Source organism: Dysgonomonas termitidis, from assembly GCF_042654545.1.
Classification (GTDB): domain Bacteria; phylum Bacteroidota; class Bacteroidia; order Bacteroidales; family Dysgonomonadaceae; genus Dysgonomonas; species Dysgonomonas termitidis.
On sequence record NZ_JBHSGN010000015.1, the window covers coordinates 1 to 57,671 of the forward strand.

Sequence of the window (57,671 nt, forward strand, 5' to 3'; positions counted from 1 at the left end):
GTTTTTTCAGGGGTCAATTTAGATTTGGCACGAGGGGGCAACGCTCACTGGATTTTCCATGAAGTTCCAATAGAAGATAAAATTAATGATAATTTATATTTCAGAGATTCTTATCGGCAACTAAAACTTGCGATGGAAAAGATGGGCAATCGGTATTATGCTTTACTCTATAAGTCTAAAGAGATGTACTATCATAGAAAAGAATTGAATTGGGGATGGGACAAAATCTTATTGTACATTAATTATTTATCAAACAACAATGGAATCAGTTGGATTAGAGGAATATTTTTCACATTAACTTGTGCTCTAATAGCATTTTTGTGTCTTAATTTCCAAATGAAAGAGCCCTTATTTCATTGGACTACAGATGCTTCACTTGAAGATACATTTGAAGCAATAAGATTTAATGCTGAATATTTTATTTCATATCTCTCTACTTATCCTATTCTAAAATTAGATGGACTAAAAGAAAATTGGGTTGTTGATTTAATAGTATTGCTATCTCGTATCTTTGTGAGTGTAGGCATTTATCAGATTATTACGGCCTTTAGAAAATATGGAAAATAATTATTCCACTATCTCCGCAATTTCTTTATTAGATATTGAATTTTTTATTGAGATTCTTTCAGTTCACTATTGGATAAATTATCTTATAATTCATTTTCTGCTAACAAGGCTCTTGCCTATATCGGCAAAAGTGGCTATATTTGAAGCTTATTTCAAGTGAAATTTGCCGATAACAGCAATTTATATACTTTATGCAATATTTATCAGTCAGTCAGTTTGCGCAGAAATGGGGTGTACCTGAAAGAACTATTCGCAACTATTGTGCGACAGGAAGAATAAAAGGAGCTTTCTTAACAGGTAAAACATGGAATATTCCAGAAGATGCCCTTTTACCACAGAAAAGTAGTAGTTTATTCAGTGATAATCCTTTGCTCAATATCCTTAAAGAACAAAAGGATATGAAGTTGAAAGGGGGGATCTATCATCGTACACAAATTGACTTAACCTACAATTCCAATCGTATAGAAGGAAGTAAGCTGACCGAGGAACAGACCCGCTATATCTTTGAAACAAATACAATAGGAGTAACCAATGAAACCATTAATGTAGATGATATAATAGAAACATCCAATCATTTCCGTTGTATCGACCTGATTATTGAGAAAGCAAAGTCAAAACTTACTGAATCATTTATAAAAGAATTGCACTATATACTTAAATCCAGTACATCGGATAGCCGAAAAGATTGGTTCAGGGTAGGCGATTATAAAAAACTGCCTAACGAGGTCGGGGGAATGGAAACATGCCCACCCGAGGAAGTCCAAAATACGATGAAAGAATTACTCAATAGCTATCATTCCAAAAAAGATAAGACGATTGAAGATATAATTAAGTTTCATTACAAATTTGAATGTATACACCCGTTTCAGGACGGTAACGGGCGTGTAGGTCGCCTCATTATTTTTAAGGAATGTCTGGCTAATAACATTGTACCCTTTATCATTGATGAAGATTTAAAGTGGTTTTATTATCGTGGGTTGCAGGAATGGGAAAAAGCACATGGTTATTTAATTGATACCTGCCTGACAGCCCAAGATAAATATAAAGACATACTTAACTATTTCAAAATAGATTATTAAATATAAAAACAAAAATGCTATCTTTACACTATCGCTTAGGGAGGAAAAGTCCTCTGATAATCACTTTCAAAACAAAGTGAAAATCGAGTGAAAAGAGAAAAATACTACATAGCTAATATGCTGACAGCATACGGGTTAGTTGATTAAAAATAAATCCGTCAACGCCCACCAAAAGGTGGAAATGTCGAAAGACAAGCAAAGCCAACAAAAGACAAAGAGTCTGATTATCAGTAGATAGTCAGACTTTTTTTATTTCCATGTGCAGACATAAAAAGACAAAAATTGACTGCGGACATAATTGTAAATAAAAACAAAGATTACTGGGCTTTTGCAATAATAACCAATGAGTTGTATAACTTTGAAGAAAAGTATGGGTAATGATTTGGAAACTATTTAATTTCTGCGGTTTGCACCATATTTCAAAGCACTCGGATAACTGGAAAAAAGATACAAATATAATGTTTATACAGCATACATTTCAAGTTGTTCATAAAAGATTCCGGCATACAAGAACTGCGTGATTGCTAACCCCCGTACAAGAATTACAGTGGAACATATAGTCCATAACTTCCGTCCAAGCGGCATATTTTTCATCATCCATGACATTAATATCAGAAGCGTTAAAAGTGAAGTCCACCCCCACATTCTGAATGACTGTCAATCCATTTGTTGTGACATCATGCTCTATCTCTTCCGGCATAGTAAAGAAAAAGACATCAGGCAAAACATCATCAACACCTTGACTGAGTACAAGTTCGTTCGTTTTCTTGTTTGGATAGTTCGCTTTCAAATTTTCGTCAATGCAACCTCTCAGATATGCGCCAATTTTATTGATATATGCAAACATTATAAGACCATTTGTCTTACAAATGCGCTTACTTTCCTGAATTACTCTTATCCTTTCTTCTCTCGGGAGATGGTACATTGGCCCAAAAACTAAAACGACATCAAAAGTATTGTCTGCAATATCAGGTAAGTCCGTGGCATCACCGACAGATACACTTAAATATGACAATTCTTGTTCTTTGATTTTCTTTTGGAACTGCTCAACATGTCTGGGAGTTATATCAATCCCATGATAGGATTGGCACTTCTTTGATAAATAGAAGCCATAATAACCTGTCCCGCAGCCTAACTCAGCAACAGACATATACGGCTTAATATATTGGTCGAGCAGTTTTTGCGTATAAATAAATTCTATCTGCTCGGCTTTTGAACCAAACGCCCTTTTATTTTCATCAAAATTGTTATAATTTGATATTATGGATTCTTCTTTCATTACCTCTATCCTTTATAATCACTGCAAATTTAGCAAATATCTGTCAACCACTCAGGCAACCGAAAGCAAAAATATCACGGGTAAAAGCCGGATGATTTTGTCAAATACGGCAAGTATGACATGCGTATCCGGGATAAAATACGGGTTGAAAATGGCTATATAACCAAAGCTAAAGTCAAATGGTACGGCGGCGATACTTTTGCTTACCTATACCTCTGGAAAGTAAATAAAGCAGACACAGAATATAAGGAAAGCTGGAGCAACCTAAGGCTGCCGGAAGATAACACGGAAAATAAACAGCGAAAGCCGAATCAAAATATTGCTCAAAAAAGGGAGAAGAAAAATGGTCTGGGATTTTAATTGTTTTTTGGAGACTGTCAAATCATTTTTCTTTCCGTCCCAGTTGGATTATATAATCGCAATACTCCGCAACCGTCTCACGATGGGTAATAAAAATTAATGTTTTGTCTTTCGTTTTTGAGATAAGCCTTTCCATCAGCAACTGTTCCGTTCCTTTGTCCAGTGATGAACTAAACTCGTCCAGAAGCAGTATATTGCCGGCACGAAGCAATCCCCGGGCAATACAGATGCATTGAGCCTGTCCTTCACTCAGCCCCGCTCCTTTTTCCCCGCAAACGGTATCTATACCATCAGGCAGGCCATAGACAAACTCAGCCACTGCGGTTGTTAATACGTTTCTTAATTCTTCTTCCGTTGCATCCGGATTACCCAACAGGAGATTATCCCGTATCGTTCCGCTAAGCAATGTATTTCCCTGCGGTACATAAACCATATTGCAACGGGTAAGCGGACTTATTACTATCTCCTGTTGCCGGTTGTATATGTATATCTTCCCCTTCTGCGGGTAAAGCAAGGAAAGGATCAACCGGATAAGGGTGCTTTTGCCCGTACCTGTCTCACCGATAATTGCCGTGCGGCTGCCCGGAATAAAATCGAAAGAAAAACCCTGTATTACCTGCCGGGTACCACCGGGATAAGTAAATGAAATATTTTCGATGCGAATACCCGTACTTCCATCAAGGGTTAATTGTACCCCTTGCTTTTCCAAAGGAATGTCGCTTAACTCTTTCAACCGTTCTGCCGATGCAACAGATTGTGCTATTGATGGAATGTAACCGCCAAGATCGACCATTGGGCGTTGTATCTGTCCTACCAATTGCAGGAAAGCAGTCATAACCCCAAAAGGGACCGAGCCTTCATAGATTCCGTTTACTCCCCACAGAAATGCAATGACATATCCTGTGGCAAAACCTGCCATAACCAGTGTGCGCGAGAAGAGTGTGAAGCCAATGCGTTTCAGGGATTGCCCATACAGTATATTTTGAAGCAATCCCAGTTTACCTATAACCATATCATTTTGCCCGAGGGTTTGTATAAGTACCTTGTGCTGTATCTTTTCCTGTATGTGCGACTGTATCCGGCTCTCAGAGGTTCGTATATCTTTTGTGAGATATCTCATTCTTTTCATATAATATTTACTTAACAGCAAAAAAACAGGCATTATAAAAATCATTATCCAAGCCATTTGTGTATCCAGGCGGGTAAGGAAAAGAAAGGCGGCAAACAGCTGGAAGCAGGCAACAATCACAGAAGGAAGTATTTTGCAGAATGTCTCGGATACAAGCCGTACATCCTCTTCCATACGGTTGAGTATATCTCCGCTGTGGAAACCTTCTTTCCCGCTCCAAGCACTCAACATCGCATTCGTGAACAGTTTATGCCTCAACTTGTTTTTAAGGCATATGTCATTCTTGTTTTCCAAGTAATTATTCCATGCCGAAAGCGATAATTCTATGGCGACAATTACAATCAACAAAGCTGTATAATACCCGATACTGCCATCTGTGGTATGGCTGGCAATATCTATAAGCTGTTTGCATACCCATACGAATGACAGGGATACGCATACACGCAATATGCCTGTTATACTATTGAAGAGGATAGGCAAGCGTAATCCTTCAGTAGCATTCCAGAGCCAGTGTATGTGCTGCTTTAACCCCATCCTGCTTATCTGCCTTTGAGGATATTGCTTATACCGTTACCCCAATAATATATATAGAACAATAATGACTCTTTTGGAAAAATAGAAAGGCAACCGCCTATCCATTTCTGCCTGATATACAGCGAGTGTAGCTTACCGGCCAGATATCCGGCCGGGTGTTTGCCATACTCCGTGTTATAATACCCGAAATTTCCCGTTTGAAGAATTTTGCTTAATACTAGCAGTGAGTCTCCCTTATACTTTTCCGTATAAAAAGGAAAATCTTCTTTGGGTAATCCCAGTTCTTCTACAACAATACAGCCGAAAACTTGCCACGGTTTTAATAAACCAAGGGCTTTCAGGTCTTTCATCAACTCCTGTCTATCTATGTGCCCGTGAAAAATATAGAGATATATCGCCCAATCGCATAGTTGGCGAAGGCCTATACCTCCTGCTATAAAATGATGATATGCATGGTTGAAAATATATAAGGCATTGAAATTGACAGGTGGCAGGGATATATTTACTCCATTCAGGTTCCATGTTTGTAATTCATTCCCCCTGAGGTGTTTTTGCGTCCATCTTTGGAATTCGGCGTTTGCAAACGGATTATGTAATTTTTCCACTAAAAAGTGAAGCTCGATAGTTACTCCTCTCAAATAAAAACTCTCATGTTTGGGACTTTTCTTTTTTGTTTTATTCTCAGGACTAGCACCTGTGCCAAGCAAAATTTCAACCGCTTTCTCACAATTTTCCTTACCCACATACAGGTCGATATCCCCACATTGCCGTCGCAATGGGTTTGGATAATTTTGCGCCACACCCTGCCCCTTCAGTAAAACAGGATTAATACCTTCCATCTGCAGTTTGGAAACAATCTTTGCCAGTTGTTTATTCAGCAGTTCATGGCTTTGCTCAATACGCATAACGGTTTGGTACAATTTACGCATTAAAGGTATAGGTGGCTGCTTATCCACTGGCAATTTATCAATACCATCATATACTATTCCTGTGACTGTTTGCATAGCTGCCATTTTTAGCATGGCTTCCCAATCGACAATATCAGAGAACAGATCTGCATCTACCGGACTACCCCACAGACCCGAACGAAGTAAGGCGAATAATTGCTGTTCGGTTTTATTCATCATTCTTCCGCTATTCCTGCTTTGATCCAACTGTCTGCCACATCAGCAGCATCCGCAAGCGCCTGCTCGTCTGATATATCGTATTTTGCTATTAACAAACCGGTAAGCGTTTGTACTTCAAAATCGTACCCTTCGACTTCCTGCCAGAGATATGCCGCCGATTTGTTCAGCGCAATCAATTTGTTGAAATCCACCTGTTCCAGTCCTTCACCCGAAACAATATATTCCCTGCCTATGGTACGCAGGCGCAATCCTTTTTTTGTTCTCATATTCTTCTGTATATTGCCAATAAATATTTCCTCACAGGTAGCAGCATGCGCCAAATACGCCCTCTGCCACAGTTGACAGGCCTGCTATTATGTACAATAAAAATAGCCCGTCCGTGAACGGCTGATAAACCGCATTGTTCTGTTCCGGTCAAATTGCCATCGCCCATTAAAACAACAACATTGCCGTCTATCCTGATAATACGATGCAGCACAAACCGGCTTTGTCCGACCTCAGCCAGCACAACATCGCCGCGACGATAACTCTCTTGTTTTTGTAATACCACACTGTCGAGCCCGCCAACGATAAACGGCAGCATCGAGTTCCCTTTCACTTTCAGCGTAACCTGTTTGCCTCCGGCAAGCAGGACGGCAACTTCGGACATTAATGTTTTGTCGGGCAGGGTTACCGTCCTCATCGTATCGTATTGTAGCATAGTCTGGCGGCAGCGCTGTCGGGTAGACAATCCAAGTGGTAACATCCTACGGTTGCAATCAACTTCTCCACGGAACAGTGTACGCCCGTCGCTACCTGCTCCTCCCACCGCATAGATGAACAGGATGGAAGCACGGCAGCGTATGCCTGCAATGAAGATAGCGATTCTATTTGGTTTTCAGGTGCTTGCCGAAGTTTTATAATACCTCGCAGCGGAACCGACTCGCTTTTATAGCAGGGTGTCTTGCCGCTCCACGGCGAACCGAAAATGTATGCTTTACCGTCAATAATACGAATCACGGGATTATCGTCATTCAACAATTCGCTACCCTCTATATGGTCGAGCCACAAGCGGCTATGCGTACTTTTCCCTGTCCTGCTTTTACCCAGAAAAACAAAACCTTCGTTACTGTTCTTAATGACGGAGGCATGGATCAGTAATGTGCCGAGACTGGAAGCCGCAAAGGCATAGAGCAGCATCAGGCAGTTATTGAGACAGAAAAAACGGTGTCGTTCGTCACCGGGCAACTGAACTTGTGCTTCTTTAAAAGAGGCATCTACATCCATCGTACAATAATGGTTGTTCCCGGGATAGGCTATCCGGAAACGGAAATTGCCTTCTTCCGACTTGGATATAGCTGTCGATGCTATGTCATCATCGAACCGGCCGACTTCCGAATAAGCGCATGCCATTGATAAGCTATCTGTTACCGACAGATGAAACAGGTAACTTTCCGCCTCTTCATTCAAGAGAAAAGGATGATAGTTACCTAACCCGTTTGCCGGGAATTGACTGTTTGAAAAAGATAGCCGGAAACTGTGTCCGGCTACTTGGTAATTCATGCTTTTCATCTTTATTCATTCGACACTTAAAAATCCCGTATCCAACGGAAATTCATACCCCAAGCATTGCCTTTAGGACTAGTGCCGGTACTACTATCAAGCAAATTAATATAAAAGAATCTATCTGAGGATGCTTCTGTTGAAGACAGATAAAATCCAGAAAAAAAATCGTTGGTTACTCCGATAGCCTTTCCGCCTATTGCCGTAATCTTTGCATTGAATGCTGTGCGAGCTGCTGCACACTCTGCCGAATCAAAATCCGGCATGCTACTCATCCAAGGATCATAAACCTTGCCGCTATACCCTGCGAAAAGCATTTTTAATTCATCACGGGCAGGCAGATACCAGGGGCCATTCTCGTCACTGTCGTTTATTACAATATAAATATATTGGAACGGAGGATAGTCATCATCGAAGGTGGTCAAATTACCCTTATATTTGGCGATCATGCTCCTTGTTGCCAGTACCCCGGCTGTATAGCTACGAATGCCGGCTACTCCGGCTGCTTGCTCATCATTGACCAAACCCCATATCCAGTTAGGGACGGGTATTTCTCCCAGCCCTACTACCTTGCCTTGTGTGCCGAAACTACCGGGCTTTACCCAGAATACGATTCCTTCGGGGTTGTCATCGTCAGGCCAGTAGTCGCCAAGGGCGTAGGATGTCCCTGCTGCATTAAGATCGCTGTTATCCACTTTCAGCTGGAAATAATAACTTTTGCCCTGCTCTATGCCATTGGAAAGAAAATCGAGGTCGGTTCCGATATTATATGTCTTACTGGTAAGATAGTTATTTGTTCCGTCCGTAAAGGATAGTTCAATAATCAAGTCATCTGAACTTTCAAACGCATTCGCGGCTGTGGGTAGCACAGCCATGTAGCCTTCACACTGGTTTTTTCCCTCTTTGGTTGCAAAATTTTGAGCATCACCGGTTAATTGCAGGCTCAAAGCGGGAACCATCATATCAAGAGCATAATAGGTTAGCGAAGTCTCATTGATATGCAAATCGCCCTGGGTAGCAAATACAGCTTTGCCGGAACTCAACCTGACATTGATATTCGCTAACTTAAGATCATTATTATCGGAACTGTTCCAAACGGCAAAACGGATTACCGAGCCAAGGTGCTTGTAGCTAAGATTGATGGGGCTGACGCCATCCACTGCTACATTATTTGTTGCTTTCATCGCCATATATGCTCCCAGATGCATTGAATTGGCCTCATTTTGAGTTTGATTAGCAGGCATGTTTATCATAGGATTTCCAACAAATTTCCATGCCGAAGCAGGGAAAAAACCATAAACAGTGTATTCGCCGTTGTCGATAATATCAGCTTGGACAACATTGAATGCGGTGCTGCTGCTCTGTACGCCTGCCGAAACTTCCGCCGCATATTCCGCTTTTTTATATTGAGAAATATTAGACATGCTCGGACTCCTGAAAAGAACGGTGGTGGCATCACCATTGCTCCAATAGAATTTTTCGCCGAGTATGTAGTCGTTGTCCTCTATTACACCTGATTTGGTGGTTACACTTTCTTGTTCCACAGTGGCGATAAGTTGTGGAGCCGAGCCTTTCCTTTCGGGCTGCTCTGTGATAATTTCATCATTGCTACATGATCCAAACAGTATCGCACTAACAGCAAATAGAATATGTAGTTTTTTCATTTTTTTGATTGAGATATTATTTTCACATTCCAAATTTTCATTACCATGGGGTTCCGCCTCCGGGATTGTAGTCTCCGCCGCCCCCCGCAAGGATACTGCTTTCCATTTCCATTTCGATAACTTCGATTTGCGGTTTTTCGTAAGCCTCTTTCGCTTCTTTGTGTGAGTAATTTTGTTCTTGGTTTGTTTTCATTGTTTTCTTTTTTTATTAGTTAAATATTAAAGTTAATATCGGTCTGCCCCTGTTTTATCTTTCTATAGTCTGTAGGGGAAGTATTGTACATGGCCATAAACTGCCGTTGAAAAGTGCGTACTGTCCCAAAGCCTACCTTTTCAGCTATTTCTTCGATAGTTAAGTCTGACTGTTCAAGCAGAATAACTGATTCTTTCAGGCGAAGCCTGATGTATCGCGCCTTTCATTTGTTCCCTGTTGCAATAGGCCGCCAACAGATTGACGTATACCATGCCTTCTTCCTTTAGATTATTCTGGCTTCGGGCTTTCTGGATATATATATGTTAATTTACAACCATAGCTTTTGCTGTACAGGCTGAGATATATCCAGAACAAATCTATTTGTTTTGTAATAAATATCTTTTTATAGCTTGTTATTTTTCGTTTGACAATTCAAAAAATAACAAAACAACTTATGAAAAGATGGAATTTAAACAGGCTTCTGCTGTTGTTTGTATTGGGAAGGGGTTAAACCTGTTATTTTTTGAAATTGCTGGTGAAAATTTGCACGGTGGTTAAAACCGACTAGTTCACGTACTTTCTCTAGTGATATATCCGGATTTTCTTTGAGTATAGACTGTGCTTCACGGACGCGCAATTCTGAACGCCATGTACGAAAATCGGTCTGCATGTATGTTCTGAAATAATATTGAAGAAAACTATGGTTTACATCAAGTGATTCAGCTATTTCATCAACACTGATATCTTTTTGGGTGAATTTCTTTTCTTCTACCCATTTATCCAAAATGAAACTGAACTTCTCGATTTTTTCTATCTTGTATTGAGGGTTACACTTATCACTTATTTTTTCACTTATTTTCTCGTTTTGATTGATAACAGGAATCGCAAATTTAAAATCTATCTGGTAATTATAGAACCGGCTGACCATATATGCATAATAGGCTGTATATAATATTGAAAACAATATATAAAAATAAAGATTGAGAAACAAGGATGTTAAAGCGAGTACACCAATTATTAATGCCCCATAAAAGGAAAGATTCACCCATCTCAGGCGAATATGTTCATCCTCGTCGTAATATTCTTCCAACGAGCGCAAACACACATTATATTTGAGCCTGAATAAATATGTATAAAAAGAAAGCTGGGAAAGATATGCAACCACAACTATATAAAAAACAAGGTTATATATGAAGTGCGAAGTGGAAAATAAAGTAAGAAGTAGAAGGACAGCAACGAAGGTAATGATTCCTAACTGAACAAATATTTGTTTGCGTTTAATATAAAGAGGCTGTATTAAAGTCAATATGGTGTAAGTAAACAGTAAGGCCTGATATGATGCTATAATCAGGGTGCAGGATGCCATTAGCAACTCATTTTCGGTCTCTTGTTGCGAGAGGAAACTCACAAATCCGGATATTCCCAGAACGAAGTAAGAAATAGCCAGATAGTTTCTTGAAAAACGTAAATTGTCAAGTTCTTTATCGGGAGCAATATGCAATCCGAGTAACATTACTCCCAGTATAGTAACCGTAAACGATATGGCAAATGTTAATATATAATAGAATGTAACAGGATCGAAGATATCCATAGCATCTTATATTTGGCACAAATGTAATTTATTTTAAGGATAAGACAAAGGATTGCTTACGCGATAAGTATATGGGTTCAGGGTAAATACGTTCTACAAATCGATTCATAACAGGAATTATTTTCTATATTTGTGATAAGAGTTAACATATACCTCATTTGCAACCTTAAAAAACTGTCAATATCGTTTATTTCGTTTTGAATCTTTCTTTTTTCGCTTTAAATAGCAATGTATAACAGATAAACAAACAAAAGATTATTTTTATAATCTAAAATACCATTATAAGATGGAAAGAAGGAGGTTTATTCAAGCGGCAGCGCTCTCCGCTTTAGGGATTATGGGGAAAGGGATTAAAGCATCGGCCAGTGAACCGAAAACCCACCCTGACGGGTTGAGAAAGGTACTGGGTAAAACAGGGTTTAGTATTTTTCCGGTTGTCTACGGCGGAATTGTATCGATGCGGGATGGACAGCCTGCATCGGACAACTATGTCTCATGGGCGGTCGACCGTGGCATCAATTATTTTGATGTAGCGCCCAGCTATGAAGACGCACAGGAGAAGCTGGGAAATTCCCTAATCCCTTACCGTAAAAATATTTACCTTGCCTGTAAGACCGGCAGGCGGATGAAAACGGAAGCGGAACATGAATTTGAGGCATCGCTGAAACTATTGCATACTGATTATTTCGATGTATATCAGATGCATGCCATGTCTACGCAAAAAGACATCGACCAGGCATTCGGCCCTGATGGCGTTATGGAAATGATGATACGTGAAAAACAGGAAGGCCGTATCCGTAAACTTGGCTTTACGGCACATTCGGAAGAAGTTGCCATAAAAGCTATGGATTTATATGATTTCGATACCGTTATGTTTCCGGTAAACTGGATGATGAATATGCACAATAAAATGGGCACAGCCTTATGCACACAGGCGAAAACTAAAGGAGTCGGAGTCCTTGCGATAAAACCGCTTATCCATCGCCATTGGAAAGATAATGCCGAACGGGAAGCCTCAAACTATACGAAAGCATGGTGTAAACCTATAGATACCGCTACCAATAAAGAATTAGCCATAGCAGCTATCAAATATACATTTCAGAGCGGACCGGACGTTATTATTCCTCCCGGAGATTTTAAAAGCTTCTCGTTTGCAGTCGACCATATTGATGAAATACTGAATAATCCATTGACCCAAGACGAAAAAACCTTATTAGAAAAAGAATATAGCGAAGTAAAGGACTATCCGTTTTTTTAATCATTTAAATAATATGATAAGGTTCAACGAGCTGTTAATATTCCTGGCTCCGGTACTTTTCATTTTATCCTGGACAAAGCTATTTTGAAAACCATGGGAGAAAGGATTAAAACTGCATCCTGGCTAAAAACAAATTTGACGTGCAGAAGATACATTATGATAAGTGGTGATATATAGATATAGAAGAATAACATCAAAGTTTATTTATATGAAGAAAGTAATATTCTTAATTACGGTATTGGTAATGTCAATAACGGTTTTTTCACAGAATAAGTCATTCTATGATTTTAAAGTGAAGACTATAGAGGGAAAAGATTTTGATCTTTCCAGCCTGAAAGGCAAAAAAGTACTCATTGTAAATGTTGCCTCAAAATGCGGGCTTACTCCTCAATATAAGCAACTACAGGAATTGTATGAGAAATACGGTCCAGAAAAATTTGTTATCATCGGATTCCCTGCCAACAACTTCGGATCGCAGGAACCCGGCTCCAATGAAGAAATAAAAGAATTTTGTTCATTGAATTATGGCGTTACTTTTCCTATGATGGCCAAAGTATCAGTTAAAGGGGAAGATATCGACCCGCTGTATGCCTGGTTGACAGAAAAAAGCGGGAACGGAAAACAAGATGCCGGCGTAACCTGGAATTTTCAGAAATTCATGATCGATGAAAACGGTAACTGGATAGCATTTGCGGAACCCAAGGTCAATCCTTTCGACAAATCTATAATCAGTTGGATTGAGAAGTAGAAGAAGTCTTTCTTTAATCGATCAATGAAACATTTGAAATACAAGAAACCGTAAAATAAGATATGTCTGAAATCAGTCCGGTAAAACCCAAAGAAAGGTATGTAATTCTCGATGCATTAAGAGGAATGGCATTATTTGGAATCTGTATTGCCAATTACCCTGAATTTTCGCTCTATTCCTTTCTAAGCAAGGATGTAACTTCAGCCATGCCCACGGCCGGCATCGATACGGCGGTGAAATATCTGCTGTATATTTTTGTTGACGGTAAATTCTATACCATTTTCTCCCTGTTGTTTGGAATCGGTTTTTCGATTATACTCTCCAATGCTACCCGGAACGACCGTAATAATTTGAATGTATTTTACCGGAGAATGGCTGTTCTGACATTAATCGGTCTTTTCCATTTATTGTTCATCTGGGCAGGGGATATCCTCTTACTCTATGCAATTCTGGGATTTGCCCTTACCTTATTCCGGAATATGCCGGATAAGAAGCTGTTGATATGGTCTGTTGTATTATTGGCATTTCCTGTTCTTATAGATGGATTTACACAGATATACGGATGGAATCTTGCCGCTCCTGTCATAAAGGCAACCGGATATTTTCATGGCAAATATGGGATAACGGAGACAAATTTTCCCGTATGGCTCGCGGATAAACAGAATTATGCGGATATACTTAAATTTAATATTGCAGGCTCTTTTATCCGTATGCAGGAGTTTATTGAAGGAAACCGTGTATTTAAAGTAATGGGATTATTTTTGATTGGCTTATATATCGGAAGGAACCGCGTGTATGCCAATTTGGAGAAAAACAAAAGTCTGTTGAAAACCATCCGTTTTTATGGATATATTATTGGACTGCCCGCCTCCTTGCTTTATGCCTGGAGTGCGATGAACGGGCATCCTTTGGGATTAGCCGCCCACTCGGCTGTATATACCGTCAGCGTATTCCCGCTTAGCCTGGCATACATTTCAACCATCTGTCTGTGGCATATTCACCGTAAAGAGCATATCTTATTTAGAGCGATGGCAGCTCCCGGCAGAATGGCGCTCACAAACTACATCATGCAATCTGTTTTCGGTATAATAATTTTCTACGGAGTAGGATTCGCACTGGGAGCTACACTAGGACTAATATACGTGGAGATGATCGCCGCTGTAATATTCCTTTTACAGATAACTTACAGTCATCTGTGGCTATCCGGATTACAATTCGGTCCATTGGAATGGGCCTGGCGTATGCTGACCTATGGAAAATTTTTGAAAATCAGAAAACAACAAGTTTCATAAGCTACTATAGCCCAATCTAAATGATATATATAAATAAACTAACTAATAAATAAATCTTGAATGGAAAAAACAAAAGAAGTAATCAGCAACACATTTTTCGAAGGTGAAAGGCCATTATTTGCTACAGACAATTTACGTCTTGTAAATATAAAATTTTATCCCGGTGAATCTGCCGTTAAACAGTGTAACAATATAGAAGCATACAAGTGTGAGTTTATGAGTAAATATCCTTTTTGGCATAATGACAATGTATTCATTGAGGATTGCCTGTTTACCATCTATAGCAGGGCTGCTATATGGTATTCAAAAAATGTAAATATGATAAACTCACTTGTAGAAGCTCCGAAAATGTTCCGTGAAGTGGATGGATTATATCTTGAAAATGTGAAGCTCCCGAACGCCGGAGAAACGATCTGGAATTGCAGGAATATAAAACTCCGGAATGTACAGGCACATGGAGGTGATTATATTTTCATGAACGGTGAAAATATCGACATTGAGAACCTGTACCTGCAAGGGAATTACTCTTTCCAAGGTACTAAGAATGTAGTCATTCGCAATGCGCATCTTGATACAAAAGACGCATTCTGGGAAACAGAGAATGTAACGGTTTATGACTCTGAAATTAACGGCGAATTTTTAGGGTGGCATTCTAAGAATCTCAAGCTCATTAACTGTAAAATATCCGGAACGCAGCCTCTCTGTTATGCAACAGGGTTAGTTATGGAGAATTGTACGATGGCAGACACATGTGATTTAGCTTTTGAATATTCAATATTGAAAGCTGACATAAACGGCCATATCCTTAGTGTGAAAAATCCAAAAGGAGGAAGTATAAACGCAAAAGGGATTGGTGAAATAATCATTGATAAAAACTGCCAAAATCCGGGTGACTGCAAGATAAGCCTGGAAGAAAAAATCTAAAGCGAATGAAATATAATTTTGACAAAACAGTTATTCGCAGGGGAAGTAATTCCTACAAATGGGATACATCAAAAGACGAAGAGATACTTCCGCTGTGGGTAGCTGATATGGATTTTCAAACGGCACCCGAAATTATAGATGCATTGCATAAGCGCGTGGAACATGGTGTTTTTGGGTATACAAAAGTACCTCCGGCATATTTCGATGCAACAACCTCCTGGTTTCAAAGAAGGCATAATTTCACCATCGATAAAAAGTGGATATTATTTACCTCAGGTGTCGTTCCTGCGCTATCAGCTATTATCAAAGCCTTATCAGAACCATACGATAAAGTTATTGTACAAACACCTGTTTATAATTGTTTCTTCTCTTCCATTCGCAATAATCAATGTATAGCCGAACTGAACGAACTAATATATAAAGATGGGGCCTATAGCATCGACTATGAAGACCTGGAACGGAAGGCTGCCGATCCAAAGGCTAAGCTGCTGCTGCTTTGCAATCCGCACAATCCCGTAGGAAGGGTCTGGAAACGGGAAGAGCTGCAACGTATCGGGGAAATATGCCTGCGCAATAATGTAATTATCATTTCAGACGAGATACACTGCGACCTCGTTTATGAAGGCCATACACATATACCCTTTGCGTCTGTCAATGAAGAATTTCTGCAAAATTCCGTTACCTGTATTGCTCCTACCAAAACATTTAATTTGGCAGGGATACAGGTTGCCAATATAGTAGCTGCAGATGAGAAGATCAGGGCAAAAATAGACAAGGCTCTCAACATAAACGAGGTCTGTGAAATTAATGCTTTTGCTGTAGAAGCCCTTATTGCAGCCTATAATAATGGTGAGGACTGGTTGACAAGCCTGAAAGCCTATTTGTATGAAAACTATACCGTACTGACCGGATTCTTCAAAGAATATCTTCCGCATCTCCCGGTAGTAAATCTGGAGGCAACTTATCTGGTATGGGTAGATTGCTCGGCCTTGCAACAAACATCTAAGGAAATTGCAGAAACCTTGCTGGCGAAAGAAAAGCTATGGGTAAACGAAGGAACCATGTATGGAGAGGCTGGAAAGGGTTTTATACGTATCAATATTGCTACCCAAAGAGAAAATTTGATCAGAGCCTTGGAAAAGATAAGGAATGTATACGGAAAATGAAGGTACAAGAAGGAATGGGTAAAAGGACAGTAAGCATTATTATTGCGTATTTCCTTATTTATGTAGTCTGGGGTTCCACCTACTATTTTATAGGAGTAGCCCTGAAAGGCTTTTCGCCATTCCTTCTCGGAGCTTTACGATTCACTGTTGCCGGATTGGTACTTTTATTCTGGTGTTGGTGCCGGGGTGAGCCTGTTTTTAAAAAAACACTTATTCGGAAATCTGCTGTAAGTGGTATTGTATTACTGTTTATAGATATGGCGGTGGTCATGCTTGCCCAGAAATATGTCAGCAGCAGTCTTGTGGCAATTGTTGCAAGTTCTACTGCCATTTGGATTATGGCGCTGGATGCTCCTATGTGGAGCAGGAACTTCCGTAATCCGGCTGTAATAGCAGGTATGGTTATTGGTTTTCTTGGCGTCACGTTGTTGTATTTCGAGCAATTTAACCAAAGCAGCAACCTTAATAACCATAGTGAATACGGAATATTACTCCTTCTGTTCGGATGCATATCATGGGCATTGGGAACACTTTATGCTAAATACCGTTCATCAGGTGAAGAAGAAGTGAATGCATTTGCCGGCTCTGCCTGGCAAATGATTTTTGCCAGTCTTATGTTTTGGATATGTGCCGGATTCAGCGGAAATATAGCAGGAACAGACCTGAACACAGTACCGGCCTCAGCGTGGCTGTCATTAATCTATCTGATCATATTCGGTTCCATTTTAGCATATTCCGCCTATATCTGGTTATTGAAAGTGCGTCCGGCTACCGAAGTGGCGACCCATGCCTATGTTAATCCTTTTGTAGCTGTTGTTATCGGGATGACATTTGGTAAAGAAATTGTTACATGGATACAGATAGCGGGCTTAATTGTGATTTTACTCAGTGTGACGTTAATTAGTAAGAAAAAGAAAAGAAATCAGGAATGATAAATAAACGAAAATTGTTGCGGAGCCTTAAAACGGAGTCAATATCTGGCTTTTTCGTCTTTAACCTCTTTTTTTTACTTTGAATGGTAAATGTATAACAGGTAAACAAACAAAAGATTATTTTTACAGTTATGAATATGGATCACATTATTGAATTATTGCATAAAAGAAAATATTCCTGTGTGATCTCAAACGGAAACGAAATCCGCACTTTTGTCAAAGATGGACTAAATTTGTGTAAAATATAATAATAATGGAGTTTACAAGCAAATTTCCTTCATTAAGCAAACTCTTATCAGGCAGAATGATACTTGTTATGAGTTTATTCTTAGCTGTGATCATGATATATCCGAACATCGTGAATTTCACATGGCATTCCACCGGATCAGAGACAGACTCAGAACATATATCTTATACACTGTTCTTTTTATTCCGGTATCTGTTTTTCTGTGTTTTGATATGGATTCTTTTAACGGTTAATATTCAAAAGCTAAAAACGCTGTCTTTTGGAAAAAGACTCATCAATTCGCTTTGGATCACTTTGATCGGTTACGCAATGTACGTCCTGTTTTCACTGGCCGTAAGTAAGCATGTGGATTGTTTTACAGGTATGCTGTTGTTTCAGTTTGTGATTACCTGTCTATTGTGCACTTTCATCGGTTATTTTTTCATCATGTATACCGAAAGTAATGAAAAAGAAAAGCGGATCGAGAGGCTAAAAGCTGAAAACCTGCAAAGCATGTGCAATGCACTGGTAAACCAGATCAATCCCCACTTCTTCTTCAATTCGCTCAATAGTGTTTCCGCCCTTGTCCGCGAAGGCGAAAAAGAAAAAACACTCGAATATATCAACAAACTCTCCGGGGTATTCCGTTATATCCTCCATAGTAGCAACAGAATCGGACTTACTTCCTTAAATGAAGAACTAAGCTTTGTGGAAGCCTTCCGTTATACGCTGGAGGTAAGATATGAAAGCAAACTGAAATTTCATTTCCATATTGATGACAAAAAGCGTGACATGAAACTACCGGTGCTGTCACTGCTTCCTGTGATTGAAAACATCGTGAAACACAATGTCATTGACAGTTATAACCCGATGGAGGTCACATTGTCTACCAGTGTACACGATGAATTGGTCATCGTTAACCCGATTCATGAAAAGCTGGATGCCGGGGAAAGCAGCGGGGTCGGGCTGGAAAACCTGTCCAAACGTTTCGAACTGCTGACCGGTAAAAATATTAAAGTAGAAAATGAGAAGGGTCTTTTTACTGTTTATTTACCTCTTTTAAATTGATAAGTATGAAAGTCTTGATTGTAGAAGATGAAACAGTAGCATATACGAATCTCAAAAGAATGTTACATGACCTTAACTTAGGTGTTGAAGTAGTGGGTAATACAGAGAGCGTGATCCGCACAGCCAAATGGTTAGAGGAATCCCAGGATACGATCGACCTGATCTTTATGGATATTCATCTCTCTGATGGCTCCGCTTTTAAGATATTCGAAATCGTCGACGTGGAAATTCCCGTCATCTTTACAACAGCATATGACCAATATGCGATTGAAGCATTCAAGGTAAATAGCATAGACTACCTGTTAAAACCGATTGAACCGGGTGAAGTGGCACGCGCGATAGAAAAATACAGGAAACTGGCCAAACAGGATATCCGCAAATACTTAGATTTATTACCACGTCTGGTACAACGGGATAAGTATCCGGAAAAAATTCTCATTCCCTTCAATGATAAAATACTCCCGGTGGCTGTTACCAATATCTCTTGTTTTTATTCATCAGAGGTAAAAACGGTTGTCATTCTCAAAGATGGGACTTCCATTCCATATAAAAAAAGCCTGGAATATATCAGTCAGTCATTAGATCCCCATCTGTTTTTCCGTGCCAATAAACAATATATCATCTCCAAAGACAGCGTTAATAATATAACAATCTGGTTTGATAACCGTTTATTGATTGTCCTCGATGTAGAATTACCTGAAGACCTATATGTTAGCAAAAACAAAGCCGCTGAATTCAAACAATGGCTGGCTGATTAATCACATATGACTTTTTTTCGTGATATCCGCCTTTTAGCTGTTTCCGTTCTTAATATTATTTCCGGATAAGTCACATTCCAACTTTTGATGAAATTTTAACTGGCTCTTAATCTTTTGTTTATTCTTGTTTTTACTTACCTCTGGCAAATACGGCAAGACTTTCGTGTCCTTCTGCATCAATACTTTGTACTGCAAAGAAATAATTATCCTTGCTGTAAGGCAAATGTGCTTCTGTTCCATTTATACGTATTTTCATTTGCCATTGCGATTGGTCGGTTTCACGAATCAAGATGTAATAGCCTGCCGGTTTCTTTCCTTGTTTAGGAGCCTCCCAATGGAGAGTGGAATAGTTGGTAAGTTCAGAGACCTCCTGCCTCACATTCACGGGAGCTGAAGGGGCCAAAGCCAGATTCGCTACAGCAGACAGGTTTACACCCGTGTTTTTACGGAGGTATTCAAAGTCGATTCCTTCTATTTCATCTCCGTATTCCACTCCGTTTTCGCTCCGGGCATATTGATGGGTTCGGTTATAATTCTCGTGCATTTCGCAGATGCGCACAGCGGCATATCCTTTCCGGCTGAAGGGCGTATGATCGCCACCCCGTCCGAAGCGGTCGTTGCGGTAGATCAGCTTTACAGTTATATTATCCACATAACGCTCACCGGTTTCTTTAATGTAGCGTGCCAATTGTCGCGAAGGGCTATCGTTCTCGGCAGAGTTGTACACTCGTTCGCGCCTCATTTCGTCGGTTTCGGTAAGGGGGATATTTTCAGAGAAGACACGGAGCAGGGTATTGTTGTGCGTATCTGTTTCGCTGGCCGGGCCATTTCCTATCATATCGTTATTGACTACGGCTATCAGGTTCCAGTTTTCACGGCGGGCCATTTCGGCCATGTGCTGTGCCCCGTAAAGTCCGTGTTCTTCGCCGGAGAGAAACATGATCTTCAATGTAACAGGCAGATCGACCTGCGAAAGCAGACGGATGATCTCCATCAGGCAAGCCACGCCGCTACCGTTATCATTGGCTCCGGGAGCATATCCTATGGAGTCATTTCCGTTCCCATTCCTATTGTCGAAGTGAGCGAGCAGGACAATTACTCTGTCGTCGTCCGGATTACTTCCCTGTACGGTGGCTATCACGTTACACAAGGGCACTTCCCGTTTGAGGCGGGTTTCCGCTCCTCCAATCGTATAGAACTCCTTTTCCACACTGAGCCGTCCACCCGAAGCAGGGATGTATGTATTTACCCGCCGGTACAGGTATTCGGTGGCGGCACCTATTCCCTGAGTAGGATGTGTCATGCTACTGAGGTTATTCCGGTTGTGGAATCCAACCATATCTTGTATCAATGCCTTCATTGTATCAACGGAGATACTATTCACTGCCGATTCGATAATGGCATCTCTATTTTTAATGGTTGTTTGAGCATAAAGACCGTTCGCATACAGGAACAGTCCCATGAGGAAGTATAAATAGCGTGGTGTTTTCATACGATAAGTAGTTACGTTATAATGAACTACAACAAAAATACAGTTTATTTCCGTATTATTTACTCCTTTTGCGTTCCTTAATGTATGTCGGATATTTCTACACCGGGCATGCCTGTATCTTTTCTTCGATTATTAAAGACCGGATAACAAGAAAGGCATTGGCGGAATTATATCTAAATCTAAACTTTCGCATAAAAAATATGGCAGCATTTATTTAACTTTTGGAAAAAACATTTTAAAGAGTATCTGGATTTTAGTCCTATTATTCGTTGCCTGAGTAATGGTAAAGGATTTTCTGTTGTACCCGATTTCTTATGCAAAGAGGTTATAGAGTCTGATAAAATAAAATTGGTATGGGAAGGAAATCAACCTTCGGAAAAGATATTTTATTTCGGGACTAGAAAAAAACAATTTATCAAAAAGATATTAAAGTATTGGAGAATTTATTTATAAAAGAATGGAGAGAAAAAAGAGGCCACTCTACCTTTTGGAGGGCGGTACCTCGTAGAATAACCCTCCGACAATAGCCTTTGTCGGTTAATGATTATATGAAAGCCGCAATGCTTTTTATAATATAAAATTCGTATTTGTACCTAGAAAATAATTATTTATTTACCTTATTTGCTTAAATCCAAGTATCTTTGCTACGAACGAAAATATCTGTAAGCCATGAAAATAAGTCAAATATTTAGGCTCAATAAAAATCAAACAAAGTTAGATTTTATTGATATCGGCATAAGTCAGAATATCCCTTTGTTTATCGACTCTTTTTTTATTTCAATACGGACTGATATACATATTTAAGGCTAGCGATTATGAGTGAAATGAAACAAAAGACAAACAGACCGTTTTAACCAATAAAATTATGTCAAGAAGGTTTTATCACTATGATAATTGAGAACAACAAATAAGAACCTATTTGGAAGAATTAAAAAAAGGAAAAAAGTTGATGTTTTATGCTTTCTTATAATTGGAACATCTGGGATAACTTATAAGTTTAAAGCGTTGCGGAGTGAATAATTTGCAAGAGTTTAAGTAAACAACAACAGGACTACTGAAAACGGTTGATCTGAAAAAGAAGTAAAAAGATTTTAAGCACCTACTTTTCAATAAAGCAGATAGTGAGAAGATTTTGTGGTTTGAGATTTTTTTTAATTCACTTGCGGAATAATGCCTGATTAAATATAAAGTAAAGGTTCAAAATGAAATGAAGCAACTATAAAGATATGAACATAAGAAAATACATTTATGAATCGTCTCATAGCATTCGTTGACACTGAAATTGACCCAAAAAGTAGGAATATTCTTGATATTGGAGCTATTAAGGATAATGGAAATTCTTTTCATAAAACTTCTGTCGTAGAATTTACTCAGTTTCTTAACGGAACAAAATATATTTGTGGACATAATATTTTCAATCATGACATTAAATATATTGGAACAGCAATAACCGATTCCGGAATCAATCCTAAAAATATCATTGATACACTGTTTCTTTCTCCATTGCTTTTTCCGACAAATCCATATCATGCTTTATTAAAAGATGACAAACTTCAAACAGAAGACATCAACAATCCTTTGAATGATTCCATAAAAGCAAAAGACTTATTCTATGATGAGGTTACCGCTTTTAATCAAACAGAGGAAACTCTTAAACAAATTTTTTATTTACTGTTGAAGGCGAAAAAAGAATTTTATGCTTTCTTTGATTTCATCGTATATACAAGTATAGATTCGGATATTAAAAAGCTGATTCGGCTAAAGTTTAAAGATGAGATTTGTGAACAAGTTGATTTAACAAAAATTATAGAAGAATCTCCAATTGAACTTGCTTACTGTTTATCGTTGATTCACTCATTCATTCTTCACAAAAAGATTCATTCAATTACTCCTCCTTGGGTACTAAAGAACTATCCGGAAGTTGAACGAATAATGTTTCGTTTGCGAAACAAGCCTTGTATAAGTGGCTGTGCATACTGCAACAATGCTTTAGATGTTCGCAAAGGTTTAAAAAGGTTCTTTGGATTTAATTCGTTTAGGACTTATGGAGGTGAACCGCTACAAGAGAAAGCAGTTAAAGCTGCAATCGATAACAAATCATTGCTTGCTGTTTTCCCGACAGGAGGGGGAAAATCAATCACATTCCAGGTTCCGGCTTTAATGAGTGGAGAGAGTTCAAAAGGTCTTACAGTAGTAATTTCCCCTTTACAGTCGTTGATGAAAGATCAAGTCGACAATCTTGAAAAACTTGGAATTACTGAGGCAGTTACCATAAATGGATTACTTGATCCGATTGAAAGAGCTAAATCTTTTGAAAGAGTGGAGGATGGTTCTGCATCCATTCTCTATATATCACCCGAATCATTGCGTTCAAAGACCATAGAAAGATTGATTTTAGGAAGAAAGATAGCTCGTATTGTAATTGATGAAGCTCACTGTTTTTCTTCATGGGGGCAGGATTTTCGGGTTGATTATTTGTACATCGGCGATTTCATTAAGTCAGTTCAAGAAAAGAAAAATCTTGAGGACGGAATTCCTGTTTCGTGTTTTACGGCAACAGCAAAACAAAAAGTGATTGAGAATATTCGGGATTATTTTAAAGAAAAACTTTCTATCGATCTTGAACTGTATACATCAAAAGCCTCAAGAACAAATCTTCAATACAAAGTTTTTGAAAAAGGAGATGAAGAAGAAAAATATCAAGCAGCAAGAGACTTGATTGAAGAGAAAAATTGTCCGACAATTATTTATGTCTCAAGAACAAGAAAAGCCTATTTGCTTGCAGAAAGACTGACTAAAGATGGTTTTAACGCAAAACCGTATCATGGGAAGATGGATAAGCAGGAAAAGTCTGAAAATCAAGACTCATTCATTAACGGTGAAACTCAAATCATGGTTGCAACCTCTGCTTTTGGAATGGGGGTGGACAAAAAAGATATAGGCATGGTCATTCACTATGAAATTTCAGACTCGCTCGAAAATTATATTCAAGAGGCAGGTAGGGCCGGACGAGATGAACACATTGTTGCGGATTGTTTTGTACTGTTTAATGAAGAAGATCTCAATAAGCATTTTATCTTATTGAACCAAACCAAGCTTTCCATTAAAGAAATTCAACAAGTTTGGAAAGCCATTAAAGAAATAACCCGGTTTCGCTCAAAAGTTTCAAATTCTGCATTAGAAATTGCAAGAAAAGCGGGATGGGACGACAATGTGGTAGAGATTGAAACACGAGTTACAACAGCTATTGCCACATTGGAAGATGCGGGATATTTGAAGCGCGGACAAAATATGCCACGAATTTTTGCCAATAGCATTCTGTCCAAAAATGCACAAGAAGCGATTGACAAAATCAATTCATCTGATAGGTTTGGAGAAAGACAGAAAGAAAAAGGAATCCGGATTATAAAGAAACTTTTTTCAAGTAAAAGCCGGAAACAATCAAGCGAAGAAGTGGCGGAATCAAGAATTGACTATATCAGTGATCATTTGGGAATTGTGAAGGAGGAGGTCATAAATATTGTAAACCTTCTTCGCGAGGAAAAAATTTTAGCTGATGCAAAAGATTTAACAGCATTCATTAAAAAAGGTGAAAACAAGAACCGTTCACTTCATATTGTAGAAACATTCAATAAAATTGAAAACTTTTTACTTCCATTATTCGAGGAACAGGAAAAGGAATTTCATATCAAACAACTCAACGAAGAAGCAGAAAAAAATGGTTATGAAAATGTAAATACGTCTAAAATAAAAACCATCCTCAACTTCTGGGCAATCAAGAATTGGATTAAGAGACAGAATCTGGAATATTCAAAGAATCATGTTGTGGTACTTTGCCTACAGTCTAAAGAGGTATTGAAAGAAAAATTGGAGAAACGATATGAATTGGCACAATTTATAGTTGAATTTCTTTACGAAAAGAGCAACCTAAATTCCTCGAAAGATGATGTAGGAAAAGAGGAAGTGTTGGTCGAATTCTCCATTCATGAATTGAAAGCAGCGTATGAGAATAGTTCCAATCTCTTTAAACTAAACATTGATATTGATGATATAGAAGATACACTATTTTACTTGTCAAGAATTGAGGCAATAAAAATTGAAGGTGGTTTTTTGGTTACATATAATCGATTAACCATAGAACGAACCGAACAGGACAATAAAAAGCGTTATACAAAAGATGACTATCAGAAGTTAAATCAATTTTACGAAAATAAAGTTCAGCAAATTCATATTGTTGGCGAATATGCAAAAAAAATGATTACCGACTACCAGAATGCTTTACAATTTGTAGATGATTATTTTCAATTAAACTACACATCTTTTCTCAATAAATATTTTAAAGGCAGCAGACAAAATGAAATCAAGCGAAATTTAACGCCTACTAAATTTAGGCAGCTTTTTGGGGAACTTTCTCCGACACAACTAAAAATCATAAACGACAACGAAACAAAGCATATTGTGGTTGCAGCCGGACCAGGTAGCGGTAAGACAAAAGTATTAGTTCACAAACTCGCTTCTCTTCTTTTAATGGAAGATGTAAAGCATGAGCAATTGCTGATGGTCACCTTTTCAAGGGCTGCGGCTACAGAGTTCAAGAAGAGGTTAATCAAGCTGATTGGTAATGCAGCTAATTATATAGAAATAAAGACATTTCACTCTTATTGCTTTGATTTGTTGGGTAAAATTGGAAATTTAGAAAAGTCAGATTCAATTCTAACAAATACCATTGAAAAAATTAAGAACGGAGAAGTTGAAGCAAACCGAATCACTAAAACGGTTTTGGTAATTGACGAAGCTCAGGATATGGATATCAATGAGTTCAACCTGATAAATACTTTGATGGAACAAAACGAGGAAATGAGGGTAATTGCAGTGGGTGATGACGACCAAAATATTTATGAATTCAGAGGAGCAAGTTCGAAATATCTCACACAGTTTATTTTATCTAACAACGCTGTAAAACATGAATTAATTGAAAATTACAGAAGTAAATGCAATCTCGTAGAGTTTACCAATCAATTTGTAAAACGAATTCCTCACCGATTAAAAGAAACGCCAATTATTGCTAAGCAAACCTATAATGGAAAGATAAAACTAGTTCGTTATCAAAGTGATAACCTTATCAATCCACTTGTACAAGACATCCTCGCAACCGAGCTTACAGGAACCACTTGTGTACTAACAAAAACAAATGATGAAGCATTGCAGATAACGGGCTTGCTTTTGAAAAACGGAATACAAGCAAGATTAATTCAAACAAATGATGGTTTCAACCTGTACAATCTTTCTGAGATTAGATTTTTTTTGAGTAAATTAGACTTAAGAGATGATATTTTCATCATTAACGATGATAATTGGGAAAATGCGAAACGGGAGTTAGTAAATAAGTTCCGTAATAGCAATAAATTAGAACTATGCGCCAACATCATCAAAGATTTTGAAGCAACTAACCCGAAGAAGAAATATAAATCTGATTTAGAGGTTTTCTTATATGAATCTAAGTTAGAGGACTTTTTCAACGAGAATGGAGAAACCATTTTTGTTTCAACAATTCACAAAGCGAAAGGCAAAGAGTTTGATAATGTCTTTTTATTACTTGAAAATTTCAATATAGCTACAAGTGAAGCTAAGCGACAATTGTATGTTGCAATGACAAGAGCTAAACAGAACTTGACAATTCATCTGAATTCAAACTTTCTCGATGATATTTCCGTAGAAAATTTGGAAAGAACGGAAAACTTAGAAATACATTCTTCGCCAAATGAAATTGCTATGCACTTGACTTATAAAAATGTATGGCTTGACTATTTCATAAACAAGCAATATGCAATTTCCCCCCTCATAAGTGGTGATGTCTTGGTTCTTAATGGAAATGAATGTTTAAATTCCAAAGGCCAATCAGTTTTAAAATTCTCACAACAATTTATCAGACAAATAGAAAATATGAAGGAGAAAAATTATGAATTGAAAAGTGCAAAGGTGAATTTTATTGTTTATTGGCAGAAAGAAAAGGAAGAGCAGGAGATTAAAATTGTTTTGCCCGAACTTTATTTTGAAAAAGATAAGTAATCTGCGCTCGAAAATAACATTATAGAATAATAAACTGAAAATTTTATAATATAGATGAAGATATAAATCCCAGAAATATTAGGACGAATTTAAAGCTACTTCTCTTATATATATGTTTGATGCATGTGCACAAAATCCATTTATACCATAATCATGCGAGCAAAATACCATATATGCGGTATTTTACATTTTATTAAATGTATGTTAATTTGTATCGAAATCACTATGATAATATAAGTACGGCAAAAATGAAATCATTTTCTAAACAATCGACCCTTTCTTTTCAGGAGAGCACTAATTCCGGCACATTCTTTTGCCCAGCCCTTTCCGGCTTCGAAAACTTTTCTTCTTTCCGAATGCGAATGTGTTGCTGTTAATAGCAACATAAAATCTGGACTTATCAATTAAACTGTTCGGTTTTATATGGTTGGTAGCTTGTCTGTCAGCTATATGGAATAGATATATCCGTATATAAAAAACGAACACTTCCTTATCCGACGGCAAATGGCTTTGGAAGTGCTCTTGATAAACATTCATTTATCCATGGTAAAGATAACTAATTTCTTTAAAGGAAGTTATACTTCTTCCTTTTCTGTCAAAAAATGCACCTGCATTTTCCTGGTCCTATTCGTGTGTCCACTGGTCATTCATGCCCAGACAGCACTGACAGGATATGTCCTTGATGAAAAAACAAAAGAGCCGGTAACCGGAGCTACTATCGTTGAACAAGCTACAACCAACGGGAGCAGTACGGATGCCGACGGCCGATTTGAACTGAAAGTATCCGGCAGGTTTCCACTTAAACTGTCAATCCGTTTGATTGGATATAAAGGCCGGGAGGTCATTGTAAAGAACGCAACAGACCCTGTTAGCATACATCTTACCGAAGATATAAATGCTCTCAACGAGGTTGTCGTTGTCGGCTATGGAACACAACGAAGAAAAGAACTAACCGGAGCTGTAGCATCCGTTTCCAAAGCAACTCTGGAACAACCGGCTACTTCGGTAAACGAACTTCTGGGAGGGAGTATCGCGGGACTGAACGTCTCCCAAAATTCAGGGCAGCCCGGAACGGGGTCGGCTATCCGTATCCGTGGCGGGAATTCGATTTATGCAAGCAATGAGCCGTTATATGTGATAGATGGCTTCATATTCTTTAGCGAAAAAAATGCGACTCAGGCAGGTGTAGGTAATATTGATGGAAGTCTCGATCCTTTGGCGGCGATTAATCCTTCAGACATAGAATCGATAGAAGTTTTAAAAGACGTATCGGCAAAAGCCATCTATGGTTCCCGGGGAGCAAACGGAGTAATTCTTGTGACTACAAAAAAAGGTAAACGGGGAGGGAATACCATTCGCTACCAATATACCATAGGCGTAGATAAATCAGCGAAAAAGCTTGATCTGTTGACAGCTAAACAATGGCTCTCAATCCAGAAAGAATATTTCAACGATAAGCCCAGCCTGTATTATAGCCAGGAAGAGCTTGCTCAATTTGATAAAGGGACTGACTGGCAAAATGCAGTATTGCAGACCGGAATTTCACAAACCCATGAATTATCGGTCAGCGGAGGGGATGAGAAAACCCGCTACCTTATTTCAGGTAATTATACGGATCAAAAGGGCATTATCCTTAATTCAGGCTTCAAACGGTTTAGCGGGCGGTTGAATCTAGATAAAGAACTATATCAGAATCTGAAAGTTGGACTTACCGCCACGGTAAACAGAAGCACGCAGGATGCGCTCACTACTTTTGAAGGAGCCAATTATAACGATTCGCCTTATTCTCACGGGATAGCCAATTCACTTACTTATGCTTTATATATGCCTCCAGTATTATCCATCTACAATGCCGATGGAAGCTATAATTACAAGAATCCGTTCGAATATAGCTATCTGAGTTATTATGGTCAGGCTGCAAATCCCGTCTCGGACTTAAAGAACAGCATTGGGCAAACCATAAGCACATCGTTGTTGGGTAATTTCTTTGTCGAATACAATATCCTTAAAGAACTGAAGGCAAAGGTTAACGCAGGAGCAAATACTGATTATATTACACAAAACTATTTTGCCCCACCCTATACGGCACTGGGACTCAATCAGGATATCCGGGGGATGGGAGCCATTGGAAACAGGCGTACTGATGTTACTCAATATGAGTTTTTACTCTCATATACAAAACAGCTAAACCCGGTTCACTTTATAGACTTGCTAGCCGGATATACTTATCAGAATACGAAAACGGACTTTTCTGTAAGCAAGGCCAATCATCTCGAATCTTTCGATAATCTGGCTACAGGAAATGAGCTTCCTCCTATTTCGCGTAAGCAAAAAGCTTCATTCAACTCATTTCTGGGCAGAGCAAATTATATATTGCTGGAGCGGTATAACCTGACAGCAACATATCGTGCTGACAAATCTTCACGTTTCTCGAAAGGTCATGAATGGGGCTATTTCCCTTCTATAGGATTCTCATGGAATGTAAACGAAGAAGAATTCGCAAAGCCTCTTTCCCCGGCATTAAGCACATTAAAACTTCGTTTGACTTATGGGAAAGCGGGCAATCAGGAAATAGATTTCGACGAATACGAACAATATTTCAATACCGGAAGATATAATGGCGCTCCGGCTTACGACATGAAAAATCTGGGTAATTCTAATCTTAAATGGGAGACAACGACGGAATACAATGCCGGAATAGACGCCGGATTTTTGAATGACAGATTTACCCTGACAGCTGATGTTTATTATAAAAAGACACATGATTTACTACTCCGGATACCTGCTCCTTTAGGTTCGGGTACCAGCGAAAAGCAGATTGCCAACATTGGAAATGTTATTAATAAAGGATTTGAGTTCACCTTGAATGCGAAATTAGTAGAGCGAAAAAACTTTTCATGGTCTGCTTCGGCTAATATTGCCCGTAATATAAACCGCATCACAAGCCTGGGCGAATATGATGGATTGACCGAAGGAAACGATCAGGAACAAATTTTACGTGTAGGTGAGTCGGTCGGTTCTTTCTATGGCTACCGTTTTTTAGGAGTAGTGCAATCTGATGAGGATATTTCAAAACTGCCTACAATAGGAGGGCGGACTCCGCAACCCGGAGATGCTAAATTTGCCGACATAAGTAGTTCTGATGGAAGTCCCGATGGCAGGGTGACACCCGAATCCGACCGGGTAGTTTTAGGCAATATTCAACCTGATTTTACCTATGGTTTTTCCTCTTCAGCCTCTTATGGCAGCTTCGACTTTTATATTCTGTTGCAGGGTTCACAAGGCAATCAGGTTTACAATCTGCTAAGACGTTACCTTGAGCGTCCGAATGATTCTTATAACATGTCGGCGGCATTACTAAATAGCTGGACGGAGACCAATCCATCCAACACAATTCCTTATCTCGGTAGTACGCGTGCGACAGAACTGGATAGCCGGTATGTAGAAAATGCCTCATTCCTGAAATTAAGAAATGTGACGCTCGGCTATACAATCCCAATCAAAGTAAATTCCTCTTCAGCGAAAGTGCGTGTTTTCGCTTCTGCACGAAACCTTCTTACGATTACTAGATATAAAGGCTACGACCCGGAAGTAGCCAGTGGTGTAGATCTTGGAATTTACCCTTCTTCTAAAAGTTTTATGGCTGGAGTAAGCCTCACTTTTTGAATAGAAAATCTTGTTATTATAAACCCAAATTGATTGCTAAAATGAAAAAGAATCTGTTTTTTTCAATAGTGCTGTTTGCACTCTTTTCCATTGCATTGTTTTCTTGCAGTGATAATAATGATCCTGACGATGGAGGAGAAAATTCTTCTTCAGTGAAAACCAAAGCAGAAGCCGAGGCTCTTGCCAATGCGGTATATGGCCCGCTACAAACATTATCTTCGTCTTATTCATTCCTGTTGGAATCAGCTACAGAAACTACTATCTCATTTGAAGAGGTAGACGATTCCAAAGATGGGCCTCAAGTGAGTGTATTTGAAACAACACCGAGCAACTGGTACCCAATCAAGGTTTTTAACCGTTTGTATAAAAGTATTGGCGCAGCAAATCTGGCAATAGAGGAAATTGGCGCAGCAAGTACCAGCTCGAATCTGACAGAAACAGATAAAACCCTGTTGGTAGCGCGTTCCAAATTTATCCGTGGTTATAACTATTTCCAGTTGGTACAACTTTTCGGAGAAGTACCCCTGGTACTGACATCTAACAGTACAGAAAGAACGCGTGCATCTATTGATGTAGTGTATGATCAGATTGTTAAAGACCTGACAGATGCTTTACCTAATCTGCCTGAATTCGACAGTAATAAATCCAATCCTTCACAAGGAGCTGCAAACACAATTCTGGCAAAGGTGTATTTAACATGGGGGCAAAAGCCTCTTTCGCAATCTGAGGTTTCTGCAATTTCTGGTACGACCGATCCCACAAAACCGGCTCCCGATACGGAAAAGCTGCAAAAGGCTGTGGAATATGCAAATAAAGTGATAAACAGCGGTAGATATCAATTATTAGATAACTACAATGGTATATGGGGTGTGGCTAACGAGAATAATGCTGAAGTCATCTTCTCTATTCATCATGATGGAGATGGAATCGATGCACAAGGGAATCATCAGACACATTGCGGATTCACATGGCCTAAGAGTGCAAGAACCGATCCGCATATCAGCTATGCCGACATTACACTCGAAAACCGTATTCCCGACAATAACGATATACGTAAACTCTTCTCATATGCAACACGTATAGAATATACCGATGCTGTAGTAGATACATTGACCTGGCCGGTAAGTATTGTCCGTCCAGGCAAATGGATACATAGGACAACTGACGGAACTAAAGCTCTGGATGAACAGCCGAATAATATTGACCATATCGACTTCCGTTATGCAGAGGTACTGCTTATAAAAGCAGAGGCACTATTTTTCTCTAATAAAGCATCTGAAGCTTTACCTGTTGTAAATGAAATCAGAAAAAGAGCATTTGGAGGTCATTATGAGCATGGAGGAAAATTATCGGCTCTCACAAAAGAAGACTTGTACAACGAATGGGATTATGAATTTGCTTTTGAGCAAAAGCACTGGCTGAATTTAGTACGCTGGAGAACATTGCTATCTCAGGTGAAGAACACCGTGCCTAATTATGAATATTACAAACCTGAATATCAGTCGGCTACAACTATCAAGGCTGCGTTCCCAGAAATAGCAAATAAGATAAATGCCGCATTCTATGCCCGTGTACATAGCCACCTACACGCTAAAGTAGATAACTTACATGGAAAATTCTATCGTTTCCCTATACCGCTGAGTGAGGATTATACCAGCTTAGGTATTACTCCTCAGAATCCGGGCTACTAAAAATATTTCTAAAAACAAACCTGTGTTATCGTCTATTGATAGCACAGGTTTAATTCTTTTATAAATGAAAACTATAATTCTAAAAATAATATCGAATACAACTTTCAGGCTGCTTTTGTCCGTAGTTATCGGTATGCTGATCGGCATGTTTGCTAATGAAACCGTAATAAGCGTTATACTCCCCATAAAACATGTATTGGGACAGATCATATTTTTTCTGATACCCCTGCTTATTTTTGGCTTTATCACACCATCAATAACCAAGCTGAAAAGAAATGCATCGAAACTATTAAGTGTTTCCCTGATACTAGCCTATGCTTCATGTATCGGAAGCGCAACGCTGGCTGCTGTTGTCGGCTATAAGTTGATTCCACTTTTTGACATTGTACCTGCGACAGAGTCTTTGAAAGAGATCCCTGAAATGATATTCCGGTTGGATATACCTCCTCTTATGTCTGTCCTTTCGGCTTTAGTCCTTTCATTCATGCTGGGACTTTCTATTATATGGACGAAGTCGGATAAGATAGAGAGTGCATTATATGAGTTTCAGAATCTGGTATTTATAATGGTGAAAAGGTTTCTTCTACCGATATTACCATTGTTTATTGCTGCAAATTTTAGTGTACTGGCATATGAAGGGGCTTTAGCTTCAAGATTGCCTGTCTTTTTTGCAATACTGATTGTTACCGTTCTTTGTCATATCACGTGGATGACTATACTCTATAGTTCGGCTGGAATATATTCACGTAAAAATCCGTGGCATGTGTTGAAGTATTATGGGCCGGTGGTTCTCACTGCTTTAGGAACGCAGTCTTCAGCAGCAAGTTTGGGTGTAGCCATAGAACAAATAAAAAAGAGTCCTGTACTACGGAATGATATCAGGAATTTTGCAATTCCTTTATTTGGGAATATCCATTTTGTAGGATCAATCCTGGACGTTGTGTTTTTGTCCCTTGCCGTATCCCAATTATTGTATGGAACAATGCCGGGATTGGATAAGATGCTTATTTTTATTCCTCTCTTGGGGATATTCGCTATTGCTGCACCGGGATTGCCGGGAGGAACTCTCATAACATCACTGGGACTAATTCATGCTGTTTTGGGAATCGATGAAGCAGGAACGGCATTAATGATCAGCATTTTTGCTCTCCTTGATAGTTTTGGAACGACTCATAATATAACCAGTGACGGAGCTCTGACATTGATTCTTAGCTCCTATGCGGATAGGCATGAAGAGAGTTTAAATATTGAAGAACAGGACTAACAGACTGTTAAAGGATAATTACACAACTATATTTTACATTATGAGAGAGACTATTTAACAAATATATGATAATAAAATGGTGGGTGAATAGAGGTTTACTAGAATGTCAATAAAAATAAATATTCGATAAAATATTCATTTTAACAAACGGTGTTTTAATAAAAAATCCCGTAAATTTGATTGTTCGTAATCATACAACTCATAAACTAATGGTTGTACCACAATCTCTCATAGAATTATCTGATCGGATAAAGGGTTCAAAACTTTATCATAATACCTGTATGGATTGTCGTGTATATATCCCTTATACGCTGAATTATTCTCCATTCAGGGTAAGGATAAAAGCCTGCTTCGAGGTTGTAAACGACAGATTGAGGCTCAATGTGGATGTTTCTTCGAATGATTATACCCCTTCCTGGTGCAGGCAGGAGGCTACACGGATTAAACAGATACTTGAAGAGCAATTCCATGAGATCATATTCGATTGTGAGTTGATACACCGGAATATCCCCCTGGCTACCCGCCTGCGGGATGAACTCATCCCTGCCGTAGAAAACCTTATCCCCTATTATGGAAACGCCCTCCGGTTCCTGTGCAGCATGAAAGTATCCGTTTTACTGACAGGAAGATGGCAGGATAAATGGTTCCTGTCGCTATCCCTTGCCTGGATACGTTACCGGAATAACCGGATCGACAAATTATACTTATTCTTACCGAATGTACAGGTTCCCCTTTTGAAAAAAGAGATGGAGAGGCAGTGGCCGGGGATAACCCTTCCCGTATATCTTATCCCGGTAGAAAGTTTAAGTTTTAACATACAGGCTTATGAAAGCTTATTAAAGTCAGTAGATGCCCGGACTATGCTTGTGATCGATGACTGCCATCTGTTCAAATCACCCGACGCCATACGCTCCCGGCGCATGATGGATATCGCCGACCAGTGCAATTATAAACTGTTGATGACCGAATCATTGATTGTGAATAACATCCATGATATTTATATGCAGTACCGGATACTGAATAAGGATATACTCGGATATTACCGGTGGGACGATTTTTCCCGGAAGCATATTATTTACGGAGGGGTGGATGGTAAGCAGATATTAGGATATAAAAACCTGCCGTATCTGGTTGGACTGGCAGAACCCTATACTTACCCGGTCGATGAGAAAGGAGCCCCGGAAGCCGAGCCGGATGTCAGGACCTACATCTGTGAACTGACTCCTACTCAAAAAGAATCTTACAGGAGAAAAAAGAATGAACTGCTCTTACTCATTGAAAAATACGAAATACAGGTATATGATATTTTCAGGATCATGGGGGAAATGGAACGGATCGCGTGCGGTTATATTTCCACAGGCCATAAAAAGGATCATTATTACAATACCAATAAATTGCTTTTGCTGAAAAAACACGCATGCAAGGAATGCAGGTATGTTATATTTTGCAAGTACCTCTTTGAAGTGGACCTGCTGACAAGCTTCTGGGGGAGGAAATCCTGCGCTGTTTTCTGTGGCAGGAACAGAAGCGACAGGAGAACCGAAAGGACACAGTTCATGCGGAATAATAAACAGTATCTTATTTCCACATTGGGCATACAGGAAACATGCCTGGAAGGAGTCGGGGCACAATGCGAAATCATTTTCTTCAGCCTCTCTTTCAGGTACAGGAATTACAGGAGGGAACTCGCTTATATCAGGGAAAATGACACGGACCGGGATACCCCGGTAAAACGCTTTATAACCAACAGCGGGATTGACAGGAAGATCGTGGAGGCCCTGTCCCGCAAGGAAAAACTGGCGAATCAGGTCAACCGGCTGTTTACAGACCGGCAGAAACTGAGAGAATTTGCAGAAAGCTTATAAACTATACATATGACACACACTCATGATGAAATAAGGATAGAAAAAGTATGGGGTACGGATAACCGGCTGTATGAACTGATCGCTCCTTTTGTGATGAATCCGGAAGTTATCCGCCTGAACGGAGGCTATCCTTTCAAAAACACAGAAGACCACCTTTGGTATATTTCCGTCAAAGGGAAGAATATGGTTACCGGATTCATTTCCATTGTGAACGACCACCTGTGCAACGACTTTACCTGGCAGGATAAGGACTTATTACGGATATTGATAGAACGCGCCTTGATGGATGTAGAGAAAGGGACGCCCGTTACTTTCGTTGCCGACAATTCGGACCGGCCTCTCCTCGAAGAAATGGGCTTCTCTGTAGAAAAGCAGTGGACGAAGTATTTTAAAATGGTAAAGATCATATGAGCGGCTGTGAAAAGAATGTTTATGAGGTTACCCTGGAACGTACCGGATATATATTCTCGGAATTTGAGAATATATACCTGGCTTTCTCAGGAGGCAAAGACAGCGGGGTGATGCTCAATATTGTCCTCGACTATATGCGCCGGCACGGGATAAAGCGTAAAATCGGCGTGCTGTACATGGATGTGGAGGCTTCCTATAAAAGAACCGCCCGTTTTATTGAACGGATGTACCTCGATAACCTTGACCTTATCGAGCCCTATTGGGTATGCCTTCCGATGACGACTACCAATGCGGTTTCCATGTATGAGCCGTTCTGGATATTCTGGGACCCGGCTAAAAAAGATAAATGGGTACGTCCGATGCCGGAACATGACTTTATTATCAATAAGGATAACCATCCCTTTGATTTTTACAGGGAGAATATGACTTTCGAAGAGTTCACTCCCCTGTTCGGCGATTGGTATGCCCGGCAGCACGGGGATAAAAAGACCGCCTGCCTGATAGGTATCCGGGCGGACGAAAGCCTGAACCGTTATCATGCCGTCTCCCGGAAGGATAAGCTTTCCTATAAGGATAAAAGCTATTCAACCCGGATATCGGACAATACCTATAACTTTTACCCTATCTGTGACTGGCGCACAGAAGATATCTGGACATACAACGGCAGGTACCGCAAGCCCTATAACAGTATCTACGATTTGTTTTATATGGCGGGAGTGCCTTTGTCCGGGATGCGGATATGCGAGCCTTACGGGGATGAGCAAAAAGCCGGGCTAAACCTTTTCAAAGTATTGGAGCCCGAAACATGGGTAAGAGTAGTAGACCGTGTCAGCGGAGCCAACTTCGGGAATATCTATTGCGGGACCAAAGCGACGGGAGCCGGGAGGATAAGCCTTCCTCAGGGGCATACATGGAAAAGCTACTGTAAGTTCCTGCTGAGAACACTTCCCGGAGAAACCCGCAGGATATATACGGCCAAATTCATAAAGTTTATCCGTTACTGGAACAGGACCGGTTCTCCCGTCAGCGAGGAAGACATCCTCGAACTGGACCCGGATATGATCGTCAATACCCGGCAGTACAGTAAACGGGGAAAGGGTGACAAATATGTCGTGCGTTTCAAAACCATACCGGATGCATTGCCCGGCCTGGATAACAAAACGGATTTCCTCTCGTGGAAACGTATGTGCATGGCTATCCTTAAAAATGATATTACGTGCAGGACACTGTCTTTCTCGATGACAAAGAAGCAGATATTAAGGCAACAGGAATTAATCCGGAAATACGAAGAAATGCTATGAAAAATCAAAATGAAGAAAATTATGTTTTTCAACAAATGACTGCATCTATATGCCGGTATATAAAAGACATGAAAGATACGGATGAAAAAATAGACACCCTGAATTATGTCCGCTCAATGTTGCACGAAGTGAGCCCGATGAAACACCATCCGGTAGACTTCGTCGCATGGGAAAGATCGGAAAACATAGAAGGCAACGACTATAACCCGAACAGTGTTGCCCCGCCGGAAATGGCCTTGCTGGTTACGTCCATCGAGGAAGACGGCTATACCATGCCTGTTGTCGGCAGTCCGGAAAAGGATATCATCCGGATCGTGGACGGGTTTCACCGCAGGAAGGCTGAGCGCAAGTCCCGGAAGATATCCCAAAGTACACAGGGCAGGCTTCCTGTAACTTATATCCGTGAGTCCAGGCGGGAATTAAGTGAAAGGATGGCTTCAACCATACGTCATAACCGGGCCAGGGGCACCCATGACATAACCCTGATGTCGGAAATAGTAAGGGAACTGATCTCTATAGGGAAATCCGGCACATGGATATCGAAACATATCGGGATGGACATGGATGAAATCCTGCGGTTAAAGCAATTGACCGGTATTGCGGAACTGTTTAAAGACCGGGAGTTTTCGGTAAGGACAATAGACGGAAAGCCGGATAGAGAGTAAATGACCGGATAATTTAAAGATATTAGATAATCAGGACTTGTGTTTCCTGCTTAAGGTGTCAAACTGCACTTTGCAACAGTACCGGGACGATGGCAGCCTTCCCTTCTTTAGGGTAAAAGCTAAAATCTACTATCGGCATCTGAGATACGGGATTTTATAAGGAGTAAAGGCACAATCCAAAAGATCAATCTATTCGAGAAAGCAACCCGAAATCGAACCTAAACCCACAATAAAATTTTTCTCCTTTTGACGAATGCCCTTTCATAAAACCACGAAGGGTTTCGACGGAAGGAGGGAAATTTCTTTCATAAACTTGATCTGGCAGCAAATGAGAAAATAGTTTATACTTCATTCTTTCTAAATACCTTCGGAGTAGCCTGCTCACTCTTTTTGAAGAACTTAATAAAATGTGACGGATCTTCGAATCCCAAACAGAAAGCTATCTCATTGATCGTCCAGTTGGTATGTTTCAGTAAGGCTCTTGCTTCCAAGGCAATCCGTTCTGAGATCAATAGCTTTGTTGTTTTTCCTGTGACTTCTTTCAGTACCTTATTCAGATGATTGACATGGATATTTAGCTGCTGTGCATAGTCACCGGGAGAATGAAGCCGGATACTTTGTATTGTTGATTCTATCGGAAACTGCCTTTCCAGTAGTTCGAGGAATAAAGATGTGATTCTGTCAGATGCGTGAAACTCTTTGTGCCCAACAGGACGCATTATAGCAGGCCGCATCTTCAAAGCGGTGTGAATAATTTCTGTAACCAGATTTCGAAGGACATCGTATTTATAGATATAATCGGAATTAATCTCCGAGAACATCTTGTTATAAATTATCCGTACTTGCCTGAACTCTTCATCATTCAGATCCAAGATAGGTATTCCATGAGGCTGAAACAAAGGATAGGCTTTAAAATCGCCATATCCTTTGAAAAAGTCTTCCGTGAAAACACAAAATGCGCCTGTCTTATCCAGACTCAAAGGTTCCCAGTTATAGGGAACCTGAGGATTTGCAAACAACAGCATATTATTTTCTACAACCAGCGTTTTGTCGGCATAATGAACAGTATTGCTACCGGATATCAGGCTTATCTTATAGTAGTCTTTGCGGCTGTATGGGATAGTATGATCAGGCTGTATATAATCATCCAGAGAAAAGACATTGAACTGGCCTATCTTCCCGATAATCTCACTAGGTAAGATCCCTAATTTAATGCGATAAAAGTCTGCTAATGACAATGCCTTCTCCATTATAATATAAGCTTAAGTATTCTTTTTCTTTTCAAATATTTTGACCTCCGGAAACCTCGATCCGCTGGGCATTCACCCATCGTGCGTCATCAGTACATAAAAATGCAACTACTCCGCCAATATCCTCGGGCAAACCGACTCTTCCTAGTGGGATGGTACTAGCGGTTATTTTATTGACTTCCTCGTTGTCTCTGACAATACCTCCGCCAAAATCGGTGGCTATAGCACCAGGAGCAACGGCATTAGACCGAATACCTCTGGCTCCAAGTTCTTTTGCCTGATATCTTGTTAATACCTCAATAGCTCCTTTCATAGATGCATAAGCGGAATATCCGGGCCGGGAGAAACGTGCCAGACCGGTTGAGATATTGATGATACCGCCACCGTCTTCGAGTATGTTCAATGCTTTTTGAGTAAAGAAATAAACACCTTTGAAATGGATATTAAAAAGACTGTCGAAATCCACTTCGGTTGTTTCGGCAAAAGCTGAATTAATTCCGATGCCTGCGTTATTTACCAAATAGTTTATTTTCTGAATACCAAACTTTACAGACAATTCCTGCTTAAGTAATTCGAAAAAAGAATCGAAGCTTTTTACATCGGCAGTATTGAGTTGGAGAGCAATGGCTTTCTGTCCGAGTTGCTCTATCTCTGCGATTGTCTCCAAAGCACTTTCTTTTTTACTGTTGTAGGTAAGGACTACATCCAGTCCTTTTCGGGCTATATTTAAAGCCATATTCTTGCCTAGTCCACGGCTACCGCCTGTTACTAATGCGATTTTTGATTGTTGTGACATAATTCAATAGTTTTAATTACAACACAAAGATACTGGTATATAGCTCATTGATACTGTATGATTCAATCCGCTTATGGTAAAAATCAAATAATTCATTAACCTCTCTATAAAAGACGTTAGTTGTATATCAGAATATAAGCATTTAGATATGTTGCTAAAGACAAACAAAGGATATAAGGAACAAACAATATTCCACTAATTCTGTTTGTGGGACAACATTTGAGAGCATAGTATAAAACAGCCAGATCCAACAAGATAATATTGATAAAACCTAAAAGAAGATTTTGCAGATAGAAGAATGAAATGCTCCATGTAAAATTAAGGAACAACTGAACAGCAAATAATGAAGTCAGAAATTTCTTGTTCCGTCCTTTTGAATTTAATATCAAACCAATAGAAATACCCATACATAGGTATATTATACTCCAAGCAATAGGAAAAGCTATATTGGGAGGAGTTATTTCCGGTTTATTCAATGTCGGATACCATGTTTGTATAGATTCCGATTGAAAATAACTGGCTGTGAATCCGACTAAAAAACAAATTATTACAGGAAGTAATATGTATAAAAATTTTCTCATAGAATATTAATTCTTGTTATTGCTATTATGTTATGATCTCCCAATCCTCGACTTCTCCTTCTATCGTTTCGAATAGAGGATGTGGTTTTAGCTCAGTTAATACTGGTAACTTCACTAAAAATTCCGGACTTCGTTTCTGGAGTTTTCGCCTCAGATGTTCATACTCATATTCCAATTGCCCTTTCGTAACGGGAATTGAAGGAATATTTTCAATCACACGAATCTTTTCTTTATTGTATGAAAAGTTCCTTCTCACAGCTTCTTTGTATATTTCGGTAAGGAAAGCATCAATGTAAAGATTTGGATCAGGGCTATTCTTAAAACGAATCAGCTGAGGATGATTCGCATATCCCTTTGTATTACCCAAGAGCACATTCTTAGCCAATAACCCTTCACGCCAGGAGGCATTAAGCCCAGCCGAATCAAGATACTGAGGATGTAAAGACCATAACCGCATGTATTATTTTGCTAAGAGTTTTTCGATAGTCCCGGCAATCTTTGACGGGTTAGTTATCGGAGCATATCGGTCAATGACATTTCCTTCTCTGTCGATCAGGAACTTCGTAAAGTTCCATTTTATAGAATCGCCTAGGATTCCTTTGCTATTTTGCTTCAGGTATTTATAAAGAGGATCTGCATTATCTCCGTTTACCTCAATCTTGCCAAATGTGGTAAATGTAGTTTTATACTTCATTCCGCAGAAAGAGGTAATTTCATCATTGGTTCCGGGAGCCTGTTTTCCAAACTGATTGCACGGAAAATCCAATATCTCAAAGCCCTGATCCTTATATTTAAGATATAGATCCTGTAAATCTTTATACTGAGGGGTAAAACCACATGCGGTAGCAGTATTAACAATCAGCAGCACCTTTCCTTTATAGTTGGATAACGGAACATCATTGCCTTTGCTATCCTTTACGGTAAAATCATATATACTCATAATATACTTGTTTTACCATATACAACAATCTCAAACGATTTTAGATTAGATTGTGATAATTTTTATTGAAATATCCTTTATTCGTTTCATGTATAAACTTTCATCATTTCAAGAATAAGACAACAATTGCAATCAGAGCAGGTAAAGCCTGCTTAAAGAAGATTGATTTCTGAGCAGTGATAACTCCATAAATTCCTGCAATAGCGACACAGCTAAGAAAGAACAATGCTGTATTCTGGCTCCAGTCCGGACTGTCAATCAGCAGAGACCAGATAAGCCCGGCTGCCAGAAAACCATTATATAAACCTTGATTAGCAGCCAGTCCTTTAGTTTTCTCGAATAATTCATCCGGTATACTTTTGAAAGTCTTTCGCCCTTTTGTTGTCCATGCAAACATTTCAAGCCAAAGGATATAAATATGCTCAAGAGCCACAAGCCCTATTAATATTTTAGATAATATTTCCATCTGTTTTTCTTTAAAGAATATTACCCTACGAAGTAAAGATTTATTTTTCAAGATAATTATTACATTCTTCGTCTTTTTTGTTTTTTGCGTCGGATTTCTTCTTCCCTCTCTTTCTCACAGGCAAAGTTTCCCGCTGACCTTTCTTTAATGGAATCAGGTTGAATTCCCGCTCCAGTTCCTTACAGATTTTCATCGACCTTGCTACTTCATAACTGTCGTTTATCTTTTTACCTGTTTCATCTATCCGTAATGAAATGATATGCAGATGCTGCCTTTGGATGTCGGAGTGCTTTTATAATATTATTGGCTATAAATTAGAATTTATAGAGCTCCATTTATCAATTGCAGGAATCACCCCCGATCTAATGAGTTCATCTCTCAGGCTGCACAAATGTCCATAGCTTTGCTGTAAGGCTTTATGCTCTCCGGGCGTACCTCCCACCGGTTGGTAATGTACACCATTTGTATCAAGCTTAGTTTCCATAGCCATCATAATATTGGAAAATTCGCCATTTGAAACATATACGCCCACAGGCCAGTCAAATTTCTCACCTCCCATAACGGCCTGTATCATTTCCAGTGACAGGTATGCCGGACTTTGAAATGAGGAACGCCCTCTTAATTCTATTATTCTTTTGCCTCCCTGAATGACTTTCTCTTTGATATCACTCCACTCATTACTGGTCAAAACAGATGTTCCGATTAAACTATTCAGAGGCTCTGAGTTAACAGTTGCCGTAGATGAAAATACAGCCATTTGCTCCCCGTGTCCTCCGTAAGTTCTACAATTGACGACCTTATCAGGATGAATATTAAAATGTTTGGCTAATTCATTCCGCAACCTGGTACTATCCAAAGCTGCAAGAGTAGATACTTGTGAGGGCTTTAGTCCCGAATATAATAAAACCAGCAGCCCTGTTATATCTGCCGGATTAAATATGACCACAACATGTTTTACATCCGGACAGTATTGCTTAATGTCTTTTCCAAATTGTATCGCAACTTCCGCATTTCCTTTCAACAGGTCTTCGCGTGTCATACCTTCTTTCCGCGCCGCTCCTCCCGATGTAATAATATATTTGCTGTCTTCTAAAGCTTCGCGGATATTACTTGTATAAGTAATGTCTATACCCTTCAACCCACATTGTAGCAGTTCTTCCGCTACGCCTTCCAAGCCTTTGGCATATGGGTCGTATAAACAGATGTTAGAAGATAGGCCCATAAGGATAGCTGACTGAGCCATATTCGAACCAATCATTCCGGCAGCACCGACTATTGTCAGTTTTTCAGATGTAAGAGTTTTCATATTATTTATTATTTTGTTGTTACAAATATACCTGATTTTTCAAGATCCCTCATCCTTTAAAACATTTATAGGTTATAATAAAAAGTCATAGCGTTATATATCATAATAGAGATGAAGTAAAATATGGGATTATCTATCTTATTGTTCAAACAAAACTCAATGAATTTGTCAATTAATCCATCTGACTGTCCTTGAGGATATGTGATGTTGGGCATTAGATTGACATTCAAATATTTAACATCAACCTATTATTATCCATAGAGTATCGACCCTGACAGTTCGCTATCATCCCTATACTTAAAGATTTCGCAGAATAGGAGAAAGATAAGGTAATAAATAAATTAAAATACCGGATATAGATAAACAATAAAAATACTCACTAAAAAAATGGGGTCATCGGGCAGACTCCTGTGCTTTTTCAGGTAAAAATTTTTCGCCAAGAGTCTGTACCACCTTTTGTATTGTTCCATCTTGATTAAAATAAAGTTTATCAAAACAAACTGACCGGAGATTTCCTCTTCCCGACAATATACTATTATGGTAAAAAGCATACCATTGACCTTTATATTCTACAACAGAGCCATGGCTGGTATCACAACCTGTAGGATATAGATAAACACCCTGATAAGTCCATGGACCCAACGGATTATTACTCGTTGCATAGTTCAGACGGTTTGCACCTTTTCCATTTTCTCTGTTATTATCGGAATAAGCAAGATAATAAATCCCATTTCTTTTGAAAACCCATGCCGCTTCATGAAAATCATCCAGTCCTTCCATAAATACCAATGAATCCTCCAACGCTATCATGTTGTCTTTCAGCTTTGCTCCTGCACAACGTCCACCACCTCCATAATAAAAATAGCCCTGCCCATCATCGTCTACGAAAACACACGGATCAATCATCGCATAGTTATCATCACCCAGATTAAGATATCCTTTTACACTAAAGCCGCTGGCTGGATTCTTACTGGTAGCTATGCCAACTTTCCATGTTTTGTTCCACTCCGTTCCACTAGGATGAGGAAAATAGAAATAATATACCCCATTCTTATATGCACAGTCGGGGGCCCACATAAAACCTCCTTCGGGTCTCCCCCAGGAGACTTGCGATGCACGAAGGATCTCACCATGATCTATCCAGCTTATCATATCGTCAGTTGAAAAAACATGGTACTGATCCATTAAATCACATCCTCTGGGAGGAGCTATATCATGTGAAGCATATACATAAAGTCTGCCATCTTTCCAAACATGCGCTGACGGATCTGCCGTATACATATGCCGGATGAATGGATTATCCTGTGCAACACAAAACAGAGAAGCTATGAACAGGTTTATTAAAACAACGGTTTTTCTCATTTTCATATTTATTTTACGGTATAATCTTTTCAGCTGAAGGGGGAACATTATCCATAGAAGCCCCCCAGGCAGTATTGGCCTTATCTCCCATTACAAGAACGAGCTTCCCGCCGTTTTCTATATCTTTGTGGCTAAACCAGGGCTTGTCCCAATCTTTGCCATTTAGTATGGCAGACTGTATATATTTATTATCCCGAGTGCAGTTTTTGGCCTCTATTTCAAAGACTTTTCCATTTCCGATATTAATCTTCACATTTTCGAAAACAGGGGAACCTATATTATAAGTCGGAGAACCCGGGGTAAACGGATAAAAACCCATTTGCGAGAAGACCACGAATGCAGATAGTCCTCCACCATCTTCATCTCCAGGAACTCCCATCAAATCATTTCTGAACCACTGATCTAACAGATTCCGTATACGTTTCTGAGTCTTCCAGGGTTGTCCTGCATAGTTATAGAGATATGGTATATGTAAAGAAGGTTCATTTGCCATTGAGAATTGTCCGACATTCCCGGTTTGATCTGGGAGCTGAGCGTAGAACTGAAATTTACTTTTACCTAACGGTTCCCGGAAAGTCTGATCCAGATTGTGAATAAATTTTTCAGCCGACCCCATCAGTTCCATTAAATCCGCCGGGTTATGAGGAACATCCCATCTATATGTCCATCCATTATTCTCATCGTAGTAATCCCGGGCTCCTTGTCCGCCGGAAAAACGATAGTCAAATGGCATTATGAAATTCCCATTTTTATCCTTGGGATGGAAAAAACCTGTTTCTTTATTATAAAGATTATGATAATTATAGGAGCATTTCAGGAAATCGCGATAGTCATCGTCTTTCCCGAGTTCTTTGGCTATTTGCGATAAACACCAGCCATCATAACATGCTCCCAGGGTTACAGCAACAGATTGGCGCTTTTCTCTCGGATTTACTTCTTTTACATATTCATCCTCTCCTTCCTGTAAAGCCGGGAAATATCCTTTTTCCTGATAAAACGAATCCAACACGGTATTAGCCTGCTTGGTCCATGGCAATAGCGATTTTTCCGTCAGAGCGCTTTTACATGCATTATAAGCCGCTTCCAAATTAAACCCCCGCAATCCTTTACAATAAGCGTCCCATACTACAGCCACAGCGTGATTTCCATTCATGCGATGACTATCACCCGTTATTTCGGGAAACGTAGGCATCCATCCGTTTGGGGCTTGCTGGGCCATCCGCACATACGAATTTATCATATTTACCTCTGCATCAGGCTCAATCAGAATGCGTAAAGGATGCGCCGCACGGTAAGTATCCCAAATCCAGTCATCGGTATAAAAAGGAACCCCTTCGTCACTGTGTACTTTATTATCCGTCGCACTATAATAATATCCGTCTTCTGATATATTAATCATCCTTTCATAAACACGGTAAAGCGAAGTGTAAAACACGGATTTATCATTGTCTGATCCGCCTTTAACCTCTATTTTATTCAAGGCTTTGTTCCATATATTACGGCCAATTTCTGCTATTTCACCTACATTATAGGTATTTATTTCTCTCCGCAAACTTTTTTTTGCCTGCTCTATGCTTATAAAAGAGATACCATAACGCAGATTAATTTGCTTCCCGGGAAATTCTAAAGCTATAGCCTCATTTTCCCCTTCAACAAATGTCCGGTTATAATTAATTGCAGATAATTGTTTGTCGAATGTCCCGATATTTTTTACAGGCCGTTCTGTCTCCATGTATAAATATACTTTTGTGGGACCAGCCCCGATCAATTGCCATCCCTCAAGACCACTCCCATTTGCCTTTAGTTGTCCGTTGCGGGTATTAATAATTAATTTATTCAAACCCTCTTCCTGAAAAGTAAAATTATATACTCCAGACTGGTGAGACGGTGCATAATCTACTTGTATTTTCTCTTCATCTAAATAGACAGAATAACGGTAAGGCGTTATTTTCTCATTATCATATGTGTAATTTATCACCGGAGCGAAATGGGAAGATCTGTCTCCGACCGATACAGGACTGATATTGAATGCGGAACTCCCTCTATGACTTGTAACTATTACGGGCAATCCGGTAATCACATTGGAAGTATAATCCCTCCTCTCGGGATATACTCTCAGCATACTATTAGGCAGATGTACTGTGGGAAAAGTCGGCACTAACATATGACTTATATTCCCCATATATACGTTGACATAATCAACCGGAGTTTTTTCATTATCGTAATCTCCAATCGACGCGATACATGAGGAGAAAAGAGATATCAAGGCCAATATACCTGATATTTTGATTTGTTTTATCATAATATTACAATTTTAATGTTTGCTTGAACCCGGTGTATTTTACAACTTTTTTCACAGGTACCGAATGTATATTTTCATACTCACCATCAATAAGAACCAGTTGAAACTCTTGAGATTTTCCCTTGTTATAATTACCTTTCTGAGTATCTATGACCAACTCATTCATCTTATCATCCCAATAAAAAGGTATATAGGCATAACTGTTGTTCTTGTATTCGTATGATTTACCATCATCCTTATAAAGTTCGAATTTACCGTCACTTCCTTTATAGATAAGAATTTTAATTATATCATCGGGGGTATTCGTTTTGTCACTATCCTTATAAACCGGGACAATTGCTCCTGATTTTATATAAAGAGGTATTTTGTCTTTCGATGCAGCGGCAACGATATTTTGTCCTCCGTTGTAAATTTCCCCAGTCCAGAAGTCTATCCATTTATTACCTCCTGGCAAATAAACATCTCTGGAGGCAACCCCGGCACTCAATACAGGACACACAAGAAATGACGGTCCGTACATAAACTGATCTTTACAGTCCTGTATATTTTTATCTCCGGGAAAATCAAATGCCAACAATCGCATCGGTGTATAGTCTTTGTGAGTAACATCTCCTGTAAGGGTGTATATATAAGGCATAAGAGTGTATCTCAGATTAATGTACCGGGTACAAATATCCTGCACTTCTTTTCCATAGGCCCATAGTTCGTTCGGAGCTTTAGTATCACCCGGATAACGGCGTCCATGGCTTCTAAATACAGGACAAAAGGTTCCATATTCGAACCAGCGCATAAATAATTCCCGATATTCTTCCTCTCCGGGATCTCCGCCCGAATACCCCCCGATATCAGTTGTCCAATAGGGTATGCCGGTAGCAACAAAATTTAGGCCTGCTGTAATCTGTTTTTGCAATTCATCAAAAGTCGTCGGTATATCCCCAGACCAGATAGCTGCTCCGGTTCTTTGCTGGGACGCCCACGCGCAACGTGTAAGAATGTATGGACGCGTGTTTGGATATAACTCCAGTAAGTTATTATAAAAATTTTCGACATGTAACAACGGATATAAATTTCTTACAGTTACCGCCGGGCCTGCAAATGTATTAACGGGAAGAAATGAACTGACATGATCAGGCTCCGGCCCGTCAAGAAACCAGCCGTCCAGTCCTGTTTTTACAAGCGGAAGAATCTGTTTCCAATAAATCTGTCTTGCTTCAGGGTTAAATACATCATAGATCATTCCATCCAAAGCTCTGGCACCATCCAGCAACATCCCTTTCGATTCTAATTCATCATAATGGGCAGTCCCTTTCTTGAATGCCGGCCAAACTGTTATGACTGCTTTGGTCTGATATTTATCATGTAATATCTTTAACATACCCCCTGGGTCGGGAAAAATCGTTTCATCAAATTTATGTGAACCTGTGCCATATCTCTGCCAGTAAAAATAATCGATAAAGATAGAACTCATCTGTATATCTTCATGATTCATTTTTTCAGCAATATTCAGCACCTCGTCCTGTGTCGCATATTTATTGCGACTCTGATGATAGCCGAGAGACCAATAAGGAATCATCGGAGCTTTACCTGTCAATTGGCGATAGGATGAAATAAGCTTATCAAGAGTATTTCCGGTAAACAGGTAATAATCCAGTTTATTCCCAAAATCGGAAACGAAGCTCATCCCCTTCGCATTGTCCTCAAAAACAGTACGTGACGGATTATCCCAAAATAAGCCCCACCCGGCGGTCGAGTAAATAACAGGTACGGCAGCCTGAGTGTTGAATTGTACTAATTCCCGTTTTTTCCCACGTAGATTCAAAGCGTTATCCCTGAATTGTCCCAAACCATAGAGAGCTTCATCCGGCATCATTTTGAATAAACAACGGGGAGCTATCGAATCTTCTTTGACAGGCTCTCTTTTATTACTCGCTTCCTTTAGTAATAACTTGCCTTCCGAATTATAAAAGCTATAATTCCCAGTAAACTTATGCAGTACGAACTTATATTTATCAGTAATCAAAATCAAATCATTATCGTCTTCTTCGACCTCAAAATCAGCGGAAGGAAAGTCTTCAATTACCGCATAACTACTTTTATCTTTGTTCTGGTTTAAAGGAGTAAGATGAAAATGTAAAGCTCCGAAATCATACGGTTTCACGGTTAATGTTCCTTCGACGGTTTCTATTGTAAGAATATTATTCTTTCTTTCCCATGAATTTACATAAATATCCCAGGCAGGAATATAAGGTTCATCCAGAGTGTTGGCAACTATAGGTATGCTTATACTTAAGATAAAAAGAGGAATTAATAAAATAATTTTTTTTTTCATTACATATTTATGGTTAAACTGATATGATGTACTATGATTTCTATGAAAATAATATTACCGTCCTGCTTATTTTAACATTGAGCTAACCATATTCGATAATAAACGTCCGGCTATCGGATCTGTCACAGCCTTTTCCAAAGACATCGTAGATAAGAGTAACGTTCCGTTGTCATTGATCTTTACAATAGTTGTACCTCTTATATTTTTTACATATTCGGAACGCTCAGCCATATTGCCGTTTATATATCCGTGAATTTTTGTCTGCGAGGTTAATTCTTCAACCTTTGAGCTTCTGTTTACTTTCAGCGATGCGTGGCAAACAGCAGGCACTTCTCTTTTATTGTTATTGAAGTACCTTAAATCCATCCATCTGAGAGCATCAAATACAGGAGACTCCGGTATTTCCAGATTAACAATATCCCCTTCGGTAGGTATAATCCAGCCGGTTATATGCTCAGGGTATATTGATTTGGCTGCTTCTTTTCCATTAATCATCAACACTCTGCCTCCTTTCGAAATAATATCACGAATGTGAAGCAAATCCTCTTCAGTACAATTTTTGGTAACATCCAAACCTGCAAACACAAACAAATCAGTTTTCATCTTCAAAGCTTCTGATACGGTTCGGCATGATTTATATTTAATTCCTAAAAAATCAAATGATTCTTTTATATTTTCAGAATCAACCAACGTAATGTTTTTTGTCCCATTTACCGGTGATTCAGCCCATTCTTTGGTTGCTATCATGATTTTATATTCATTTTCCGCAATTTGTTTTCCATTATTGTTCAATGTAAACACTAACTTAGCGTCCGTTCGTCCGGAAGAAAGTTTTGCAGGAAGAATAATCTCCGGTTCGAGCCACCAACGGGAATAATGCCGGATAGTTGGTATTATCTGGCTTCCGAAGGCTATCACTTTTCCCTCGTCCAGTATTTTCCAACTCAAATCGGATACGGGTAAATCCATGCCATTTTCCAGATCGTTTGCAATACATATTCTTATTGGTAACTTTGTTCCCGAGTAAAAATGTCGTCCCCATATTTCGGCACTGACCAACACTTGCGACAATGCTCTTGAAAGAGCATCATATGTCGGATAAGGTTCAATTTTTTGAGGATCGTACACATTCCTGAACCATGTTAACAAGGCAAAATGTAATATTCCTGAAGCCTGATCGTTCGAGCGGCGCAAAGCTTCCGCCAATTCACCTGTAATGAATGACTGCGCTTCCAGAAAGTATTTCGGATCACCGAATTCATAAGCCTGATTACCGACCAAAACTTGCGGGTTTTGGTGAACAAAAGTATAAAAACGTGTAGGGTGGCCTGTTTCACTGTTAGGATATCCTGTCGACATTTCCTGACTAATCAAAGGGCGTTCCGGGTTCATATTGTCTCGCTGGAATTCACCGTTGAACTGTTTAAAAACCGTATGGTCATACCAGTTTATATATGAATGAATATCATCTATATCTCCATCGTCAACGGTATTGAAAAACTCTTTCCCAAATTTATTTTCTTTTCTACGATAATTCGAATCGAAACAGATAGGACGTGTAGGATCAATTTCCCGCATGCGTTTTACAACATCCGATATAATATGCATTTTATATTTTGCTTTTTCAAGGTCAGGTTCGTTATCATAGAATTTCATTTCATTATTTATTGTCCAAAATAATATAGAAGGATGGTTCCTGTATTTTTTCAGCAAACTGATATATTCATCAGCCCACAATTGAATTACTTTTTCATCGGGCATAGTAGCATTTATCATCAGCCACGGCCATGTTCCTTCATGGCTGATACCTATACCATTATGATCGGCAGCTTCTATCCAAAGTTTATTATATGGCGTTGTATGCGTACGCGTGATATCTATATTACCTTTTTTCATTATCTGATAAAACGTATTTGCCAAAGCCAGATTATTAGGAGCCAAAGCAAAAGGAGTATGATTTCCTCCCCTTAGCCAATAGCGGCTGCCATTCAACTCCAGAAAGCCATTTTTTGATTCGAATGTGCGAAATCCTGATGTTATAACCATTTCATCCGAAAGAGTTTTCTCTCCCGAAAGGGTAAAAGTAAAATCATACAGATTTGGGTGATTGGGTGTCCATAATTTAGGTTGCAGACTATTTATTGAATATGTCAACACTCTTTCTTCCCCAGGATTCATTGATATATTCTCAAGAGAATTCCCATTAAATAACCTGCTCTTATCCTGATTGTCTACGATGAGTGTAGAAAGAGAAAAACGATGTCTCTTATTTGTATAATTTTTTACGGTTACTTTAAATGTTGCCCCGGTTAATGACGGAATAATAAATACATCTTCTATTTTCATCAGACCGGAGATTTCCAGTTTCACAGGTTGCCATATGCCGGCTGGCTCATCCTGATAAAAACCATGTGCAATATCTTTTATCATTTTGTTAGTCACCGGAACTGTTACGGCAACATCGATCACTTTATCCGCATCCTGAATATTTTTCACAAAATCACGTACAACATGTACTGCGACTAAATTCTTACCGGGCTTAAAATACTTTGTCCCGTCAATCTTTATTTCACCGAACATACCTACATGATTCCCTGCCAACTGTCCGTTGATATAAACTTCTGCGACTTTGGATACAGCATCAAAGGTCAATGTCAGGTTTTTGTCTTTGATCTCCCCGGGAAGTTCTATCCATTGACGATACCATGCAGCTTTTGTTTTCTTGTAATCGAATGTGTAATTTTCGCAACGTGAAGTTTCTTGCTGGTAATAGTTATCGGAAACACCTTTAGCATGCTGACCGAATGTTTCCCCATGCAACCAGATACGAATAGGATTCCAGAAATCAGGGACATTCATTATATGCCACTCATTATCGGTTGTTGCGGGAGAAACTGCTTTAATTTTATCTTCGAGCTGATATTCAGGCATAAAAAGCCAACCTCCGTTTAAATCCACAATCGTTCTATCCGGAGATAATTCACTGACAATAATAGGGTTGTAGGCTGCGCGTTCCGACCTTCTCTTGTCTTCCTTTTGCCGAGAGGTCACCTTTACAGCATATTCATTTACAGGAACATCTTTTAAATAACCATCAGGTACAGATGATATGGATAAATCATCAAACTCTGTTTCTATCCACGCACCTCCAAGAGTAACAGAGCCTGAAGGGGCTAGATTCATATTTTTATCAACGACATCTATACGAGGCTGCTTTTCATTATTTAAATATATTTGTATCCGGTTATCAGAAACAACAATATGAAAATCATACCATTTCCCGGGTCCGGGATGAAAATCTAAAGATCTTAAAGCTAAAAACTCGTCTGTCCCCATATAACCAAGACGTGCGAGAAAAAGATCGTCAGACAACCCTCCTTTTAAGCCGACAATATATCTGTCACTCCGGTTGTATGCATGAAAACCAGCCCAGATTTGAACTTGTTCTGCATTTAGTGGACTTCTTGCCCGAAACTTTATCTCATAATTCTTTCCTTCAGGGTATCCAAAACAGCCATACGAATCACGACTTTTAAAAACTCCGTTAGAAATTTCGCATTTTCCACGTCCTATTTCTTTAAATTGCTCCGGCTGATTAAAATTACTAAAGTATGATTGAGCAAAAGACGTTAATGCTATCAAATTCATAAAAAAAATAGCTGTTATCCTCATTACAAGTTGTTTCATATATAGGTTAAATCAAAAATTTATTTACTGCCGAATGGTCCATAGTCCTGCAAATATCTGTATGTAGCCTTACTTTGGGCATTAATTATTCATTAACTGAAAAAATAAATCTAAAAATGAGGTATTTTTACAAGTTTCCGGAGGGATGATATTTGAACAGTATGGTCACTCATTCATAAAATAACCGTCTTCAATAAGTCCGATAAATCCCAGCAGTGCACCCCAATGATAGAACTTGTCACTTCTCTGAGTGTCGTCGCCTTGTCCGGTTGTTGCATTGTAGTTTTCAAATACATACCCGTTCGATATCCAGCTTTTCATTAGAAGTTTTTCAGATTTTTCCGCTAATGATTTTCTAACGTCCACAAAATCGTAATTTCTTAAACCTAAGTATACCAGAAAATTCAACGGTGCCCAAATTCTACCGCGCCAATAAATATTATCTTTGAAAGCCGGATCGTTTTTCGGAGTCGCAGGAATTACATACTCTCCCCAGAATTCATCCGGGTTAAGTAAATGTTCATTTATCATTCTTTCCGCTTGTTTTTGATCGGGGACACTGGCCAGTAAGGGGTAAAAATTAGTCGGAGAGATTCTCCCGTTAAGCAATCCTGTATCTGTGTGTTTATTATAATACAGTCCATTTTCATTATCCCAAAGGGATTGCAGCATTTTCCGGTAGCTTTTCCCTTTTGCCCGTAACCCTTTTGCATCTTCACTCCGGTTTAATTCCTCCGCTATGTTTGCAAGGTAATCACAATCCATAATATACAAAGAAGATAATCCGACATCATTGAGAAGCATCATATGACGGGCTTTATCATATTTTATATTATCATACATTGGAGAATTGTCCAAACCCGATTCCAATCCGGCGCAATATAATTCATTTATTCCTCCGCTTTCCCGGGCATGATATGTTACCTTCTCATACGGATTACTGCCCCAACATAATAATCCGTTTATATTCCTGTTTTTATCCCACCACCTGTTCCATGTTAATAACTTATCATAGAGCAGTTCTAAAAACCATTTTTCCTTGTACTTCTTATAAATACTCCATACTGCTAAAGAACCTACCGGCGGCTGAGATCTGTCTCTTGATTTAAGATCATTACCTGTATAAAAATTCGGGACAAATCCTGCTTCTGTTATCGAATTTGTAATTTCGGCCACATTCGCATAGGCCAGATCTTTATTGTCCAATGCAAGCATCATTCCCGCGAAATAAGTATCCCAGCAAAATAAAACAAAACCTCCAAATTCCGGATGATGGCTCCAGTTTACATTCCAATTTCGGCTAACAGGCGTAATTACTTTCTTTATTGAAGGATCGTATATATTATCCCAAGCCAATACACTTTGCATCGCGTTATACGATTCATATTTGTCTTTATATCTTTCTTTATTTTTTTCAACAAACATATTGGCCCTTTGCTCAATGTATTTTTGCGCTTCACCGACAGTCATATCTTGTCCGCAACAAATGGCAACAGGCTCATCAACAGACATTTTAATTTCTTTTTCATCTGTCCTTATATAAGTGCCCTGTATTATAACCGGAATATTTATATCAAAGCCGTAAGGGGCAATGGAAAACCTGTTTCCTTGTATTGTGATTTTGTTAGCTCTTTGCCAAAGTGATTTAGGAATAACAATCAGTTGCCCATTTTTTCTATTTCCTTCTAAAGGGCTTATTAATATAATATTATTCAAACCATCCGACGCACTCTGTACCCGGAGCCTGTGCCCGTTCCATTCCAATGATACATCCGTATAACTGCCATCGTAGGCGTGATGGCGCGGATGCATTAATGGATTTCCACCTATTCTGAATGTGTTTATTCTCTTCCCGTCATTATCGGTAAGATTCAAATCGATAGCAGCACCGTATGGAAGCAGTACATGTGTCAGGACGCTTCTTGTATCCCATGTATTCCAACCGGAAGCCAATTGCTTTTGTATTTTTTTATATTCTTCTTCTGGTGTTGCCCTGGCATAAATATTCATATAAACAGGAATAAATATGAGTATCAGTAATATTCTTTTTAGCTTCATGGTGATATTATGAAATTATGTTAGAAACGAATTGTTTTTAAGAGTCTGCCGGGATTCTTATTCGTCTAGTTTTTTAGCATTGAATAAAATAAGGTTATCAGTTTTTTTCAATTCAGTCGCATTTTTCGCCATAATTCCATACCGCCCATTATTCTGTGAATGATTGTTCCGGATAGTAACGATTTTACATCCGGATAGCATTTCATCGATTGTTATACCATCCCTGTCATTACCTTCCGTTAGGTTATTTGAGATAACGATATGTTCACTTTCCGCACAATAAATACCGGATAATTTATTTCTGCACATCTCACTTCCCGAGACCGTAATATTTTTACCAAAAGAAATATAGATACCGTTTCCCCACGGGGAAGTATCGAACCGGCTATTTATTACTTCACAACCCGTCACATAGGATAGATTCAAATTGTGGTGAAATCCGGCTCCGGGAACTACGCTCGACCCATTATCACTAAAATTACATCGATTGATTTTTACATCAGATGCACCAACGACCAGCAGGCCATTCTTGGTGAAATTTTGTATTGTAATATTCTCAAAAAGCAGATTTTTAATTTCAGCGCCTGTTTCTGACCGTATAATAATTCCCTCACGACTGGGAGCGCTCATATAGGAGCGGGTTCTCCGGTCATGATTAGGATCTTCATTCTCGTTTATACTTATAGCTCCTTCTACCAGTATATCCCTTATTGTAAGGTTGTTTATATGTTCTTCTCCATTTACAATTGTTTCAGTTCTCATCTCTGGGCTTAGAAATAGTATCGATTCTCTGCCATATCCGGCAAGAGTGATATTACTATATACTTTCAGAGGTGCTTTAAGAATATGCACACCCCTCGACAATACTACTGTCTTTCCTGTTCCTTTACTTTTATCAATAGCATCCTGAACTGATTCTCCCGGATTGACAATAACAGAATTACCCGGTATCACATTCGTTGAATTACCCTGTGCCCCTGTTACAGACGGCCCCAGAAAATCGAGTTCAGGCAATACTTTCACTGATTCATTTGATGAGGGTGGATATTTTTTTATCCCGGTTAAGACTCCAACCGGGAAAACAGGACGTGTATGTTTCGATAAGACTTCCTTAGTATAAGGCAGTTCAATATTTTTCATGTTCTTATAATAAGCATAAATTGATTCGTACACATCTTTGAATTTATCCATACGCCTCTTTGACAACACCCCATACACATCGATGTCATTTCCCAGCATCATTTTCGAAGTTTGTTCGTAACCATATGCCAACCTGTCCTGTGCCACACTATAGAAATCCAACCCCTGTGTTGATGCAGTTTGAGCGGCTTTGGCAAATTCACCTATTCCCAGCTGCACATGATCCCAGTCTCTTGTTGCCTCCTGAGATTGTCCACCGGGGTAGATGTATTTGGTTATTCCGGAATTCCCGATCCCCCAATAATAACGCTCTACAGCACGATTAAATATCTCGTGGTCTTCGGCAAAAATACCGATACAAAGCATTGTACTTATCATCGAAGCATCCCAGTTTCCATTAGCTTCAGTAAAGAAATCCTCAACAGTCGGATAAAATACCGTCAATACCATACACTGGAATTGTTCTATATCTTTTTCCTTCCATTCCGGATATGAATATTTCAGAATCTCTGCTGCATTCAGAAAATAATATCCATTCAGCCCTACATTCAGTTTCGCATTGTTTGCATCAAAACTCCTTAGTCTATACGACCATGCATTCAATATCTCAACAGCTTTTTCGGCATAAACTTTCTCTTTTGTAATATACCACATTAATGCATGGTTATAAGCCGCTGTCGCACTTCGTGAAAATTCCCTGCCTCCTACACTGTTTTGTCCATAAGGCCCTTCTGATACAAAAGACACAGGCTGGGGGACAAAATCGAGCGTAGCCTGTTCTCTGAGAGTAACAAAAGCCGTTTTCCAGGGCTCTTCTCCTTTTAATACTTTTTCCCGCATAAAATCGAGATCCTCGCGGTTTTGCGCCATACCGGGGCGAACAAATGGTTTTGACAGATAAACAGTTTGAGAATTTGTTTGCGGTCGATTTACCGGATGTTTTCCAAAATTATAGTTTGGCGTATTTCCCATTCTCATTTTCAATATTCCTCCCTGCACAATATCTTCATGTGTAATAAAACTGAAGTCGTATTTTTTTCCATTCAGTTCTATTTCTTGTATGTAAATATTTTCGGGTGAATTATTAAGTGCCTCAATTGTAAATTTCTTACCGTTTTCCATATTGATTGTAGCCCTGTCGAACAACGGACTGCCAAGCACATATTGACCCGAAGTAGTAGATACGGGATAGAATCCTAATGAGGAAAGTATATACCATGCAGACATCTGTCCACAATCTTCGTTTCCTATTATTCCGTTTGGTTCATCCCTATAAAAATTTCTCATTATATAGCGTGTGAGCCGGGATGTTTTCCACTGCTGTCCGATATAAGCGTATAAGTATGCTATGTGATGGCTCGGCTCATTGCCATGTGCATACTGCCCTATACAGCCTGTCAGGTCGATTAATACATCGGGATCATTTCCTGAACTGAGAGAAAAGAATGTATCTAACCTGTCTTCAAATGCTGTTTCCCCGCCTATAAGCCCGATAAGGCCTTCTACATCCTGGGGAACAAGCCACAGATATTGCCAAGGATTTCCTTCCGCGTAATCCGTTGCCCACGGCCTTTTTGATTTTATTGGATCAAA

At 39.2% G+C, this 57,671-nt stretch carries 44 protein-coding genes and 1 pseudogene (1 of these 45 running past the window's edge); 19 read left to right on the plus strand and 26 right to left on the minus strand.

Features of this window, described 5'->3' with window-relative positions:
• Positions 1-567, plus strand: a 567-nt coding sequence (locus tag ACFO6W_RS02520) for a hypothetical protein (protein ID WP_379993743.1), incomplete at its 5' end; no start/stop codon positions are given.
• A gap of 191 nt (positions 568-758) precedes the next feature.
• Positions 759-1,646 carry a Fic family protein gene (locus ACFO6W_RS02525; protein WP_379993745.1) on the plus strand — a complete coding sequence of 296 codons (888 nt, stop codon included), beginning with the start codon at positions 759-761 and terminating at the stop codon, positions 1,644-1,646.
• Between the two features lie 487 nt (positions 1,647-2,133).
• Here the strand turns inward: ACFO6W_RS02525 and ACFO6W_RS02530 are convergent, their stop codons facing one another.
• Entirely contained in the window at positions 2,134-2,925 is a 792-nt protein-coding gene (locus ACFO6W_RS02530; RefSeq protein ID WP_379993747.1) for a class I SAM-dependent methyltransferase, read from the minus strand.
• A 120-nt stretch (positions 2,926-3,045) separates the two neighbouring features.
• On the opposite strand from ACFO6W_RS02530, the gene ACFO6W_RS02535 reads away from it, so the two are divergent.
• Positions 3,046-3,285, plus strand: coding sequence for a hypothetical protein (locus tag ACFO6W_RS02535; RefSeq protein WP_379993749.1), 240 nt, complete (start codon positions 3,046-3,048; stop codon positions 3,283-3,285).
• A gap of 22 nt (positions 3,286-3,307) precedes the next feature.
• On the opposite strand, the gene ACFO6W_RS02540 is transcribed toward ACFO6W_RS02535, so the two are convergent.
• The 9 genes from ACFO6W_RS02540 to ACFO6W_RS02580 all read right to left on the minus strand — a co-directional run bounded on the left by ACFO6W_RS02540 (position 3,308) and on the right by ACFO6W_RS02580 (position 11,065).
• A complete protein-coding gene (locus ACFO6W_RS02540) occupies positions 3,308-4,948 on the minus strand; it encodes an ABC transporter ATP-binding protein (RefSeq protein ID WP_379993751.1) in 1,641 nt (546 codons plus the stop codon).
• A 5-nt stretch (positions 4,949-4,953) separates the two neighbouring features.
• The gene (locus ACFO6W_RS02545) at positions 4,954-6,075 is read right to left on the minus strand and encodes a nucleotidyltransferase domain-containing protein (protein ID WP_379993753.1); all 1,122 of its coding nucleotides are present in this window, start codon (positions 6,073-6,075) and stop codon (positions 4,954-4,956) included.
• The gene (locus ACFO6W_RS02550) at positions 6,072-6,341 is read right to left on the minus strand and encodes a PqqD family peptide modification chaperone (protein ID WP_379993755.1); all 270 of its coding nucleotides are present in this window, start codon (positions 6,339-6,341) and stop codon (positions 6,072-6,074) included. The genes ACFO6W_RS02545 and ACFO6W_RS02550 overlap by 4 nt, the downstream gene beginning before the upstream one ends.
• Positions 6,338-6,757, minus strand: coding sequence for a S24/S26 family peptidase (locus tag ACFO6W_RS02555; RefSeq protein WP_379993756.1), 420 nt, complete (start codon positions 6,755-6,757; stop codon positions 6,338-6,340). The genes ACFO6W_RS02550 and ACFO6W_RS02555 overlap by 4 nt, the downstream gene beginning before the upstream one ends.
• Positions 6,754-7,617, minus strand: coding sequence for a hypothetical protein (locus tag ACFO6W_RS02560; protein WP_379993758.1), 864 nt, complete (start codon positions 7,615-7,617; stop codon positions 6,754-6,756). The genes ACFO6W_RS02555 and ACFO6W_RS02560 overlap by 4 nt, the downstream gene beginning before the upstream one ends.
• A gap of 26 nt (positions 7,618-7,643) precedes the next feature.
• Positions 7,644-9,281, minus strand: a complete 1,638-nt coding sequence (locus tag ACFO6W_RS02565) for a hypothetical protein (RefSeq protein ID WP_379993759.1) — start codon at positions 9,279-9,281, stop codon at positions 7,644-7,646.
• Between the two features lie 40 nt (positions 9,282-9,321).
• On the minus strand, positions 9,322-9,474 hold the full coding sequence (locus ACFO6W_RS02570) for a hypothetical protein (RefSeq protein ID WP_379993760.1): 153 nt from the start codon (positions 9,472-9,474) through the stop codon (positions 9,322-9,324).
• 19 nt (positions 9,475-9,493) lie between these two features.
• Positions 9,494-9,685, minus strand: coding sequence for a helix-turn-helix domain-containing protein (locus ACFO6W_RS02575; RefSeq protein ID WP_379993807.1), 192 nt, complete (start codon positions 9,683-9,685; stop codon positions 9,494-9,496).
• A gap of 258 nt (positions 9,686-9,943) precedes the next feature.
• A complete protein-coding gene (locus ACFO6W_RS02580) occupies positions 9,944-11,065 on the minus strand; it encodes an AraC family transcriptional regulator (RefSeq protein ID WP_379993761.1) in 1,122 nt (373 codons plus the stop codon).
• A gap of 286 nt (positions 11,066-11,351) precedes the next feature.
• Here ACFO6W_RS02580 and ACFO6W_RS02585 point away from each other — a divergent pair, with 286 nt between their 5' ends.
• The 8 genes from ACFO6W_RS02585 to ACFO6W_RS02620 all read left to right on the plus strand — a co-directional run bounded on the left by ACFO6W_RS02585 (position 11,352) and on the right by ACFO6W_RS02620 (position 19,437).
• Positions 11,352-12,323, plus strand: a complete 972-nt coding sequence (locus tag ACFO6W_RS02585; RefSeq protein ID WP_379993762.1) for an aldo/keto reductase — start codon at positions 11,352-11,354, stop codon at positions 12,321-12,323.
• Positions 12,324-12,531: 208 nt separating this feature from the next.
• Positions 12,532-13,071 (plus strand): glutathione peroxidase, encoded by a 540-nt coding sequence (locus ACFO6W_RS02590; RefSeq protein ID WP_379993763.1) that lies wholly within the window; start codon positions 12,532-12,534, stop codon positions 13,069-13,071.
• A 749-nt stretch (positions 13,072-13,820) separates the two neighbouring features.
• Positions 13,821-14,363, plus strand: coding sequence for a DUF418 domain-containing protein (locus ACFO6W_RS02595; protein ID WP_379993764.1), 543 nt, complete (start codon positions 13,821-13,823; stop codon positions 14,361-14,363).
• Between the two features lie 60 nt (positions 14,364-14,423).
• Entirely contained in the window at positions 14,424-15,287 is an 864-nt protein-coding gene (locus ACFO6W_RS02600) for a DUF3737 family protein (protein WP_379993765.1), read from the plus strand.
• A 5-nt stretch (positions 15,288-15,292) separates the two neighbouring features.
• The gene (locus tag ACFO6W_RS02605) at positions 15,293-16,453 is read left to right on the plus strand and encodes a MalY/PatB family protein (protein ID WP_379993766.1); all 1,161 of its coding nucleotides are present in this window, start codon (positions 15,293-15,295) and stop codon (positions 16,451-16,453) included.
• Positions 16,450-17,385 (plus strand): EamA family transporter, encoded by a 936-nt coding sequence (locus tag ACFO6W_RS02610; protein ID WP_379993767.1) that lies wholly within the window; start codon positions 16,450-16,452, stop codon positions 17,383-17,385. Before ACFO6W_RS02605 ends, ACFO6W_RS02610 begins: the two co-directional genes overlap by 4 nt.
• A gap of 316 nt (positions 17,386-17,701) precedes the next feature.
• Complete coding sequence (locus tag ACFO6W_RS02615) at positions 17,702-18,679, plus strand: sensor histidine kinase (RefSeq protein WP_379993768.1); 978 nt, start codon at positions 17,702-17,704, stop codon at positions 18,677-18,679.
• Positions 18,680-18,684: 5 nt separating this feature from the next.
• Entirely contained in the window at positions 18,685-19,437 is a 753-nt protein-coding gene (locus ACFO6W_RS02620; RefSeq protein WP_379993769.1) for a LytR/AlgR family response regulator transcription factor, read from the plus strand.
• 130 nt (positions 19,438-19,567) lie between these two features.
• On the opposite strand, the gene ACFO6W_RS02625 is transcribed toward ACFO6W_RS02620, so the two are convergent.
• Positions 19,568-20,929: a M28 family metallopeptidase gene (locus ACFO6W_RS02625; protein ID WP_379993770.1), complete on the minus strand. Its 1,362-nt coding sequence runs from the start codon at positions 20,927-20,929 to the stop codon at positions 19,568-19,570.
• Between the two features lie 1,248 nt (positions 20,930-22,177).
• Between ACFO6W_RS02625 and ACFO6W_RS02630 the strand changes: the two genes are divergently transcribed.
• From ACFO6W_RS02630 to ACFO6W_RS02665, 8 genes are all read left to right on the plus strand, one after another.
• The gene (locus ACFO6W_RS02630) at positions 22,178-26,998 is read left to right on the plus strand and encodes a RecQ family ATP-dependent DNA helicase (protein ID WP_379993771.1); all 4,821 of its coding nucleotides are present in this window, start codon (positions 22,178-22,180) and stop codon (positions 26,996-26,998) included.
• Positions 26,999-27,541: 543 nt separating this feature from the next.
• The gene (locus ACFO6W_RS02635) at positions 27,542-30,664 is read left to right on the plus strand and encodes a SusC/RagA family TonB-linked outer membrane protein (RefSeq protein ID WP_379993772.1); all 3,123 of its coding nucleotides are present in this window, start codon (positions 27,542-27,544) and stop codon (positions 30,662-30,664) included.
• Positions 30,665-30,705: 41 nt separating this feature from the next.
• Positions 30,706-32,355 (plus strand): RagB/SusD family nutrient uptake outer membrane protein, encoded by a 1,650-nt coding sequence (locus ACFO6W_RS02640; RefSeq protein WP_379993773.1) that lies wholly within the window; start codon positions 30,706-30,708, stop codon positions 32,353-32,355.
• Positions 32,356-32,419: 64 nt separating this feature from the next.
• Positions 32,420-33,619, plus strand: coding sequence for a cation:dicarboxylate symporter family transporter (locus tag ACFO6W_RS02645; protein WP_379993774.1), 1,200 nt, complete (start codon positions 32,420-32,422; stop codon positions 33,617-33,619).
• A 281-nt stretch (positions 33,620-33,900) separates the two neighbouring features.
• On the plus strand, positions 33,901-35,484 hold the full coding sequence (locus tag ACFO6W_RS02650; protein WP_379993775.1) for a DEAD/DEAH box helicase family protein: 1,584 nt from the start codon (positions 33,901-33,903) through the stop codon (positions 35,482-35,484).
• A gap of 9 nt (positions 35,485-35,493) precedes the next feature.
• Positions 35,494-35,895 (plus strand): phospholipase D-like domain-containing protein, encoded by a 402-nt coding sequence (locus ACFO6W_RS02655; RefSeq protein WP_379993776.1) that lies wholly within the window; start codon positions 35,494-35,496, stop codon positions 35,893-35,895.
• The gene (locus ACFO6W_RS02660; RefSeq protein ID WP_379993777.1) at positions 35,892-37,196 is read left to right on the plus strand and encodes a DUF3440 domain-containing protein; all 1,305 of its coding nucleotides are present in this window, start codon (positions 35,892-35,894) and stop codon (positions 37,194-37,196) included. Before ACFO6W_RS02655 ends, ACFO6W_RS02660 begins: the two co-directional genes overlap by 4 nt.
• A gap of 137 nt (positions 37,197-37,333) precedes the next feature.
• Positions 37,334-37,861, plus strand: coding sequence for a ParB N-terminal domain-containing protein (locus tag ACFO6W_RS02665; RefSeq protein ID WP_379993808.1), 528 nt, complete (start codon positions 37,334-37,336; stop codon positions 37,859-37,861).
• 341 nt (positions 37,862-38,202) lie between these two features.
• On the opposite strand, the gene ACFO6W_RS02670 is transcribed toward ACFO6W_RS02665, so the two are convergent.
• From ACFO6W_RS02670 to ACFO6W_RS02740, 15 genes and pseudogenes are all read right to left on the minus strand, one after another.
• Positions 38,203-39,111 (minus strand): helix-turn-helix domain-containing protein, encoded by a 909-nt coding sequence (locus ACFO6W_RS02670; protein WP_379993778.1) that lies wholly within the window; start codon positions 39,109-39,111, stop codon positions 38,203-38,205.
• A 31-nt stretch (positions 39,112-39,142) separates the two neighbouring features.
• A complete protein-coding gene (locus ACFO6W_RS02675) occupies positions 39,143-39,907 on the minus strand; it encodes an SDR family oxidoreductase (RefSeq protein ID WP_379993779.1) in 765 nt (254 codons plus the stop codon).
• A 116-nt stretch (positions 39,908-40,023) separates the two neighbouring features.
• The gene (locus ACFO6W_RS02680) at positions 40,024-40,488 is read right to left on the minus strand and encodes a TspO/MBR family protein (protein WP_379993780.1); all 465 of its coding nucleotides are present in this window, start codon (positions 40,486-40,488) and stop codon (positions 40,024-40,026) included.
• 25 nt (positions 40,489-40,513) lie between these two features.
• A complete protein-coding gene (locus ACFO6W_RS02685; protein WP_379993781.1) occupies positions 40,514-40,945 on the minus strand; it encodes a pyrimidine dimer DNA glycosylase/endonuclease V in 432 nt (143 codons plus the stop codon).
• Between the two features lie 3 nt (positions 40,946-40,948).
• Positions 40,949-41,428 carry a glutathione peroxidase gene (locus ACFO6W_RS02690; RefSeq protein WP_379993782.1) on the minus strand — a complete coding sequence of 160 codons (480 nt, stop codon included), beginning with the start codon at positions 41,426-41,428 and terminating at the stop codon, positions 40,949-40,951.
• Between the two features lie 103 nt (positions 41,429-41,531).
• The gene (locus ACFO6W_RS02695) at positions 41,532-41,894 is read right to left on the minus strand and encodes a DUF1304 domain-containing protein (RefSeq protein ID WP_379993783.1); all 363 of its coding nucleotides are present in this window, start codon (positions 41,892-41,894) and stop codon (positions 41,532-41,534) included.
• 40 nt (positions 41,895-41,934) lie between these two features.
• Positions 41,935-42,087 carry a hypothetical protein gene (locus ACFO6W_RS02700; RefSeq protein ID WP_379993784.1) on the minus strand — a complete coding sequence of 51 codons (153 nt, stop codon included), beginning with the start codon at positions 42,085-42,087 and terminating at the stop codon, positions 41,935-41,937.
• Between the two features lie 21 nt (positions 42,088-42,108).
• Positions 42,109-42,174: pseudogene (locus ACFO6W_RS02705) on the minus strand (hypothetical protein); the annotation flags it as partial.
• Positions 42,175-42,201: 27 nt separating this feature from the next.
• Positions 42,202-43,200, minus strand: coding sequence for a malate dehydrogenase (locus ACFO6W_RS02710; RefSeq protein WP_379993785.1), 999 nt, complete (start codon positions 43,198-43,200; stop codon positions 42,202-42,204).
• Positions 43,201-43,593: 393 nt separating this feature from the next.
• Entirely contained in the window at positions 43,594-44,562 is a 969-nt protein-coding gene (locus ACFO6W_RS02715) for a family 43 glycosylhydrolase (RefSeq protein ID WP_379993786.1), read from the minus strand.
• 13 nt (positions 44,563-44,575) lie between these two features.
• Positions 44,576-46,864 (minus strand): GH92 family glycosyl hydrolase, encoded by a 2,289-nt coding sequence (locus ACFO6W_RS02720; protein WP_379993787.1) that lies wholly within the window; start codon positions 46,862-46,864, stop codon positions 44,576-44,578.
• Positions 46,865-46,868: 4 nt separating this feature from the next.
• Positions 46,869-49,193, minus strand: a complete 2,325-nt coding sequence (locus tag ACFO6W_RS02725; RefSeq protein WP_379993788.1) for a glycoside hydrolase family 31 protein — start codon at positions 49,191-49,193, stop codon at positions 46,869-46,871.
• Positions 49,194-49,259: 66 nt separating this feature from the next.
• Entirely contained in the window at positions 49,260-52,880 is a 3,621-nt protein-coding gene (locus tag ACFO6W_RS02730) for a glycoside hydrolase family 2 protein (protein ID WP_379993789.1), read from the minus strand.
• A gap of 165 nt (positions 52,881-53,045) precedes the next feature.
• Positions 53,046-54,938 (minus strand): MGH1-like glycoside hydrolase domain-containing protein, encoded by a 1,893-nt coding sequence (locus ACFO6W_RS02735; protein ID WP_379993790.1) that lies wholly within the window; start codon positions 54,936-54,938, stop codon positions 53,046-53,048.
• A gap of 57 nt (positions 54,939-54,995) precedes the next feature.
• On the minus strand, positions 54,996-57,671 hold the 3' portion of the coding sequence (locus ACFO6W_RS02740; protein WP_379993791.1) for a GH92 family glycosyl hydrolase. 1,533 nt of this gene lie beyond the right edge of the window; 2,676 of the gene's 4,209 nt are visible here — the last part of the coding sequence; its start codon lies beyond the right edge, outside the window; its stop codon occupies positions 54,996-54,998.

Bases quoted from the DNA above. Each gene is read 5' to 3' on its own strand.
- ACFO6W_RS02525 (WP_379993745.1), top strand. From the start codon at position 759: ATGCAATATTTATCAGTCAGTCAGTTTGCGCAGAAATGGGGTGTACCT.
- ACFO6W_RS02530 (WP_379993747.1), bottom strand. From the start codon at position 2,925: ATGAAAGAAGAATCCATAATATCAAATTATAACAATTTTGATGAAAAT.
- ACFO6W_RS02535 (WP_379993749.1), top strand. From the start codon at position 3,046: ATGCGTATCCGGGATAAAATACGGGTTGAAAATGGCTATATAACCAAA.
- ACFO6W_RS02540 (WP_379993751.1), bottom strand. From the start codon at position 4,948: ATGGGGTTAAAGCAGCACATACACTGGCTCTGGAATGCTACTGAAGGA.
- ACFO6W_RS02545 (WP_379993753.1), bottom strand. From the start codon at position 6,075: ATGATGAATAAAACCGAACAGCAATTATTCGCCTTACTTCGTTCGGGT.
- ACFO6W_RS02550 (WP_379993755.1), bottom strand. From the start codon at position 6,341: ATGAGAACAAAAAAAGGATTGCGCCTGCGTACCATAGGCAGGGAATAT.
- ACFO6W_RS02555 (WP_379993756.1), bottom strand. From the start codon at position 6,757: ATGAGGACGGTAACCCTGCCCGACAAAACATTAATGTCCGAAGTTGCC.
- ACFO6W_RS02560 (WP_379993758.1), bottom strand. From the start codon at position 7,617: ATGAATTACCAAGTAGCCGGACACAGTTTCCGGCTATCTTTTTCAAAC.
- ACFO6W_RS02565 (WP_379993759.1), bottom strand. From the start codon at position 9,281: ATGAAAAAACTACATATTCTATTTGCTGTTAGTGCGATACTGTTTGGA.
- ACFO6W_RS02570 (WP_379993760.1), bottom strand. From the start codon at position 9,474: ATGAAAACAAACCAAGAACAAAATTACTCACACAAAGAAGCGAAAGAG.
- ACFO6W_RS02580 (WP_379993761.1), bottom strand. From the start codon at position 11,065: ATGGATATCTTCGATCCTGTTACATTCTATTATATATTAACATTTGCC.
- ACFO6W_RS02585 (WP_379993762.1), top strand. From the start codon at position 11,352: ATGGAAAGAAGGAGGTTTATTCAAGCGGCAGCGCTCTCCGCTTTAGGG.
- ACFO6W_RS02590 (WP_379993763.1), top strand. From the start codon at position 12,532: ATGAAGAAAGTAATATTCTTAATTACGGTATTGGTAATGTCAATAACG.
- ACFO6W_RS02595 (WP_379993764.1), top strand. From the start codon at position 13,821: ATGGGATTATTTTTGATTGGCTTATATATCGGAAGGAACCGCGTGTAT.
- ACFO6W_RS02600 (WP_379993765.1), top strand. From the start codon at position 14,424: ATGGAAAAAACAAAAGAAGTAATCAGCAACACATTTTTCGAAGGTGAA.
- ACFO6W_RS02605 (WP_379993766.1), top strand. From the start codon at position 15,293: ATGAAATATAATTTTGACAAAACAGTTATTCGCAGGGGAAGTAATTCC.
- ACFO6W_RS02610 (WP_379993767.1), top strand. From the start codon at position 16,450: ATGAAGGTACAAGAAGGAATGGGTAAAAGGACAGTAAGCATTATTATT.
- ACFO6W_RS02615 (WP_379993768.1), top strand. From the start codon at position 17,702: ATGAGTTTATTCTTAGCTGTGATCATGATATATCCGAACATCGTGAAT.
- ACFO6W_RS02620 (WP_379993769.1), top strand. From the start codon at position 18,685: ATGAAAGTCTTGATTGTAGAAGATGAAACAGTAGCATATACGAATCTC.
- ACFO6W_RS02625 (WP_379993770.1), bottom strand. From the start codon at position 20,929: ATGAAAACACCACGCTATTTATACTTCCTCATGGGACTGTTCCTGTAT.
- ACFO6W_RS02630 (WP_379993771.1), top strand. From the start codon at position 22,178: ATGAATCGTCTCATAGCATTCGTTGACACTGAAATTGACCCAAAAAGT.
- ACFO6W_RS02635 (WP_379993772.1), top strand. From the start codon at position 27,542: ATGGTAAAGATAACTAATTTCTTTAAAGGAAGTTATACTTCTTCCTTT.
- ACFO6W_RS02640 (WP_379993773.1), top strand. From the start codon at position 30,706: ATGAAAAAGAATCTGTTTTTTTCAATAGTGCTGTTTGCACTCTTTTCC.
- ACFO6W_RS02645 (WP_379993774.1), top strand. From the start codon at position 32,420: ATGAAAACTATAATTCTAAAAATAATATCGAATACAACTTTCAGGCTG.
- ACFO6W_RS02650 (WP_379993775.1), top strand. From the start codon at position 33,901: ATGGATTGTCGTGTATATATCCCTTATACGCTGAATTATTCTCCATTC.
- ACFO6W_RS02655 (WP_379993776.1), top strand. From the start codon at position 35,494: ATGACACACACTCATGATGAAATAAGGATAGAAAAAGTATGGGGTACG.
- ACFO6W_RS02660 (WP_379993777.1), top strand. From the start codon at position 35,892: ATGAGCGGCTGTGAAAAGAATGTTTATGAGGTTACCCTGGAACGTACC.
- ACFO6W_RS02665 (WP_379993808.1), top strand. From the start codon at position 37,334: ATGAAACACCATCCGGTAGACTTCGTCGCATGGGAAAGATCGGAAAAC.
- ACFO6W_RS02670 (WP_379993778.1), bottom strand. From the start codon at position 39,111: ATGGAGAAGGCATTGTCATTAGCAGACTTTTATCGCATTAAATTAGGG.
- ACFO6W_RS02675 (WP_379993779.1), bottom strand. From the start codon at position 39,907: ATGTCACAACAATCAAAAATCGCATTAGTAACAGGCGGTAGCCGTGGA.
- ACFO6W_RS02680 (WP_379993780.1), bottom strand. From the start codon at position 40,488: ATGAGAAAATTTTTATACATATTACTTCCTGTAATAATTTGTTTTTTA.
- ACFO6W_RS02685 (WP_379993781.1), bottom strand. From the start codon at position 40,945: ATGCGGTTATGGTCTTTACATCCTCAGTATCTTGATTCGGCTGGGCTT.
- ACFO6W_RS02690 (WP_379993782.1), bottom strand. From the start codon at position 41,428: ATGAGTATATATGATTTTACCGTAAAGGATAGCAAAGGCAATGATGTT.
- ACFO6W_RS02695 (WP_379993783.1), bottom strand. From the start codon at position 41,894: ATGGAAATATTATCTAAAATATTAATAGGGCTTGTGGCTCTTGAGCAT.
- ACFO6W_RS02700 (WP_379993784.1), bottom strand. From the start codon at position 42,087: ATGAAAATCTGTAAGGAACTGGAGCGGGAATTCAACCTGATTCCATTA.
- ACFO6W_RS02710 (WP_379993785.1), bottom strand. From the start codon at position 43,200: ATGAAAACTCTTACATCTGAAAAACTGACAATAGTCGGTGCTGCCGGA.
- ACFO6W_RS02715 (WP_379993786.1), bottom strand. From the start codon at position 44,562: ATGAGAAAAACCGTTGTTTTAATAAACCTGTTCATAGCTTCTCTGTTT.
- ACFO6W_RS02720 (WP_379993787.1), bottom strand. From the start codon at position 46,864: ATGATAAAACAAATCAAAATATCAGGTATATTGGCCTTGATATCTCTT.
- ACFO6W_RS02725 (WP_379993788.1), bottom strand. From the start codon at position 49,193: ATGAAAAAAAAAATTATTTTATTAATTCCTCTTTTTATCTTAAGTATA.
- ACFO6W_RS02730 (WP_379993789.1), bottom strand. From the start codon at position 52,880: ATGAAACAACTTGTAATGAGGATAACAGCTATTTTTTTTATGAATTTG.
- ACFO6W_RS02735 (WP_379993790.1), bottom strand. From the start codon at position 54,938: ATGAAGCTAAAAAGAATATTACTGATACTCATATTTATTCCTGTTTAT.